This is a genomic window from Nonomuraea sp. NPDC003214 (assembly GCF_053590035.1).
Genome location: NZ_JBSFSX010000001.1, coordinates 1,013,159 through 1,066,491, shown reverse-complemented (window position 1 = coordinate 1,066,491; position 53,333 = coordinate 1,013,159). Strand labels below are relative to the sequence as shown.

Sequence of the window (53,333 nt, the reverse complement as noted above, 5' to 3'; positions counted from 1 at the left end):
GAGACCGAGCTGACCCCCGAGGAGCGGCTGCTGCGCGCGATCTTCGGCGAGAAGGCCCGTGAGGTCCGCGACACCTCGCTGAAGGTGCCGCACGGCGAGCAGGGCAAGGTCATCGGCGTCCGCGTGTTCAGCCGCGAGGAGGGCGACGAGCTTCCCCCCGGCGTCAACGAGCTGGTCCGCGTCTACGTGGCCCAGAAGCGTAAGATCACCGACGGCGACAAGCTGGCCGGCCGCCACGGCAACAAGGGCGTCATCTCCAAGATCCTGCCGGTCGAGGACATGCCGTTCCTGGAGGACGGCACCCCGGTCGACATCATCCTCAACCCGCTGGGCGTGCCCGGCCGAATGAACGTCGGCCAGGTGCTCGAAACCCACCTGGGGTGGATCGCCGCCCGGGGCTGGGACATCACCGGCGTCCAGGAGGCGTGGGCCGAGCGGCTGCGCGACAAGGGCTTCGGCCAGGTCGAGCCGCGCACCAACATGGCCACGCCGGTCTTCGACGGCGCCCACGAGGAAGAGATCGTCGGCCTGCTCGGCAACACCATCCCCAACCGCGACGGCGACCGGATGGTCGAGCAGAGCGGCAAGGCGCGGCTGTACGACGGCCGTTCCGGCGAGCCGTTCCCGTACCCGATCTCGGTCGGCTACATCTACATCCTCAAGCTCCTCCACCTGGTCGACGACAAGATCCACGCGCGTTCGACCGGCCCGTACTCCATGATCACCCAGCAGCCGCTCGGTGGTAAGGCCCAGTTCGGCGGCCAGCGCTTCGGTGAGATGGAGGTGTGGGCGCTGGAGGCGTACGGCGCCGCCTACGCCCTGCAGGAGCTCCTGACGATCAAGTCCGACGACGTCCTCGGCCGCGTGAAGGTCTACGAGGCCATCGTCAAGGGCGAGAACATCCCGGAGCCGGGAATCCCCGAGTCCTTTAAGGTCCTCATCAAGGAAATGCAGTCGCTGTGCCTGAACGTCGAGGTGCTCTCCAGCGACGGCATGTCCATCGAGATGCGCGACACCGACGAGGACGTCTTCCGCGCAGCGGAGGAGCTCGGTATCGATCTGTCCCGGCGTGAGCCGAGCAGCGTGGAAGAAGTCTGAGGGGGATCGCACGAATGCTGGACGTCAACTTCTTCGACGAGCTTCGGATCGGGCTGGCGACGGCCGACGACATCCGTCAGTGGTCGCACGGCGAGGTCAAGAAGCCCGAGACCATCAACTACCGCACCCTCAAGCCGGAAAAGGACGGGCTCTTCTGCGAGAAGATCTTCGGCCCGACCCGCGACTGGGAGTGCTACTGCGGCAAGTACAAGCGCGTCCGCTTCAAGGGCATCATCTGTGAGCGCTGTGGCGTCGAGGTCACGCGCGCCAAGGTGCGCCGTGAGCGGATGGGCCACATCGAGCTGGCCGCGCCGGTCACCCACATCTGGTACTTCAAGGGTGTCCCGTCGCGCCTCGGCTACCTGCTCGACCTCGCCCCGAAGGACCTGGAGAAGGTCATCTACTTCGCGGCGTACATGATCACGCAGGTCGACACCGAGATGCGCGAGCGTGACCTGCCCTCGCTGGAGGCGAAGATCTCCGTCGAGCGGCAGCACATCGAGCAGCGTCGCGACGCCGACGTCGAGGCCAGGCAGAAGAAGCTCGAAGGCGACCTGGCCGAGCTGGAGGCCGCCGGCGCCAAGGGCGACCAGCGCCGCAAGGTGCGTGAGGGCGCCGAGCGCGAGATGCGCCAGCTCCGCGACCGGGCCCAGCGTGAGCTGGACCGGCTCGAGGAGGTCTGGAGCCGCTTCAAGAACCTCAAGGTCCAGGACCTCGAGGGCGACGAGCTGCTCTACCGCGAGATGCGTGACCGCTTCGGCCGCTACTTCAAGGGCGGCATGGGCGCGCAGGCGATCCAGGACCGCCTGATCAGCTTCGACCTCGACGCCGAGGCCGAGAACCTGCGCGAGACCATCCGCAGCGGCAAGGGCCAGAAGAAGGCCCGCGCGCTCAAGCGGCTCAAGGTCGTCTCCGCGTTCCTCAACACCACCAACTCGCCGCGCGGCATGGTCCTCGACTGCATCCCGGTGATCCCGCCGGACCTGCGGCCGATGGTTCAGCTCGACGGTGGCCGCTTCGCCACCTCCGACCTGAACGACCTCTACCGCCGGGTCATCAACCGCAACAACCGCCTCAAGCGTCTGCTCGACCTCGGTGCGCCCGAGATCATCGTGAACAACGAGAAGCGGATGCTGCAGGAGGCCGTCGACGCGCTGTTCGACAACGGCCGTCGCGGCCGCCCGGTCACCGGCCCCGGCAACCGCCCGCTCAAGTCCCTGAGCGACATGCTCAAGGGCAAGCAGGGCCGCTTCCGCCAGAACCTGCTGGGCAAGCGAGTCGACTACTCCGGCCGTTCGGTCATCGTCGTCGGCCCGCAGCTCAAGCTGCACCAGTGCGGTCTGCCCAAGCAGATGGCGCTGGAGCTGTTCAAGCCGTTCGTGATGAAGAGGCTCGTGGACCTCAACCACGCGCAGAACATCAAGTCGGCCAAGCGGATGGTCGAGCGCGCCCGCCCCGTGGTGTGGGACGTGCTCGAAGAGGTCATCACCGAGCACCCGGTGCTGCTCAACCGCGCGCCCACGCTCCACCGTCTGGGCATCCAGGCGTTCGAGCCGCAGCTCGTCGAGGGCAAGGCCATCCAGATCCACCCGCTCGTCTGCACCGCCTTCAACGCGGACTTCGACGGCGACCAGATGGCCGTGCACCTGCCGCTGTCGGCTGAGGCCCAGGCCGAGGCACGCATCCTGATGCTCTCGACCAACAACATCCTCAAGCCGGCCGACGGCAAGCCCGTCACCATGCCCACCCAGGACATGGTCATCGGCCTCTACTGGCTGACGACCATGAAGGAGGGCGCGCTGGGCGAGGGCCGGGTCTTCGGCTCCATCGCCGAGGCGCAGATGGCCTTCGACCGTCGTGAGCTGGAGATCCAGGCGAAGATCCAGATCCGGATCAAGGACGTCCTGCCGCCGCGTGACTGGGTGGCCCCCGAGGGCTGGGAGCAGGGCGACCCGATCCGCCTGGAGACGACGTTCGGCCGCTGCCTGTTCAACCAGACGCTGCCGCTGTCCTACCCGTTCGTCAACTTCCAGGTGGGCAAGAAGCAGCTGTCCACGATCGTCAACGAGCTGGCCGAGACCTACCCCAAGGTCGAGGTGGCCAACTCGCTCGACGCGCTCAAGGACGCGGGCTTCCGCTGGGCGACCCGCTCCGGCGTCACGATCTCGATCGACGACGTCGTCGCGCCGCCCAACAAGCAGGAAATCATGGAGAACTACGAGCGCCGCGCCGACAAGGTGCAGCGTGAGTACGAGCGCGGTCTGATCACCGACGAGGAGCGCCGTCAGGAGCTCATCGAGATCTGGACCCACGCCACGGCCGACGTCGAGACCGACATGGTCAACGCCTTCCCGGCGACCAACCCGGTCTGGATGATGGTCAACTCCGGCGCCCGCGGTAACAAGATGCAGGTGCGTCAGATCGCCGGCATCCGTGGTCTGGTGTCCAACACCAAGGGTGAGACGATCCCGCGGCCGATCAAGGCCTCGTTCCGCGAGGGCCTGTCGGTGCTGGAGTACTTCATCTCCACCCACGGACAGCGGAAGGGTCTGGCCGACACCGCCCTGCGCACCGCCGACTCGGGTTACCTGACCCGTCGTCTGGTGGACGTCGCGCAGGACGTCATCGTCCGCGAGATCGACTGCGGCACCGACCGCGCCGTCCCGCTGCACGTCGGCGAGCGCGACGCGTCGGGCAACCTGGTCAAGGCCGAGAACGCCGAGTCCAACGTGCACGGCCGCATCCTGGCCGAGGACGTCGAGGTCGACGGCAAGATCATCGCGGCGGCGGGTGTCGACATCAACGACACGCACGTCACCGCCCTGGTCGAGGCCGGCGTCGAGACCGTCCGCACCCGCAGCGCGCTCGTCTGCGAGGCCAAGATCGGTGTCTGCGCGACCTGCTACGGCCGTTCGCTGGCCACCGGCAAGCTCGTGGACGTCGGCGAGGCGGTCGGCATCATCGCCGCCCAGTCGATCGGCGAGCCCGGCACCCAGCTGACGATGCGGACCTTCCACACCGGTGGTGTGGCGGGCGCCGACATCACCCACGGTCTGCCCCGAGTCCAGGAGCTGTTCGAGGCGCGCATCCCCAAGGGTGTCGCCCCGATCTCCGAGGCGGAGGGCCGGGTCCGGATCGACGAGACCGACAAGTCCCGCAAGATCGTCATCACGCCCGACGACGGCTCCGAGGAGATCGCCTACCCGGTCTCCATGCGGTCGCGGCTGCTGGTCTCCGAGGGTTCGCGCGTGTCGGTCGGCCAGCAGCTGGTCGCCGGCGCCGTCAACCCCAACGAGGTGCTGCGCATCCTCGGCCCGCGGGCCGTGCAGCTGCACCTGGTGGCCGAGGTCCAGCAGGTCTACCGGTCGCAGGGTGTGTCGATCCACGACAAGCACATCGAGATCATCGTGCGGCAGATGCTCAAGCGCGTGAACGTGCTCGAGTCCGGTGACACCGACCTGCTGCCCGGCGAGCTCGTCGAGCGCCCGCGCTTCGAGCAGATGAACCGTGAGACGGTGGCGGAGAACGGCTCCCCGGCCGCCGGTCGCCCGGTGCTCATGGGCATCACGAAGGCGTCGCTCGCCACCGAGTCGTGGCTGTCGGCGGCCTCCTTCCAGGAGACGACCAGGGTCCTGACGGACGCGGCGATCCACGCCAAGTCCGACTCGCTCCTGGGCCTGAAGGAGAACGTCATCATCGGTAAGCTCATCCCGGCCGGCACGGGCATGCCCCAGTACCGCAACATCCGGGTCGAGCCGACCGAGGAGGCCAAGGCCGCCATGTACACGGTCGGCGGCTACGACGGCTCCGCGGCCGACTACACCTTCGGCACCGGCAGCGGCGAGGCCGTCCCGCTGGAGGAGTACGACTTCGGCCAGTACAACCGGTAACGGTCGTCAGCACGGCGAAGCGCCCGGGTCTCTCGTTCGAGAGGCCCGGGCGTTTCCCGTTTCCGGGCCCCCGCCGCGGGCGTGGAGGTCCCGTGCGGGGTCCGTACGCGTCCGTCAGCCCCTCGCGGGTGCGAGTGCTCCGCCGGGTGTCGTCCCGGAACGGCGCAGGCGTACGGGCGGACGTGGGCCCGCGGCCGTGAACGCGAATGGGCCTGTTCGTGGCCTTGGGCGGGCCAGTCCGAAAAGAAGAAGGTTTTGGGGTTGAGCACGGGGGAGGGGCTATATCATGGTCGGCGGAGCAGCGGCCACGAGACGGGCCGCACAGAGCGGATGCGAGACGCCCCCCATAGCGACTCGCGCCGTTTTGACGTGTCGGGCGGGCCTGGTAACCTAGACCATCGTGCCCGTAGCTTTGCGGGCTCTCGGCTGTGCGCTCATATCAGAGGAGTGCCAGTCGGCTTCCTGGCTTGAAGCGTCGTGGATGTGTCTGTGCGGATAGCGCGACACGCCCGAGCGCGGGGGCGCGGGAGCAACGACAATCCGCAGGTCATGACACCGGCAGAACCTGTGGATTCGCACAACTGACGTAACACCGGCCAAGGCACGAAACGGAGTGGCAGTGCCCACTATTCAGCAGTTGGTCCGCAAGGGCCGGCAGGACAAGGTCTCCAAGACCAAGACTCCTGCCCTCAAGGGGAGTCCGCAGCGGCGCGGCGTGTGCCAGCGCGTTTACACCACGACCCCGAAGAAGCCCAACTCGGCACTGCGCAAGGTGGCCCGTGTTCGGCTCACCAACGGCATCGAGGTCACGGCCTACATCCCGGGTGTGGGTCACAACCTGCAGGAGCACTCCATCGTGCTCGTGCGTGGCGGTCGTGTGAAGGACCTGCCGGGTGTTCGCTACAAGATCATCCGCGGCTCGCTCGACACCCAGGGTGTCCGCAACCGCAAGCAGGCCCGTAGCCGCTACGGCGCGAAGAGGGAGAAGAGCTAACTATGCCTCGCAAGGGTTCTCCTGGCCGTCGTCAGCTCATGTCTGACCCGGTTTACAGTTCGCCGCTGGTCACCGCCCTGATCAACAAGGTGCTCCTGGACGGCAAGCGCTCCATCGCGCAGTCGATCGTCTACGGCGCCCTCGAGGGCTGCAGGGAGAAGACGGGCAACGACCCGGTCGTCACCCTCAAGCGCGCGCTTGACAACGTCAAGCCGACCCTCGAGGTTCGCAGCCGCCGTGTCGGTGGCGCGACCTACCAGGTGCCGGTCGAGGTGCGCGCCGCGCGCAGCACCACCCTGGCCCTGCGCTGGCTCGTGCAGTACTCCCGGGCGCGCCGCGAGAAGACCATGACCGAGCGCCTGATGAACGAGCTCCTCGACGCCAGCAACGGCCTCGGGGCGAGCGTGAAGAAGCGCGAGGACACCCACAAGATGGCCGAGTCCAACAAGGCCTTCGCCCACTACCGCTGGTAACCCCGGCGGGTTCGACGAGACGACGAGGACGCGAAGAAAGTGGCCACCACGACCGCTCTTGACCTGGCCAAGGTCCGCAACATCGGGATCATGGCCCATATCGACGCGGGCAAGACCACCACGACCGAGCGCATCCTGTTCTACACCGGCATCAACTACAAGCTGGGTGAAGTCCACGAGGGCGCAGCCACCATGGACTGGATGGAGCAGGAGCAGGAGCGCGGCATCACGATCACGTCCGCCGCGACGACCTGTGAGTGGGCCGGTCACACCATCAACATCATCGACACTCCGGGGCACGTCGACTTCACCATCGAGGTGGAGCGCTCGCTGCGCGTGCTCGACGGCGCCGTCGCCGTGTTCGACGGTGTGGCGGGTGTCGAGCCGCAGTCGGAGACGGTGTGGCGCCAGGCTGACGGCTACAACGTCCCCCGCATCTGCTTCGTGAACAAGATGGACCGGGTCGGCGCGGAGTTCCACCGCTGCGTCGAGATGATGATCAGCCGTCTGGCCGCGACCCCGGCCGTCGTCCAGCTCCCGTGGGGCGTTGAGGCCGACTTCAAGGGCGTCATCGACCTGATCAAGATGAAGGGCCTCCTCTGGAGCGCCGAGGCTGCCAAGGGCGAGATGTACGACGTCGTCGACATCCCGGCCGACCACGCCGAGGCCGCTCGCGAGTGGCGCGACAAGCTGGTCGAGACCGTCGCCGAGAACGACGACGAGCTGATGGAGCTCTTCCTCGAGGGCACCGAGCCCACCGAGGAGCAGCTGGTCGCGGCCCTGCGCCGCGCGACGCTGGCGAGCGCCGTCAACCCGGTCCTGTGTGGCACCGCGTTCAAGAACAAGGGCGTGCAGCCCCTGCTCGACGCGATCGTCGCCTACCTGCCCGCGCCGACCGACATCCCGGCCATCGCCGGTCACGCCGTCGGTGACGAGAGCAAGGCTGTCGAGCGTCACGCGGACCCGGCCGAGCCGTTCTCCGCGCTGGCTTTCAAGATCGCCAGCGACCCGCACCTGGGCAAGATCACCTACATCCGCATCTACTCGGGCACGCTCGAGGCCGGTTCACAGGTCATCAACTCTGTGAAGGGCAAGAAGGAGCGGATCGGCAAGATCTACCAGATGCACGCCAACAAGCGCGAAGAGCGCCCGTCGGCGATCGCCGGTCAGATCGTCGCCGTGATGGGTCTGAAGGACACCACCACCGGTGACACCCTGTCCGACCCGGCCAACCAGGTCGTGCTCGAGTCGATGACGTTCCCGGCTCCGGTCATCAACGTCGCCATCGAGCCCAAGACCAAGGGCGACCAGGAGAAGCTGTCGACCGCGATCCAGCGGCTGGCCGAGGAGGACCCGTCCTTCCAGGTCCGTCGTGACGAGGAGACCGGCCAGACGGTCATCTGGGGCATGGGCGAGCTTCACCTTGAGATCCTCGTCGACCGCATGCGTCGCGAGTTCAAGGTCGAGGCCAACGTCGGCCGTCCCCAGGTCGCCTACCGTGAGACCATTCGCCGCAAGGTGGAGAAGGTCGACTACACCCACAAGAAGCAGACCGGTGGTTCCGGTCAGTTCGCGCGGGTGATCATCGACCTGGAGCCGCTGGGCGAGGGCAACGACGGTTACGAGTTCGAGAACAAGGTCACCGGTGGCCGCGTGCCGAGGGAGTACATCCCGTCGGTCGACGCGGGCGCGCAGGAGGCCGCTGAGTTCGGCGTGCTGGCCGGCTACCCGATGGTGGGCGTGAAGGTGACGCTGACCGACGGTGCCGCGCACGACGTCGACTCCTCGGAAATGGCCTTCAAGATCGCCGGTTCGATGGCGTTCAAGGAGGCCGCGCGCAAGGCTGACGCCGTGCTCCTCGAGCCGATGATGGCCGTCGAGGTCACCACGCCCGAGGACTACATGGGTGATGTCATCGGCGACCTCAACGGTCGTCGCGGGCAGATCCAGGCCATGGACGAGCGGGCCGGCGCCCGTGTCGTCAAGGCGCTCGTGCCGCTGTCGGAGATGTTCGGCTACGTGGGTGACCTGCGCAGCAAGACTCAGGGGCGCGCGAGCTACAGCATGCAGTTCGACTCCTACGCTGAGGTGCCTCCGGGCATCGCCAAGGAGATCGTCGCGAAGGCCCGGGGCGAATAGTTCCGGTCCCTGGCGGGACGGTGCGAGCCGTCCCGCCGCCTAGGGGTTCGGGATCACCCGGGCCCGAGTGTGTATGACGAAAGTCAGTCAGATTCTCAAGGAGAGAACCAGTGGGCAAGGCCAAGTTCGAGCGGAACAAGCCGCACATGAACATCGGCACCATTGGGCATATCGACCACGGTAAGACCACACTGACCGCGGCGATCACCAAGGTGCTCCACGACCGTTACCCCGAGCTGAACGCGGCGACCCCGTTCGACAAGATCGACAAGGCGCCGGAGGAGAAGGCCCGCGGCATCACGATCTCCATCGCGCACGTCGAGTACCAGACCGAGAAGCGCCACTACGCCCACGTGGACTGCCCCGGTCACGCCGACTACGTGAAGAACATGATCACCGGTGCCGCTCAGATGGACGGCGCGATCCTCGTGGTCGCCGCCACCGACGGCCCGATGCCGCAGACGAAGGAGCACGTCCTCCTGGCCCGCCAGGTCGGCGTCCCCTACATCGTCGTGGCCCTCAACAAGGCCGACATGGTCGACGACGAGGAGATCCTGGAGCTCGTCGAGCTCGAGGTCCGTGAGCTCCTGTCCGCTCAGGAGTTCCCCGGCGACGACCTGCCGGTCGTCCGCGTCTCCGCGCTCAAGGCTCTCGAGGGCGACGAGAAGTGGGCCGACAGCATCATCGAGCTGATGAACGCCGTCGACGAGAACGTCCCCGAGCCCCCGCGTGAGACGGAGAAGCCGTTCCTCATGCCGGTCGAGGACGTCTTCTCGATCACCGGTCGCGGCACCGTCGTCACCGGTCGTATCGAGCGCGGCATCGTCAAGGTGAACGAGCAGGTCGACATCATCGGCATCAAGCCGGAGAAGACGACCACCACCGTCACCAGCATCGAGATGTTCAACAAGATGCTCGACGAGGGCCACGCCGGCGACAACGCCGCGCTGCTCCTCCGCGGCATCAAGCGTGACGACGTCGAGCGCGGCCAGTGCATCATCAAGCCGGGCACGACGACCCCGCACACCGAGTTCACCGGCCAGGTCTACATCCTGTCCAAGGACGAGGGCGGCCGCCACACGCCGTTCTTCAACAACTACCGCCCGCAGTTCTACTTCCGTACGACGGACGTGACCGGCGTGGTGAACCTCCCCGAGGGCACCGAGATGGTCATGCCGGGCGACAACACCGAGATGCGCGTTGAGCTGATCCAGCCCATCGCCATGGAGGAAGGCCTCAAGTTCGCGATCCGTGAGGGTGGCCGCACCGTCGGCGCCGGTCGGGTCACGAAGATCATCAAGTAGCTCGACCGCGGGGTGGCGGTCGGCCTCCACACAGGGGCCGGCCGCCGCACCACGACAGGGGTTCGGAGTCCGTACGGGCTCCGCTCCCCGGCTCCACGGCAAAGCCGTGATCCAGCAGTCACTTCGGCCCAGTGACCGAAGCAGGCCAGTGACCGAAGTTACTGCCGGATCACGGAAGAAAAGGCAGATCGACTGCGTCTGTCTCGTGGAGCATCGCACCACCCAGCGGCATCCTGCCGCACGATACTTTTTCAGACGACAGCGAAGGACACCGAGGCCACTATGGCGGGACAGAAGATCCGCATCCGGCTTAAGGCCTATGACCACGAGGTCATCGACGTTTCGGCCAAGAAGATCGTCGAGACGGTGACGCGGACTGGCGCGAAGGTCGCGGGCCCGGTGCCGCTGCCGACCGAGAAGAACGTGTACTGCGTCATCCGTTCGCCGCACAAGTACAAGGACAGCCGCGAGCACTTCGAGATGCGCACGCACAAGCGGCTGATTGACATCATCGATCCGACCCCCAAGACGGTTGACTCGCTCATGCGGCTCGACCTCCCCGCGGGCGTCGACATTTCGATCAAGCTCTGAGGGAACGCACTGACATGGCTAAGACGATCAAGGGCGTCCTGGGCAAGAAGCTCGGCATGACCCAGGTCTTCGACGCGGACAACCGGATGGTCCCGGTGACCGTGGTCGAGGCCGGTCCGTGCGTGGTGACCCGCGTCCGCACCGCTGAAAAGGACGGCTACTCGGCCATCCAGCTCGGCTTCGGGCAGGTCGACCCCCGGAAGGTCAACAAGCCGCTCGGCGACTACCTGCGTAAGCACGACATCACCCCGCGCCGTTACTTCGCGGAGATCCGCACCGACGACGCGAGCGACTACACCCTCGGCCAGGAGCTGCTGGCCGACACCTTCGAGGCCGGCCAGTTCGTCGACGTGACGGGCAAGAGCAAGGGCAAGGGCTTCGCCGGTGTCATGAAGCGGCACGGCTTCGGTGGTCTGGGCGCGTCGCACGGCACGCAGCGCAAGCACCGGTCGCCGGGTTCCATCGGTGGCTGCGCCACCCCGGGACGCGTATTCAAGGGTCTGCGCATGGCCGGTCGGATGGGTAACGTCCGCACCACCGTGCAGAGCCTGAAGGTTCATTCCGTGGACGCCGAGAAGGGCCTCATCCTGATCAAGGGTGCGATCCCCGGCGCCAACGGCAGTCTGGTCCTCGTTCGCACCGCTGCCAAGAAGGGGGCTGCCAAGTGAGCACCATTGACGTCCTCGACGCCAGCGGGGCGAAGACCGGGACCGTCGACCTGCCCGAGGACATCTTCGGCGCCAAGGTCAACGTGCCGCTGATCCACCAGGTGGTCGTGGCCCAGCTCGCCGCTCGCCGGCAGGGCACCCACAAGGCCAAGACCCGTGGTGAGGTCTCCGGCGGCGGCAAGAAGCCGTACCGGCAGAAGGGCACCGGCCGCGCCCGTCAGGGCTCGACCCGTGCGCCGCAGTTCGCGGGCGGCGGCGTCGTCCACGGCCCGGTGCCGCGCGACTACTCGCAGCGCACGCCCAAGAAGATGAAGGCCGCCGCGCTCCGCGGCGCCCTGTCCGACCGGGCCGGCGGCGGTCGTGTGCACGTGGTGAGCAGCCTGGTCTCCGGCGAGACGCCGAAGACGAAGGCCGCCCTGCAGGCGCTGCGCACCATCACCCAGGCCAAGTCGGTCCTCGTCGTGGTCGACGAGACCGACGAGCTGACCTGGCTGAGCCTGCGCAACGCGCCGGAGGTCCACCTGCTGGACTCCGGTCAGCTCAACACCTACGACGTGCTCGTCCACGACGACGTGGTCTTCACCCAGGAGGCGTACGACCAGGTCGTCGCCAGGCTGGGCCAGGGCGGGAAGGAAGAGGCCTGATGGAGAAGATCGCCGACCCGCGCGACATCATCCTCAAGCCGGTCGTCTCTGAGAAGAGCTACGGCCTGATCGATGAGAACAACAAGTACACGTTCCTGGTGCGCAAGAGCGCGAACAAGACCCAGGTGAAGATCGCCGTCGAGCAGATCTTCGGGGTCAAGGTCACCAGCGTGAACACGATCAACCGGCAGGGCAAGCGCAAGCGCACCCGCACCGGTTTCGGTAAGCGGCCCGACACCAAGCGCGCGATCGTGAGCTTGGCCGAGGGCGATCGGATCGACATCTTCGGTCAGATCGGCTAACCACGCGGGAGGCCCGGCCTCCCGCGAGCCCCTTTTTCTGGGGCTTCGCACGAAATTGATACCCCAGGTCCCCGGACCTGGGGTCCGACAGAGGATGAACGAAAAAGATGGGCATCCGTAAGTACAAGCCGACGACTCCGGGTCGCCGCGGTTCCAGTGTCTCGGACTTCTCCGAGATCACCCGCAGCACGCCGGAGAAGTCGCTGCTTGCACCCCTTCATAACAAGGGCGGCCGTAACGTACACGGCCGGGTCACCGCTCGCCACCAGGGCGGCGGTCACAAGCGCGCCTACCGGATCATCGACTTCCGCAGGCATGACAAGGACGGCATTCCGGCCAAGGTCGCTCACATCGAGTACGACCCCAACCGCACCGCCAACATCGCTCTGCTGCACTACGCCGACGGCGAGAAGCGCTACATCATCGCGCCGACCGGCCTCAAGCAGGGCGACCGCATCGAGAACGGCCCCGCGGCCGACATCAAGCCGGGCAACTGCCTGCCGCTGCGCAACATCCCGACCGGTACCTTCATCCACGCGGTGGAGCTCCGTCCGGGCGGCGGCGCCAAGCTCGGCCGTTCCGCGGGCGCTCAGATCCAGCTGCTCGCCAAGGAAGGCCAGTACGCCACGCTGCGTATGCCCTCCGGTGAGATGCGCATGGTCGACGTGCGCTGCCGCGCGTCGGTCGGCCAGGTCGGCAACGCCGAGCAGGCCAACATCAACTGGGGCAAGGCCGGCCGTATGCGGTGGAAGGGCAAGCGCCCCACCGTCCGCGGTGTCGCGATGAACCCTGTCGACCACCCGCACGGTGGTGGTGAGGGCAAGACCTCCGGTGGTCGCCACCCGGTGAACCCGAAGGGCAAGCCCGAGGGCCGCACCCGCCAGGCCAACAAGGCCAGCGACCGGCTGATCATCCGTCGGCGCAGCAAGAGGAAGAAGCGGTAGGAGCAGCCGAAATGCCACGTAGCCTTAAGAAGGGTCCCTTCGTGGACGAGCACCTTCAGAAGAAGGTCGACGTCCAGAACGAGAAGGGCACCAAGAACGTCATCAAGACGTGGTCGCGGCGCTCCATGATCGTTCCCGACATGCTCGGGCACACGATCGCCGTGCACGACGGCCGTAAGCACGTCCCGGTGTTCGTCACCGAGTCGATGATCGGTCACAAGCTCGGAGAGTTCGCCCCCACGCGGACGTTCCGGAGCCACGTCAAGGAAGACCGGCGCAGCCGGCGATAGACGCCTTCAGAAGCACTTAGAGGAGTAAGCGATGGAAGCCAGGGCTCAGGCGCGGTTCGTCCGTGTCACGCCCCTCAAGGCCCGCCGCGTGGTGGACCTTATTCGCGGGCTGCCCGCTTCGGAGGCGCAGGCCGTTCTGCAGTTCGCTCCCCAGTCGGCGAGCGAGCCGATCTACAAGGTGCTCAGCAGCGCCATGGCGAACGCTGAGCACAACTTCGATCTCGACCCCAGCACGCTCTTCGTGAGCCGCGCCTGGGTTGACGAGGGCCCGACGCTGAAGCGGTTCCGTCCGCGTGCACAGGGTCGCGCCTATCGGATCAACAAGCGGACGAGCCACATCACCGTGATCGTGGAGTCCCGCGAGCCGAAGGGAAGGACCCGATAGTGGGCCAGAAGGTTAACCCGCACGGGTTCCGCCTCGGCATCACGACCGACTTCAAGAGCCGGTGGTACGCCGACAAGCTGTACAAGTCGTACGTCGCCGAGGACGTGGCGATCCGTCGCATGCTGCAGAAGGGCATGGAGCGGGCCGGCATCTCCAAGGTCGAGATCGAGCGCACGACCGACCGCGTCCAGGTCGACATCCACACCGCCCGGCCGGGCATCGTCATCGGCCGTCGCGGCGCGGAGGCCGACCGCATCCGCGGTGACCTGGAGAAGCTGACCAAGAAGCAGGTCCAGCTCAACATCCTCGAGGTGAAGAACCCCGAGATCGACGCGCAGCTCGTCGCGCAGGGCGTGGCCGAGCAGCTCTCCAGCCGTGTCTCGTTCCGCCGTGCCATGCGCAAGGCGATGCAGTCGGCCATGAAGTCCGGCGCCAAGGGCATCCGTGTCCAGTGCTCCGGTCGTCTGGGCGGCGCCGAGATGTCGCGGTCGGAGTTCTACCGTGAGGGCCGGGTGCCGCTGCACACGCTCCGCGCGGACATCGACTACGGCTTCTACGAGGCCCGTACCACCTTCGGCCGTATCGGCGTGAAGGTGTGGATCTACAAGGGCGAGGCCGCGACGAGCCGCGCCGAGCGCGAGGCGGCGGCTGCCGGCGCCCGTGCCGGCCAGCGTCGCGAGCGTGACGACCGTCGTGGCGGCGGCGACCGTCCGCGTCGTGGTGGTGGCGCCGGTGGCGCCCGCCGCGGTGGCGGGCGTGGCGGCGAGCGCGGCGACCGTGCCCCCAGGACTGAGGCGGCCTCCCAGGCTGCCCCCGAGACCGGCCCGGCTGCTCAGCCGGGTGCTGAAGGGAGCTGACCATGCTGATCCCTCGCAGGGTCAAGCACCGCAAGCAGCACCGGCCCGACCGCAGCGGAGCCGCCAAGGGCGGCACCAGGGTCGTCTTCGGCGAGTACGGCATTCAGGCGCTTGAGCACTCCTACGTGACCAACCGCCAGATCGAGTCCGCTCGTATCGCGATGACCCGTCACATCCGTCGTGGCGGCAAGGTGTGGATCAACATCTACCCCGACCGTCCCCTCACCAAGAAGCCTGCCGAGACCCGCATGGGTTCCGGTAAGGGTTCGCCGGAGTGGTGGATCGCCAACGTCAAGCCCGGACGCGTGATGTTCGAGCTGTCCGGCGTGGCCGAGCCGATCGCCCGCGAGGCGCTTCAGCGCGCGATCCACAAGCTCCCGATGAAGTGCAAGATCGTTAAGCGTGAAGTGGGTGAGGCGTGATGGCTAAGGGCCTGACCGCCGGCGAGCTGCGGGTGGAGGACCAGGACACCCTGGTCCAGAAGCTCAAGGAAGCCAAGGAGGAGCTGTTCAACCTCCGCTTCCAGTCAGCGACCGGTCAGTTGGAGAGCCACGGGCGGCTGCGTGCCGTCCGCCGCGAGATCGCCCGTATCTACACCGTGATGCGCGAGCGCGAGCTGGGCATCGTCACGGTCGAGAAGGAGTCGAGCGATGGCTGAGACCGAGACCACCGAGACCACCGAGTCGACGGGGCGTAACTTCCGCAAGGTCCGTGAGGGCCTGGTCGTCAGCGACAAGATGGACAAGACCGTCGTCGTCGCCGTCGAGGACCGCGTGAAGCACCGCCTCTACGGCAAGGTCATCCGCCGGACGACCAAGTACAAGGCACACGACGAGTCCAACGCCTGTGGCGTGGGCGACCGCGTGCTTCTGATGGAGACCCGCCCCCTCTCCGCCACCAAGCGGTGGAGGGTCGTGGAGATCCTCGAGAAGGCCAAGTAGGCCCTCTCGGATATACCGCGCCTCGTGGGGGCCTCAGGGCCCCCATGACGGTGTCCAAGGACGCGGGAGCCTCGCTCCCGCGTCGCCTGCGGTGCGGCCCCCTATGGGGGGCTGTGGCCGGAGGAACAAGACAACGATGGGTTCCGCCAGGCTCAGCGATGAGAACCGGCGCGACTAACAGGAGTACAACGTGATCCAGCAGGAGTCGCGGCTCAAGGTCGCCGACAACACGGGTGCCAAGGAGATTCTCTGCATCCGTGTTCTCGGTGGCTCGGGCCGACGCTACGCCGGTATCGGCGACGTCATCGTCGCCACTGTCAAGGACGCGCTGCCGGGCAGCACGGGCGTCAAGAAGGGCGACGTGGTCAAGGCCGTCGTCGTCCGCACGGTCAAGGAGCGCCGCCGGCCCGACGGCTCCTACATCCGCTTCGACGAGAACGCCGCCGTCATCATCAAGGACAGCGGTGACCCTCGTGGCACTCGTATCTTCGGCCCGGTCGGCCGCGAGCTGCGCGACAAGAAGTTCATGCGCATCATCTCGCTCGCACCGGAGGTGCTGTAATGCCGAAGCTGCATGTGAAGAAGGGTGACCTGGTCCAGGTCATCGCCGGCAAGAACAAGGGTGCCAAGGGTCATGTGATCGCGACCTTCCCGCGCGAGGACCGCGTGGTGGTCGAGGGCGTCAACATGATCAAGAAGCACGGCAAGGAGACCAACCAGGGTCCGCGTGGCGCCAAGACCGGCGGCGTGCAGACCATGGAGGGGCCCATCCACGTGAGCAACGTGAAGAAGCTCAAGGAAGACAAGGCCGCCGAAAAGCCCGCCGACAAGAAGGCTGACAAGGCCGACGAGACGGGTGAGGACAGCTGATGACTGCCACGACCACCGAGACCGAGCGCCCGACGCCGCGCCTCAAGACGAAGTACCGCGAGGAGATCGCGGCTCAGCTTCGCGAGCAGTTCGGCATCGAGAACGTCATGCAGATCCCCGGCCTGGTGAAGATCAAGGTCAACATGGGTGTCGGCGAGGCGGCCCGCGACTCGAAGCTGATCGAGGGCGCCGTTCGCGACCTCACCGTGATCACCGGCCAGAAGCCGGCCGTCGTCCGGGCGCGCAAGTCCATCGCGCAGTTCAAGCTGCGTGAGGGCATGCCGATCGGCGCGCACGTCACGCTTCGCGGTGACCGCATGTGGGAGTTCCTCGACAGGCTGCTGTCGCTGGCGCTGCCCCGCATCCGTGACTTCCGAGGCCTGTCGCCGAAGCAGTTCGACGGCAACGGCAACTACACCTTCGGTCTGACCGAGCAGGTCATGTTCCACGAGGTCGACCAGGACAAGGTCGACCGGCCGCGGGGCATGGACATCACGATCGTGACCACCGCGAAGAACGACGACCAGGGCCGGGCGCTGCTCAAGCTCCTCGGCTTCCCCTTCAAGGAGGCCTGATCCAATGGCGAAGAAGTCGCTGATCGCCAAGGCGGGGCGCAAGCAGAAGTTCGAGGTCCGGGCCTACACCCGTTGCTCGCGCTGCGGTCGTCCGCGCGCCGTCTACAGGAAGTTCGGCCTGTGCCGCGTGTGCTTCCGTGAGATGGCGCACCGGGGCGAGCTGCCTGGCATCACCAAGTCCAGCTGGTAGTTACCCTTGGGGGCGGCACTGGTCGCCCCCGGGGCGGCTTCCGGCCGTACATATCCGTAAATGTCAAAATCAGGGGGCTCTCGTAGAGAGCACCCACGACCGCGCCGAAGGTCCACCGGCAGAGCAGTGCGCAGCACTGAAGCTTCGCCGACTGGAAACCGCGGCGAGGAAGGCCATTGGCCATGACGATGACCGACCCGATCGCAGACATGCTCACGCGTCTGCGTAATGCGAACTCGGCGTACCACGACAGCGTGTCGATGCCGTACTCGAAGATCAAGGCGCACATCGCCGAGATCCTCCAGCAGGAGGGTTACATCCAGGCTTGGACCGTCGAAGACGCCAAGGTTGGCAAGAACCTCGTGGTGGAGCTCAAGTTCGGGCCTACTCGTGAGCGTTCGCTCTCTGGACTGCGCCGGGTGTCCAAGCCCGGTCTGCGGGTCTATGCGAAGAAGGACAATCTGCCTCGAGTTCTGGGCGGGCTGGGCGTCGCGATCATCTCGACGTCCGCCGGTCTCATGACCGACAAGCAGGCCGGCAAGCGTGGTGTGGGCGGGGAAGTCCTCGCCTACGTCTGGTAGAGGGGAGGAACACAGCATGTCGAGAATCGGACGGCTGCCCATCCCTGTGCCCAGTGGCGTAGACATCACGATCACCGGCCAGGATGTCCAGGTCAAGGGCCCGAAGGGCACGCTTTCTCACACGGTCGCCGAGCCCATCGCGGTGGGCCGCGACGAGGACGGCGCCATCGCCGTCACCCGTCCCAACGACGAGAACAAGGTCCGTGCGCTGCACGGCCTCTCGCGGACGCTGATCGCCAACATGGTGCAGGGCGTCACGCAGGGCTACTCCAAGACCCTGGAGATCGTCGGCGTCGGTTACCGCGTCCAGGCCAAGGGCCCGGCGCAGCTGGAGTTCTCGCTGGGCTTCAGCCACCCGGTCATCGTCGACGCCCCCGAGGGCGTCACCTTCCGCGTCGAGAAGCCGACCCTGTTCCACGTGGACGGCATCGACAAGCAGAAGGTCGGCGAGGTCGCCGCCAACATCCGCAAGCTGCGCAAGCCCGACCCGTACAAGGGCAAGGGCGTGCGCTACCAGGGCGAACAGATCCGCCGCAAGGTCGGAAAGGCTGGTAAGTAGGCATGGCTCCGAAGACTGCGTTCGGCAAGCACACGGCTGCCCGCACCGTCTCGCGGGCCCGCCGTCACCGCCGCGTCCGCAAGAACGTCGTCGGTACGGCCGCGCGTCCGCGCCTGGTCGTCAACCGTTCGACGCGTCACCTGTTCGTGCAGATCGTGGACGACACCGTCGGCCACACCCTGGTGAGCGCGTCCACCATGGACGCCTCGCTGCGCACGCTGGAAGCGGACAAGACGGAGAAGGCCAAGAAGGTCGGCGAGCTCCTCGCTCAGCGGGCCAAGGAAGCCGGGATCACGGCGGTCGTCTTCGACCGCGGTGGCAACCGCTACGCCGGGCGCATCGCCGCTCTGGCGGACAGCGCCCGCGAAGGTGGGCTCGAGTTCTGATATGGCAACTGAGATGAGGAACCACTGATGGCTGCAGCTCCGCGTCGCGGTGGCGGCACCGGTGGCGAGCGGCGGGACCGTCGTGACGATCGCCGCGGTGGCGCCGCTGACAAGGGCGTCTCGTACATCGAGCGCGTAGTGAAGATCAACCGAGTGGCCAAGGTCGTGAAGGGTGGTCGTCGCTTCAGCTTCACCGCCCTCGTCGTCGTCGGCGACGGCAACGGCCTGGTCGGCGTCGGCTATGGCAAGGCCAAGGAAGTCCCCGCGGCCATCGCCAAGGGCGTCGAAGAGGCGAAGAAGCACTTCTTCAAGGTGCCTCGCATCCAGGGCACGATCCCGCACACGGTGCAGGGCGAGGAGGCGGCCGGCGTCGTCTTCCTGCGTCCGGCCTCGGCCGGTACCGGCGTCATCGCCGGTGGCCCGGTCCGCGCGGTCCTGGAGTGCGCGGGCATCCACGACGTGCTGTCCAAGTCGCTCGGCTCGGACAACCCGATCAACATCGTGCACGCCACCGTGGCGGCTCTGAAGGGCCTCTCGCGCCCCGAGGAGATCGCCGCCCGCCGTGGCCTGCCGATCGAGGACGTGGCCCCGGCCCGGATGCTGAAGGCTCAGCGCGAGGGTCTCGCCGAGGCGGCGGCCGCGAAGGCGGTGAGCTAGTCATGGCACGCCTGAAGATCACTCAGGTTCGCTCGAAGATCGGTGGCAAGCAGAACCAGCGTGACTCGCTGCGCTCGCTTGGCCTGAAGCGAATCGGCGACGTCGTCGTCAAGGAGGACCGGCCCGAGATTCGCGGCATGGTCTCCGTGGTGACGCACCTCGTCGTGGTGGAAGAGGTCGACTAGTCATGACTGACAAGGCTCCGCTCAAGATTCACGACCTGCGTCCTGCTCCTGGCGCCAACAAGTCGAAGGTCCGCAAGGGCCGCGGCGAGGCGTCCAAGGGCAAGACCGCCGGTCGCGGCACCAAGGGCAGCCACGCCCGTACGACGGTTCCCCTCGGTTTCGAGGGTGGCCAGGTGCCGCTGCAGAGGCGTCTGCCGAAGCTCAAGGGCTTCTCCAACGCCATGTTCAAGACGACCTACCAGGTCGTCAACCTGGACCGGCTCGGCGAGCTGTTCCCCGAGGGTGGCGACGTCACCGTCGAGGCGCTGGTGGCCCGGGGCGCTGTCCGCAAGAACCAGCCGGTCAAGGTGCTGGGCACCGGTGAGATCTCGGTCGCGGTGAACGTGACGGCGCATGCCTTCTCGTCCACGGCGAAGGAGAAGATCGCCGCTGCCGGCGGCTCCGTTACCGAGCTGTAAGTGCATTTACGACGCGTGGGGGTTCTGACAATGGGCCCCCACGCGCGTAGTGCGTTAGAGTTCGCGAGACGGCAGGATACTGTCCTGCTGGATGTTGACCTGAGACTTCAGATGGCAGATCCCCGCACCATCGCATACTCACATCGCCTCATAGGCGCGCAGGAGGGACCGTGCTGACCGCGTTTACCCGGGCGTTCCGGACGCCGGACCTGCGCAAGAAGTTGCTCTTCACGCTGGGCATCATCGCGCTTTTCCGACTCGGCTCGGTTCTTCCGACTCCGGGCGTTCACGTCCAGAATCTGGCGGCCTGTTTTGAATCGGCCCGTGAGGGCGCCGCCGGCCAAATCTATGGAATGGTCCAGCTGTTCAGCGGTGGCGCGCTGCTCAAGCTGTCGATCTTCGCACTGGGCATCATGCCCTACATCACCGCGAGCATCATCCTGCAGCTGCTCGTCGTGGTCATCCCGCGACTCGAGGCGCTGAAGAAGGAAGGCCAGTCGGGCCAGGCCAAGATCACGCAGTATACGCGTTATCTGACCGTCGGTCTCGGTGTTCTGCAGTCGACGGCGTTCATCGCCCTCGCCCGCTCGGGCCAGCTGTTCCCCAACTGCCAGCAGGACGTGCTGCTCGACCCGGACAACGTCTTCCAGATCGTCACGATGGTCGTCATCATGACCGCGGGCACCTCCGTGATCATGTGGCTGGGCGAGCTCATCACCGACCGTGGTGTGGGCAACGGCATGTCCATCCTGATCTTCACCTCGGTCGTGTCCATCTTCCCGTCCGAGATGGCCAACATCTTCCAGGCGAACAAGTTCACCTTCGCGGTCGTCATGGTGGTCGGCATCTTCCTGATCGCCGCCGTGGTCTTCGTCGAGCAGGCGCAGCGCCGCATCCCGGTCCAGTACGCCAAGCGCATGGTGGGCCGGCGGATGTACGGCGGCACCTCGACCTACATCCCGCTGAAGGTCAACCAGGCCGGCATCATCCCGGTCATCTTCGCCTCCTCGCTCCTCTACCTGCCGCAGCTGATCACGTCGCTCTTCGCCAACGCGGAGAACCCGAACCCGGTCGTGCAGTGGATCTCCCAGAACCTCGCCACCGGCGACACGCCGATCTACATGGCGACGTTCTTCCTCTTGATCGTCTTCTTCACGTACTTCTACGTGTCCATCACTTTCAACCCCACTGAAGTGGCTGACAACATGAAGAAGTACGGTGGGTTCATTCCGGGCATCCGCCCGGGCCGGCCGACGGCTGAATACCTGAACTTCGTGCTCACCCGTCTGACCGCGCCCGGCGCGCTCTATCTGGGTCTGATCTCCATGGTCCCGATCGTCGCGCTGGCGGTGGCCGGTGCGAGCCAGAACTTCCCGTTCGGAGGGACGAGCATTCTGATCATGGTTGGTGTCGGCCTGGACACGGTCAAGCAGATCGAGAGCCAGCTGCAGCAGCGTAACTACGAAGGTTTCCTGCGGTAGTGCGTCTCGTTCTGGTCGGGCCCCCTGGAGCGGGTAAAGGGACGCAGGCCCAGTACATCGCATCGAACCTGTCAATCCCGAAGATCTCGACAGGTGACATTTTCCGTGCCAACGTCTCAGGCGGCACGGACCTCGGCAAGCTGGCCAAGACATACATGGACCGCGGCGACCTGGTGCCCGACGAGGTCACCATCGCCATGGTCCGCGACCGCCTCTCGGAGGACGACGCGCAGGACGGTTTCCTGCTCGACGGCTTCCCGCGCAACGTGCCGCAGGCGGAGATCCTCAAGAAGATGCTCGCCGACTGGGGTCAGGCGCTCGACCTGGTGCTGGAGCTCGTCGTCGACGACGACGAGGTGGTCCGGCGGCTGGCGGGCCGGCGCACCTGCAGCCAGTGCGGCCGCATCTGGCACGTGGAGTTCGACGACAAGCAGGACGACCGCTGTGACGCCTGCGACGGCGCGCTGTTCCAGCGCGACGACGACAAAGAAGAGACCGTCAGGCACCGCCTGGAGGTCTACGGAGAGCAGACGGCTCCGCTGATCTCCTACTACGCGGACGAGGGCATCCTCGTCGGGGTCGACGCTACCGGCCCGGTCGAAGAGGTCACCCAGAGGGCCATGGAGGCCATCAGGCCCTTCATGGGGTGAGGGTGACGACCTACTGCGGAGGTGGCACGGGTTTCCGTGCCACCTCGCGGCTATTGTGGGGGGAATTGGGCTCCCACGTTTGCCCGTTGAAGTCCCTGGGGGTGCCGTAAACGTGTTCAAGAGAAACAAGCATGGGATTCAGATCAAGTCGCCCGAGCAGCTGGAGAAGATGCGGGCGGCCGGTCTGGTCGTCGGGCGCACGCTGGAGCTGCTGAAGCAGTCGGTGCAGCCGGGCATGACGCCGCTCGACCTCGACGTCATCGCCGAGAAGGCGATCCGGGACGAGGGCGCGATCCCGTCGTTCAAGGGCTACCAGGGCTTTCCGGCGACGATCTGCGCGTCGGTCAACCACGAGGTGGTGCACGGCATCCCGACGGACGCCCGCAAGCTGCGCGAGGGCGACGTCATCTCGATCGACTGCGGGGCCATCCTCGACGGCTGGCATGGCGACTCGGCCGTGACCGTGCCGGTGGGCGAGGTCGACCCGAAGCTCACCGAGCTCATGCGCATCACCGAAGAGGCGATGTGGGCCGGCATCAGGGCCCTGACCCCCGGACGCCACCTGTCCGACATCGGGTACGAGGTCGAGCGCTACGTCAAGTCGCAGGGCCGGTTCGGCATCCCTCCGGAGTACGGCGGCCACGGCATCGGCACCGAGATGCACATGGACCCGTGGATCGCCAACCACGGCAAGCCGGGCCGGGGTCCGGTGCTGGAGGCGGGCATGTGCCTGGCCGTCGAGCCCATGGTGAACCTCGGCACCGAGCGCACCCGCGTGCTGGCCGACGACTGGACCGTGGTGACCGTCGACGGAAAGGCGTCGGCTCACTTCGAACACAGCGTCGCCGTGACACATAATGGACCTTGGGTGCTGACCGCCCTTGATGGGGGCAAAGAGCGCTTGGCGCAGCCGTAGACGAGCCGGGAGTGGTGGGAATGGCGCAGAGTCCCGAGATGCGTGCCTCCGACGTCGACCGCGACCGGGTGGCGGCAGTACTGCGCGAGCACACCGCCCAGGGCCGCATCACGATGGAAGAGTTCAACGAGCGGCTCGAACAGCTCTACCAGAGCAAGACGTACGGCGACCTGGCCAAGCTGACCGCCGACCTGCCGGACGTCGACCTGCGCAACCGGCCCGCCAAGGTGACGCCGGAGCCGCTGGCCAAGCGGCGGATGCACCCCGGCATGGTGGCCGCCTGGAGCGCCTGGGCCGGCGTCAGCGCGGTCAACTGGGTCATCTGGCTGATCATCAGCATCACGGCGGGCGACTTCATCTATCCGTGGCCGCTGTGGGTCATGGGCCCGTGGGGCGCGATCCTGCTGGTCAGCACGGTCTTCGGGAATCCGCCGCCGAAGCGGTGACGACGGGCTTGTGTGCACAAGTGCCGTCTGCGCATTCGTCCACAGAACGCCGGGGCGCGCATTCCTAACGTGAGCGGTGTCCAGAACACCACCCACGGAGGAAATCATGCGCAAGATCTTCGCGGCCACCGCCATCGCCGGCTCCCTCGCCGCCACCGGCCTCGTCCTCGCCCCGGCCGCCACCGCCCAGGCGTCGCCCGCCACCAGCGTGCAGGCCGCCTCCTCGGCCGGCGCCTGGGGCAAGCACTACTCCAGCAACAAGAAGGCCTACACCTTCGGCAAGACGTGGAAGGCCGGCGGCAAGGTCTTCACGAAGTGGTACGGCAAGGAGTTCACCGCCAAGCGGGGCTACGTCTGGTTCCGGTACGAGTACAAGAACGGCCGCACCGGCAAGCACTTCTACGGCTGGAACGGATCCCAGGTCCACACCTGGGGCAAGGGGAACATCAAGAAGCTCTGGACGTACACCTGCTGGGGCGGCGCGGCCAAGTACTGCGGTGCGGCCCACCGCATCTACTGAGCCGCCAGAAGGGCCGCTGAGGCCCGGGGAGAGGCGTTCAGGCCCGCCGGCGTCCTGTCGGCGGGCCTCCGGCATGCGTCAGGGCGCGATATCGGGTACAGTGACACGTGGTTGTGTCAGGGCACCTGGCACGCGTTTCGCGTTTGAGCAACAGGTGTCGTACACTCCTTAGTCGGCTCACTATGACTATCACGCGTCGGCGGCCTTTGCCGGTCGCCGCTCTCTTCGAAGCGTGAGGTCGCGGCTGCTTAGTGAACCGGAGCCTCAGACGACCGATCAGTGAAACGCGAGGGACTTTTGGCCAAGAAAGACGGCGCCATCGAGATCGAGGGCACTGTGGTTGAGTCGCTCCCGAACGCCATGTTCCGGGTGCAGCTCGACAACGGCCATAAGGTCCTGGCCCACATCAGCGGACGGATGCGGATGCACTACATCCGGATCCTGCCCGACGACCGGGTAGTCGTCGAACTGAGCCCCTACGACCTGAGTCGTGGGCGGATCGTCTACCGATACAAATAAGACGTCTGAGGAACACGAAGGACAATGAAGGTAAAGCCGAGCGTCAAGAAGATCTGTGACAAGTGCAAGGTGATCCGCCGGCACGGTCGCGTCATGGTGATCTGCGACAACCTGCGCCACAAGCAGCGCCAGGGTTAGTCGCCGCAAGGCTTCTCCGAGTCCGCCCCGTCAGGGAGCGGGCTCGACGCATGAGGAGCCTGAGACAGTAATCGCGCGCCACACCTGAGCAGGCGACGCCGCCGATCCGTCGGCGCCCGTCGAACCGTTCAGGAGACCCCCGGTCGGAGGCCGGGGCCCTCACCCCGGGCATGGGGAGGGGAAGTGGGGCGCAAGACCTCCGCCACAGAGAAGGAGAATGCCCGACCATGGCTCGCCTGGTTGGCGTCGACCTCCCCCGCGAAAAGCGGCTGGAGATCGCTCTCACCTACATTTACGGCATCGGCCGCACCCGGGCCCAGGAGATCCTCCAGGCCACCGGTGTCAGCGGCGATCTGCGCGTGCACCAGCTCTCCGACGCCGAGCTCGTCCCGATGCGTGACTACATCGAGGCGAACTTCAAGATCGAGGGTGACCTGCGCCGCGAGGTCCAGGCCGACATCCGTCGCAAGATCGAAATCGGTTGCTACCAGGGCATCCGCCACCGCAAGGGTCTTCCCGTCCACGGCCAGCGCACGCAGACCAACGCGCGCACCCGTAAGGGCAAGAAGAAGACCGTCGCCGGTAAGAAGAAGCCCGGTAAGAAGTAGTCCTCGCAGCCGCGGGACCGAAGACCTCAGGAGTTAAGGCAAACAATGCCTCCTAAGAGCCGCCAGGGTGCGCCGAAGAAGGTGCGCCGCAAGGAAAAGAAGAACGTCGCTCACGGGCACGCCCACATCAAGAGCACGTTCAACAACACGATCGTCTCGATCACCGACCCCAACGGGAACGTGATCTCCTGGGCCAGCGCCGGCCACGTGGGTTTCAAGGGCTCCCGTAAGTCCACCCCGTTCGCCGCGCAGATGGCCGCGGAGAACGCCGCGCGCCGCGCCATGGAGCACGGCATGCGCAAGGTCGACGTCTTCGTCAAGGGTCCGGGCTCCGGCCGTGAGACCGCGATCCGCTCCCTCCAGGCCACCGGCCTCGAAGTGGGCTCGATCCAGGACGTCACCCCGGTTCCGCACAACGGCTGCCGTCCGCCGAAGCGCCGCCGCGTCTGATTCCCAGGAGATATTGAGAAATGGCTCGTTACACGGGCGCGGACTGCAAGCTCTGCCGTCGCGAGAAGACCAAGCTCTTCCTCAAGGGCAGCAAGTGCGAGTCCGCCAAGTGCCCCATCGAGATCCGTCCTTACCCGCCGGGTGAGCACGGCCGCGGACGCCCCAAGGAGTCCGAGTACCAGCTTCAGCTTCGCGAGAAGCAGAAGACCCGCCGCATCTACGGCGTCCTCGAGAAGCAGTTCCACAACTACTACGAGGAAGCCACGCGCAAGGCGGGCAAGACCGGTGAGGCGCTGCTCCAGATCCTGGAGAGCCGTCTCGACAACGTCGTCTACCGCGCCGGGTTCGCCCAGTCGCGTGACGCCGCCCGCCAGCAGGTCCGTCACGGTCACATCACCGTGAACGGCAAGAAGGTGGACATCCCGTCGTACCGCGTGCGCGAGCACGACATCGTCGAGGTCCGCGAGACCAAGCGCAACCTCATGCCCTACGAGGTCGCCCGGGCGACCGCGGGCGAGCGCACGGTTCCCGCGTGGCTCGGCGTCGTGCCCGAGAAGCTCCGCGTCCTGGTGCACCAGCTGCCGGTTCGCCAGCAGATCGACACCCAGGTCCAGGAGCAGCTCATCGTCGAGTACTACTCCAAGTAGTCACTCGTCCGTTTGGTTCGAGTACGGATTCCGTACTCGAACTAAACTGTTTGTCGGGGTGGCGTCATATAGCGGGCGCCACACGAAACAGGGGAGAACCCACACATGCTGATCGCTCAGCGTCCGACTCTTCTCGAAGAGTCGATCGACGAGACCCGGTCCCGGTTCGTCATCGAGCCGCTGGAGCCCGGCTTCGGCTACACCATCGGCAACTCGCTGCGTCGCACGCTGCTGTCGTCCATCCCGGGCGCCGCCGTGACGAGCATCCGCATCGAGGGCGTGCTGCACGAGTTCTCGACCGTTCCCGGGGTCAAGGAAGACGTCACCGACATCATCCTCAACCTCAAGGAGCTGGTCGTCTCCTCCGAGCACGACGAGCCCGTCGTGATGTACCTGCGCAAGCAGGGCCCGGGTGAGGTCACCGCCGCCGACATCGCGCCTCCGGCCGGTGTCGAGGTGCACAACCCCGAGCTGCGCATCGCCACGCTCAACGGCAAGGCCAAGCTGGAGATGGAGCTGACCGTCGAGCGCGGTCGCGGCTACGTCTCCGCCGCCCAGAACAAGCAGCCGGGCCAGGAGATCGGTCGCATCCCGATCGACTCCATCTACTCCCCGGTGCTCAAGGTCACCTACAAGGTCGAGGCGACCCGAGTCGAGCAGCGCACCGACTTCGACCGTCTGATCCTGGACGTCGAGACCAAGCCGGCCATGAAGCCCCGCGACGCGGTGGCCTCCGCCGGTAAGACCCTCGTCGAGCTGTTCGGCCTGGCCCGCGAGCTCAACGTCGAGGCCGAGGGCATCGACATCGGCCCGTCGCCGACCGACGCCGCCCTGGCGGCCGACCTGGCGCTGCCGATCGAGGAGCTCAATCTCACGGTCCGCTCCTACAACTGCCTCAAGCGCGAGGGCATCCACACCGTGGGCGAACTCGTCGCGCGCAGCGAGCAGGACCTGCTCGACATCCGCAACTTCGGCGCCAAGTCGATCGAAGAGGTCAAGCAGAAGCTGCACGAGATGTCGCTGGCGCTCAAGGACTCCCCGCCCGGGTTCGACCCGAGCGCGGTGGCCGGCGGCGGCTACGACGACGACGACAGCGCGTACGTCGAGACCGAGCAGTACTGATATTTCCCGATAGCGCGGACCCGTCCCGGGTCTGGCGGCCCGACCCCGGTACCTGGTACGGCCGGGGCGGGTGAACACACAAGGAGAGAGCAATGCCCAAGCCCACCAAGGGCGCGCGTCTTGGCGGCAGCCCGGCGCACGAGCGGCTGATCCTGGCCAACCTTGCCACGGACCTGTTCCGTCACGGCAAGATCCGCACCACCGTCGCCAAGGCCAAGCGCCTTCGCCCGGTCGCGGAGCGCCTGATCACCAAGGCGAAGAAGGGCGACATCCACAACCGTCGCCAGGTGCTCACCGTCGTCAAGGACAAGGGCGTCGTTCACCACCTCTTCACCGAGATCGCGCCGACGTTCGCCGAGCGTCCCGGCGGCTACACCCGCATCACCAAGGTCGGTGCGCGTAAGGGCGACAACGCCCCGATGGCCGTCATCGAGCTGGTGACCGAGCCGCTGAACGGTGTCACCGTCTCCCGTCCGGCCGCGCCGGCCGCCGCCGAGGCGCCCGCCGCCCTGGCTGAGGAGAAGACCGAGGACAAGACCGAGGAGACCGCCCCGGCCGCGCAGGCCGAGGAGACCGAGGCTCCTGCCGAGGAGGCCCCGGCCGCCGAGGCGAAGAAGGACGAGGCCTGATCCATCAGGCTGCCGGGCCCGGACCCCTTCGTGGGGGCCGGGCCCTTTTCGCTTACCGGGAGGAAGATCGTGGTACGGCTCCGGCTCGACCTCGGCTATGACGGGGGCGGCTTTTCCGGGTGGGCCCGCCAGCCCGGGCTCCGTACGGTCCAGGGGGAGATCGAGCGGGCGCTGGGGCGGATCCTGCGGCTGCCCGAGCCGCCCGACCTGACCGTGGCCGGCCGCACGGACGCGGGCGTGCACGCCCGGGGGCAGGTGGCGCACGTCGATGTGCCGGACGAGGCGCTGGCGGAGCTCGACGGCAACAGCCCGGCGCCGCTCGGCGTGGACGAGAGGCTCGCTGCGCTGGTGCGGAGGTTCGGGGGAGTGCTGGACCCCGATGTACGGATATTTCGCGTCTGCGTGGCTCCTGAGGGCTTTGACGCCCGGTTCTCCGCCGTCTCCCGGCGCTACGCGTACCGGATCAGCGACGCCGTCGGCGGCGTGGACCCGCTGCTGCGGCACGCGGTCGTCTGGCACAACCGGCCCCTCGACCTCGACGCGCTCAACGCCGCCGCCGCCCGGCTCCTCGGCGAGCACGACTTCGCCGCCTTCTGCAAGAAGCGCGAAGGCGCCACCACGATCCGAGAACTCCAGCGGCTCGACTGGATCCGCGAGGACAACGGCGTGCTCGTCGCCACCGTCGTCGCCGACGCGTTCTGCCACTCGATGGTGCGGGCGCTCGTCGGCTCACTGCTGGCCGTCGGCGACGGACGCCGGCCGGTGCCGTGGCCAGGCGAAGTGCTCGCCCAGGCCGTACGCGACTCCGGCGTCCACGTGGCGCCCGCGCGCGGCCTCTGCCTCGAAGAGGTGACCTACCCGCCCGCGGCCGAACTCGCCGCGCGAGCCGCCGCCACCCGGCGCGTCCGCACGCTGCCGGGCGTCAGTTCTGGTTGATCCGCCGCTCCAGAACCTCCGCCGTCTCGTCCCGGAACGCGCTGCTGACCTTGATGAGCGTCTTCTCCTTGGCCTCCGGCGTGTGGCCGTCGGCGTGGGTGGCGTAACTGAAGACGATGTAGCGGCCCCACACCAGACCCGCCGCGTAGCCGCCCGCGATGTGCACCCGGTCGCCGCCCGAGCCCGCCGCGCCGGGCAGCGCGCGGAACCAGACATTACGGCTCAGGTTCTTCGCCCGGTCGGCCTTGAGCGCCGCGTCCTTGCTGGGCAGCACCGCGATGCCGGTCGTCACCGCGTAGCGGCGCTTGGAGTCGACGTACGTGGCGCGTAGCACGCGGCTGCACTTGTGCTCGCGCAACGCCTCCGCGAACGGGCCCGCCGCCGCCTCGTCACATTTGGCCGCCAGGTCGGACTTCACCCGGGTGAACGAGGCGCCCGCGGCCGAGACCTTCTTCTCCGGGAACGCCTCCGCCAGCGACAGCTTCTTCGGGTCGGTGATCTCCGAGTTGAGGATCGACGCGCCGGCCGGCTCCTGCGGCGTGCTCGCGGGCGGGGCCGACGTCGGCGTCGGCGGCTGGACCGACGGCTGCGAGGCCGCCTCCGGCGTGGGAGAGCTCACCGACCGGACGGCGAAGAACCCGCCCGTCGCCACCCCGGCCAGCACCAGCACCCCCAGCGTCGCGAACAGCGCCCGCTTGCTCTTGCCCGGCTGCTTGACCGGTGGCATCGGCGCGAACGGCGGCTGCCGGAACGCCTCCGGAGCCAGCGCCGGCAGGCTGTTGCCCGGGCCCTGGTGACGGTTGCCCCACACCTCGGGGCTGAACGGCAGCTCGGGGCCCTTGGCCGCCGGGTCCTCGTTCGGCGGCCAGACGGGCACGTCGCCGGGCTCGGGCTGGCGCTGGGTGCTCGGGTCGAACAGCGGGGCCGGCGGTTGCTTGACCCCCGGCATCGGCACCGGCACCCCACCGGCCTTCCGGCCTGCGGGGGGAGGGGCGGTGTCCCCTGTGGTGAACGGTTGGGGGGCGACCTGTCCGTGGCCGCTCTGGTCGTGCCCGGGGTGGTCGTGACCGTTCTGGTCGTGCCTGGTCTGGTGCTGCCCGCTCTGGTCGTGGTCGTTGCCGGGCTGGTCGTGCATGGGCCGGTCGTGCGCGCCCTGGTCGTGTGCCTGCTGGGGGGAGGCGGCGGCGGGGCGAGCCGGTTCGGTGGGTTGACCGGCGGCAGGCTGAACGGGCCCGGAGGGCTGGCCGTGGGTCGGCGGCTGGCCGTGGGCGTCGGGGTGACCGGACGGGACGGCCTCCCCGCGACCGTCCGGCTGACCGTGCGGGGCCGGGGCGTGCGGGGGCTGAGCATGCGGAGCCGGAGCGTGCGGGGTTTGCCCGTGCGGGGCCGGAGCGTGCGGGGTTTGCCCGTGCGGGGCCGGAGCGTGCGGGGTTTGCCCGTGCGGGGCCGGAGCGTGGGCTGTGGGTTGCCCTGGGGCGCCCGGGTGGGCGGGCCCGTTGGGGTGGTCCGGCGTGGTGGCCGGTGGGTGCTCGGCGGCGGACTGGGGGGCGGGCGCCGCAGGTGGCTGGTGGGCTCCGGTGGCGGGCTCGGGCGCGGGGTGGGCGCGGTCGTCCGGGTGGTGCTGGGCCGGGCCGGTCGGCTCGGCGGCGTACCCGGAGGGCTGCTGCGCCTGGCCGGGAGCGGCCGGGTGGGGGACGTCGTCGGCCTCGGCCTCCAGCTCGCCGGTGGCGGCGGGCCAGGGCGGCATGGCGACCGGGTCGGCAACCGGAGCGGGCCACACCTGCATGCCCGCTGCGGCGGCGGTGAACGCGGGCGGCGGCTCCCACTGCGGTCCGCCCGGCGCCGCCGCATCGGCGGTCCACCCCTGAGCGGCGGCCGCATCGGCGGTCCACCCCTGAGCGGCGGCCGCCTCGGCGGTCCACCCCTGGGCGGCGGCCGCCTCGGCGTTCTCCGGGTCGGCGAACCAGTCGTACGGCGCGGCGTCCCCGTCGTTCACCTCCCACGGCTGGGCACCGGGGAACGCGGGCAGCGCCGACATCCCGCCGCCCTGCCCGTCCGCAGGGGGATGCCACTGCCCGGCAGCACCGGGGGCCTCGTCGGCTGCCCTCCTGTGCGGTTCGTCCTCGTACGTGTGCCCGGCCTGCGGGTTGCCCGGCTGGTTGCCGTACGCGGGTCCCGGGTGCGGTTCGTTCTCGTACGCAGGTCCCGGTGGGGGTGGGCTCGGCTGGTTGCCGTACGCGGGGCCTGATGGGGACTGGTTCTCGTACGTGGGGCCCGGTTGCGGGGAGTGTGCCTGGTCGGGGCTGTGCCACTGGTTGACGGGCTGGGCGGGAGGCCAGGCGGTGCCGGGGCGGGTGGCGCCGTCGTCCTGGGGGGTGGCCCAGGGAGCGGCGGGGGTGGCCTCGGTCGTCGGGGGCCAGGGCATGGCGGAGGGCGCGTCGCCCTGGGCGGGCCAGGGGCGCGTGGGCGGGGCTTCGGCGTGTGGGGGTTCGCCGTGTGGGGGTTCGGCGTGGGACGGCCACGGCGGGGTGGGCGGGGCGTCGCCGGCCGGGGTCGGCCACGGGGGCGGGACCTGGGGCTGGGGCGGCGTCCAGGGAACGGCGGCGTGCGGGGGGAGGCCGGCGGGCGGCCAGGCCATGGCGGGGCGGGTGTCGCCCTCCACCGGCGGGGTGTCGGCGACGGAGAGCCACGCTTCGGCCGGGGGCGTGTCGCCGGGCGCCGGCCAGCCGTCCCGGGCGTGCGGCTCGCCTTCGACCGACAGCCAGCCCTCCGCCTCCTCGGCGGTCGGCTCAGGGTAGACGGCCGGTGGCTGCTGCTCACCGCCGTGCTCGCCGGACCTCGCGTACGGGGACGCCGCGTTCTCGCCGGAGCCCGAGGCCGTCCTCGCGTAGGGAGATGCCGCATGCTCACCGGAGCCCGAGACCGAGCCCGCGTACGGGGACGCCGCATGCTCGCCGGAGCCCGAGGCCGTACCCGCGTACGGGGATGCCGGGGGCTCGCCCGAGCCCGGGCCGTGGTCCTGGGGCGGGGGTGCGTAGGGGGCGGCGCGGTGGCCGCTTGGCGGTTCGCCCGGCGGCGGTTGATGGCCGAAGCTAGGCGGTGGCGTCGATGGTGCGGTCGCGGAGTCGGCTTCGCCACGCTCGTGCTCAGACCCGGGTCCCTGGCCACGCATAAGGGCGAGCCTAGCGAGAGTCGCTAGATCGTTCCCTAGGTATGAGCGTTCCCGGTCGGATCGATCGTCCTGTTTGCGGGGTTAACCGACCGGATGGTCGATATCAGGTTGCGCGCATCCCGGTCAGCGCCCGCCTGTCGAGGGCCTGGAAGACCGTTTGCTTGGTGATGTCCTCGGCCGCCTGGAAGAGCTGCTTCGACAGCTTCTTGTCGGGCTTGACGCCGTCCTTGCTCTGGAACCACACCAGCACCGCGTAGTGGCCGTGCGCCCAGACCTTGGCGCCGCCGCTGCCCGAGCCGAGGAACTTGGTGATCTCGTCCTTGCCGGCGAGCGGCTTGACGTAGTCGGCGGTGCCGCCGGCCTTGGCCACCTTGGCGGCGCTCTTGGAGGTGTTGAGGTTGGCGACGCCGACGGTGCCGATCACCTTGCCGGACTTGTCACGGAAGCTGGCCCGCATCATCTGGGTGCACTTGCCGCTCTTGAGGGCCTTGGCCATCTTGTCGCCGAGCACGCCGTCGGCGCACTTCTTGTCCTTGCTGGTGACCGTCATCTGGTAGGCGCGGCCGGAGACGGTGAACTTCTTGGCCCGGAAGAGCTCCTTGACCGTGAGCGGATCGGGGTCCGTACTGCGGCTGGCGGCGTAGCCGAACTCGCCGGGCGGGGCCGACGGGAGCGGGGCGGAGGTGCGCTGCTCGGAGTTGGCGGCGGTGGTGGCCGGGTCGTCGGCGTTGAACATGATCGCCAGGCCGCCGCCGAACAGGCCGAGCACGGCGACGCCGGCGACGACCGCCCAGAGCGGGCCGCGCGAGCGGTTCTCCTCGTCGTAGGGGCTCCAGGTCTGCCGGGGGCGCTTGCCTTCGGAGCGGCTGGAGCCGGACCTGCGGCCGCGCTTGGGCTCGTCCTGAGGCGCGTCGGCGTCGGGGTCCCCGTCCGGGGAGGGGGCGCCGTCCAGGTTGAAAGCACCGCCGGGGCTGGGACCGCCGCCCGGGTTGAAAGCGCCGCCCGGGTTGGGGCCGCCACCCGAGTTGGGGGCACCGCCCGCGTTGGGGCCGCCGCCCGGGGTGGGGGCGCCGCTGGAGTAAGGGGGGCCGCCCACGCCGCCGAGGCCGCCCTGGTTGGGGGCGCCGCCGGGGGGAGGGGGGCCGGCCGGGGTGAAGGCGCCGGCGAAGGAACCGGGGTCGGCGTCGGCCTTGCGGTCCCTGCGGGAGCGGCGGGGGGTGCTGTCCGTGCCGGATTCACGTTCGTCGGGAAAACCCATGCGGAGACATTACCGTGCGAAGGTCACGAGCGTCCGAAGTCCTGGGTCCACCAGATGCCCTCGGGGCTGGAGACCACGCCGACGCCGATGGCCTTGAAGTCGCAACTGAGGATGTTGCGCCGGTGGTCGGGGCTGTCGAGCCAGCCGCTCACGGCCTCCTCGGCGGAGGAGTAGCCGCGGCCGATGTTCTCGGCGGCGCCCGCGGGGTAGCCGGCGCGCTCCATGCGGTCCCAGGGCGAGGACCCGTCGGGCGATTCATGCGTGAACTGGCCGGAGCGGGCCATCTCGTACGAGTGCTCCCGGGCGGCCCTGGTCAGCCGGGCGTCGGTGCGCAGCGGGCCGCAGCCCTGCCGGGCGCGGGCGGTGTTGGTGAGGCGGACGACCTCGGAGGCCATGCCCGGCACGCTCTGTACGGGCTCGCTGTCGCGCAGGACCTGGACCGGCTCGTCGGCGGTGTAGCCGGGCACCTGGTCGGTGGGGCTGGGCGTGGGCCTGACCTGCCGGTGGCGGGCGCGGGGCGCGGCGGCGGTGGTGGTCTGGCGGGGCACGGCCTCGGCCATCGGCTGGGCGGCCCGCTTCTGCGCCGGGGCGGCGGCCTTGGGGGTGGGGGCCGGGGTGGCCTCGTTGAGGTAGATGTGGCCGGTCGGCACGGGATCGCCCGACATGCGGCCGAGCAGCACTCCGGTGAACAGCGCGGCCATGAGGCAGGCCAGCAGACCCAGATGGTTCCGGCGCCGTGCGCTCCGCTGGGTGTGCCGGGTGTGAGAACTCTGCCACATACCGCCACCAACGATAGGGATGTCTCGTCCTGGTGAAGAAGGGATCTCAGGGAACTGAAATAGAACCGTTCTGTGATCAGGTAGACTCGGCCAGGGTTACCGGTCTTTTGACCTGCCGCCGTTCGGGCGGGTAACCTAATCGTTCGTTGTGTGCATAGGTCCAGCGTGACCAATGCGCGGCGCGTCCGGCGTCATCTCCCATCTGTGCGGAGACGGAAGGTCCGGGCCGTCGTGTGCCCGCACCGACCGACCCCAAGCGCTGCCGCATCCGGCAGCGCGCCGAAGACGCGAGCATAAAGAAGGCTACGACCGTGCGCACGTACTCACCGAAGCCCGCCGACGTCCAGCGTCAGTGGTACGTCATCGACGCGACCGATGTCGTGCTGGGCCGGCTGGCCAGCCACGTCGCGACCCTGCTCCGCGGCAAGCACAAGCCGATCTTCGCCAACCACGTCGACACCGGTGACTTCGTCATCGTCATCAACGCGGACAAGATCGCGCTCAGCGGCAACAAGCGTGAGCAGAAGAAGGCCTACCGCCACTCGGGTTACCCGGGCGGTCTGCGTTCCGTCAGCTATGGCGAGCTCATGGACAAGCGCCCGGACAAGGCCGTGGAGAAGGCCGTGAAGGGCATGCTGCCGAAGAACTCCCTCGGCCGGAAGATGGCCAAGAAGCTGAAGGTCTACGCGGGTTCCGAGCACCCGCACCAGGCCCAGCAGCCGGTGCCGTTCGAGATCACCCAGATCGCCCAGTAGTAGTTCGCGAAAGAGTTAGAGGAGAACCGTGGCTGAGCCCACCGGTGTCGAGACGGCCGTCGAGACGGCCGAGGTCGAGGACTACTCCGGCGAGGAGTTCCCGTCCGAGTACACCACCGAATCCACCGCCAGCGCTGACGCTCCCGTGCGCAAGCCCGTCACCACGGGCAACTCGTACGGCACCGGCCGCCGTAAGGAGGCGATCGCCCGCGTGCGCATCGTCCCCGGCACCGGCAAGTGGACGATCAACGGTCGTTCGCTGGACGTCTACTTCCCGAACAAGGTCCACCAGCAGATCGTCAACGAGCCCTTCGTGGTGCTCGGCGCCGAAGAGGCGTTCGACGTCATCGCGCGCATCGACGGCGGCGGCGTGACCGGTCAGGCCGGCGCGCTGCGCATGGGTCTGTCCCGCGCCCTGGCGATCCTGGACGTCGAGGTCAACCGCCCGCCGCTGAAGAAGGCCGGCTTCCTCACCCGTGACGCCCGCGCCACGGAGCGGAAGAAGTACGGCCTCAAGAAGGCCCGCAAGGCTCCGCAGTACAGCAAGCGCTAAGTTGGCGCGGCTTTTCGGCACCGACGGGGTACGTGGGGTCGCGGGACGCGACCTCACGGCCGAGCTCGCCATGGACCTTTCGGTCGCGGCGGCTCATGTCCTCGGCGATGCAGGCGTGTTCGCCGCCACCGGCTCCAGCGGCTCAGGCCGCAAGCAGCGGCCGGTGGCGGTCGTAGGCCGGGACCCGCGTGCCTCGGGAGAATTTCTCGAGGCCGCCGTGGTCGCCGGCCTCGCGTCGTCTGGAGTGGATGTGCTGCGCCTCGGCGTGCTACCCACCCCGGCCGTCGCCCACCTCACCGCCGCGCTCGGCGCCGACCTCGGCGTCATGCTGTCGGCGTCGCACAACGCGGCGCCCGACAACGGCATCAAGTTCCTGGCGCGGGGCGGCTTCAAGCTGTCCGACGCGGTCGAGGACGAGATCGAGCGGCGGCTCGGCGAGGACTGGAGCCGTCCCGTCGGCGCGGCCGTCGGCCGGGTCCGCGACGCCTACGGTGAGGCCGACCGCTACATCATGCACGTCCTCGACACGGTGTCGGGGCGGCTGGACGGGCTGGACATCGTGGTCGACTGCGCCCACGGCGCGGCCCACATGGTGGCCCCGGAGGCGCTGCTGCGCGCGGGCGCCCGCGTCGAGGCGATCGGCGCCAGGCCCGACGGCCTCAACATCAACAACGGCTACGGCTCCACCCACCTGGACAAGCTCCAGCAGGTGGTGGTCTCGCGCGGCGCCGACCTGGGCATCGCCTACGACGGCGACGCCGACCGCTGCCTGGCGGTCGACCACACCGGCGCGATCGTCGACGGCGACCAGATCATGGCCATCCTCGCCGCCGACATGCACGCCGCCGGCACGCTCGCCAAGGACACGGTGGTCGCGACCGTCATGTCCAACCTGGGCTTCAAGCTGGCGATGCGCGAGGCGGGCATCACGGTGGTGGAGACGGCCGTCGGCGACCGTTACGTGCTGGAACGCATGAAGAGCGAAGGCTACAACCTGGGCGGCGAGCAGTCGGGCCACGTCATCATGCTCGACCACGCCACCACGGGCGACGGCCTGCTCACCTCGCTCCACCTGCTGTCGGTGGTGGCCCGTTCGGGGAGCACGCTGCGCGACCTGGCGTCCGTCATGACGGCGCTGCCGCAGATCCTGATCAACGTCAAGGACGTCGACCGGGGCAAGGCGTCGGCCGGCGAGCTCACCTCCGCGGTCGCCGAGGCCGAGGCGGAGCTGGGCGAGACGGGCCGGGTGCTGATCCGGCCCAGCGGCACCGAGCCGATGATCCGCGTGATGGTCGAGGCGGCCTCCGAGGAGCAGGCGACCAAGGTCGCCGAACGCCTCGCCGACGTCGTCCGTGTGGCCTGCGCCTGACGATTTCTCCGGGTACGGGATCCCGTACCCGGAGATCGGTCACTCGTCGCCCGTGAGGGCGAAGCCGCGCAGGCGGTGGCCCGCCCAGAGGACCGCGCCGACGGTGACGACGACCAGGGCCGGGACGGCGAAGCCGAACGTGACCCGGGTGGTGAGGAACGGCGAGTCGGAGAGCTGGTCGGCGACGGTCAGGGCCCATCGCTGGATCGAGAACTGCTGCGCGCCGGGGACGAAGCCGCCGACGAGGCTCTCCCAGACGAGGGCGTAGGTGATGCCGATCGTGACCGCGTGGCGGGTGACGATGCCCAGGAGCAGGAAGACGGCGGCGTAGGCGATGCCGGCGACCAGGGCGCCGAGGGCGAAGCCGGGGGCGAGGCCGTCCTCGTTGCCGACCAGGAGCCAGACGGCGAGGTAGGTGGGCACGGCGGCGAACAGCGCCAGGAGCGAGGCCGCCACCAGGAACTTCGTCCGGGTGATGGCCGGGCGGGAGATCGGCTTGGACAGCAGGTGGATGATGGTGCCGTCGTCGATCTCGGGGGCGATGACGCCGGTGCCGGCGATGAGGCCGAGCAGCGGCAGCATGGTGCCGATGGCGAACTTCTCCATCAGCAGCACGGCCGAGCGCTGGTCGTCGCTGCCGATGACGCGGAGCAGCACGGCCAGGCCGATGAGGGCGAGCGGCAGGAGGAGCAGCAGGATGATGCGCCGCCTGCCGAGCAATGCCCGGTAGGTGATGCCTGCGACCACGGTGTTCATCAGGTGCTCCTGGTGATCAGGTAGGAGAAGACGCTCTCCAGGTCCTCGTCGGCGGGTGACACCTGCTGGAGGTGGACGCCTTCGGCGCGGGCCACGCGGGGGAGCAGGCGGGCGAAGCGCCGCAGCTCGGTGGCCTGCACCTCCAGCCCGTCGGGGCCGAGCGTGACGCCGCCGGTGGAGTCGTCGAGGAGGAGGGCCGCGGCCAGCCTGCGGTCGTCGCTGGAGCGGATCTTGAACAGGTGGGGCCGGTCGGTCATCAGGCGCCGGATCTCGCGGAAGTTGCCGGAGGCGGCGTGCCTGCCGGCGACCACGACCTCGATCTGCTGGGCGACCCGCTCGACCTCTTCGAGGATGTGCGAGCTGAACAGGATCGTCTTGCCGGCGGCGCCCATCGCGCGGATCAGGTCCATCAGGTGCATGCGCTGGCGCGGGTCCATGCCGTTGAAGGGCTCGTCCAGCAGGAGCACGTCCGGGTCGTGGACGAGCGCGGCGGCGACCTTGACGCGCTGGCGCATGCCCTTGGAGTAGGTCTCGACGCGGCGGTCCTTGGGGGCCTCCATCTCGACGGTGGCCAGGGCCTTGCGGGCGGCTTCGGCGGGGTCGGGCAGGCCGTGGAGCTTGGCGGCGGACAGGACGAACTGCCAGCCGGTGAGGAAGCCGTAGACGCCCTCCCGTTCCGGCACTAACCCGATATTTCGATAAATATGGTGGTTCTTCCAGACGTTCTGGCCGTCCAGCGTGACCGTGCCGCCGGAGGGCGCCAGGAAGCCGGCCATCATGTGCAGCAGCGTCGACTTGCCGGCGCCGTTGGGCCCGAGCAGCCCGGTCACCCCTGGCCCGATCGTCATCGTGACGTCGTTGACCGCGACGACATTGCCGTACCAGCGCGACACCTGCGCGAGCTCGATCTTCATCGCGAGGCGGCCTTCCGGTAGCGGGCGGCCAGGACCGCCAGGGCGAGGCCGATGAGCGCCACCACGATGACGGCCGGCATCGGGCCGCCGGGGTAGGCGCCGTCGGCGTTGGGCGGGGTGTCGAACAGCCACACCTGCACCGCGTCGACCAGCCAGAACGGGTTCATCAGCCAGGCCCACGAGGCGGCCGAATGGTAGCCCGACATGTCCAGCGCGGTGTAGACGAGCGGGACCGAGGCGAAGGACAGCAGGTAGACGGCGATGACCGAGGCGACGCCGAGCCCGCGCCGGGGCGTCAGCGAGGCCAGCGCCAGGCCGAATGTGGCCAGCAGCAGCGCCAGCACCAGGGCCATCGACAGGGCGCCGAGGAACTCCTTGGTCTGCGGCGGCCCGTCGAGGTCGATGACCAGCTCGCCCGCGTACATGAGGATCAGCGGCGCCGCGAGCATGAGGAACAGCGCCCCGGTCATGGCCGCGACCTTGGCCCCCACGTACGCGGAGACCGTGATCGGGCGTGACAGATAGAGCGGCAGCACCCGGTGGCGCAGGTCGGGGGCGACGGCGGTGGGCGCCTGCGAGGCCAGGAAGATCGCCGCGATCGGCTGCATGATGACGGCGTAGCCACTGTAGGTCATGGCGCGCTCGCCGAGCATCGCCATGACGGCGACGGACACGACGGCGGGCAGCAGCATGATGGTGGCCAGCGAGAACGGCATGATCTTGCTGCGCGCGGTGCGGCCGAGGCCGTAGATGCCGCGCAGGCTGTGGACGGCCAGCGCCCGCGTGGCGTGGCCGCCGCCGAGGCGGGGGCCGTCGTAGTGGCGATAGCCGATGTCGTAGATCTCAGACATGGGCCGCCTCCTCCCGGAAGACGTCCTCGATGCGGTGGCGGCCCTGCTCCAGCCGGATGAGGCACAGGTCGAGGTCGACGGCGGCGTCGCGGATCGCGTCGTAGGTGCCGGGGCCGGACACCTCGACGAGCAGCAGGCGGCCGTGCGGGCTGACCTTCTGGCCTAGCTCGGTCAGGCGGGCGGCCAGCGGCTCGGTGCCCTCGTCGACCTCGACCGTGACGGTCCGGGTCGCCTGGGTGAACTCGGTGATCGCCGAGGAGCGCAGCAGCCGCCCGGCGTCGATGACGATCACGTGGTCGCAGATCCGCTCAAGCTCGCCGAGCAGGTGTGAGGTGACCAGCACGCTGATGCCGAACTCGGTGCCGATGCGCCTGATCAGCGCCAGCATCTCGTCGCGGCCGCGCGGGTCGAGGCCGTTGGTCGGCTCGTCCAGGAAGATCAGCTTGGGGTCGTGGACGAGCGCCTGGGCCAGCTTGACCCGCTGCTTCATGCCGGTCGAGTAGCCGCCGATCGGGCGGTAGCGCTCCTCGGCCAGGCCCACGTGGCGCAGCACGTCGGCGGCCCGCTCGCGGGCGGCCGTGCGCGGCAGGCCGGACATGCGCGCCATGTGCACCACGAACTCGGTGGCCGACACGTCGGGCGGCAGGCACTCGTGCTCGGGCATGTAACCCACGAGCCTGCGGATGTCGGCGCCCCGGGTGGACACGTCGAGGTCGAGCACCCGGGCGGTCCCCGAGGAGGCGGGCAGCAGGCCGAGCAGGATCTTGATGAGCGTCGACTTGCCCGCGCCGTTCGCCCCGACGAGGCCGGTGACGCCGGTTCCGACGGTGACCGTGAGCTGGTCGAGCGCCGTGACGGTGGGGAAGCGTTTGGTCAGCCCCTCGGTGGCGAGGATGTGCATGCCCGGGACACTACCCGCCCAGGTGCTCGTGGGGCCTCGTCCCCGGGGATGAACGGCGTCCTACCTGAGGCCAGAATTTCCGCTGGACCCACAGGGTGGCGGTGCCCGCGATGACCATGCCGAGCACGTTCAGCGCGAGCTGCGAGACCGACCCGGCGACCGCCCGCCACTCGCCGAGGGCGAGCGCCACCGCCATGTATCCGGCGGCGGGCACGGTGGTGACCGAGATGAACACGCCGATCAGCGCCGACGACTTGCCCGCCGTGACCGACAGCACCCCGGCGGCCCCGGCCAGCACGGCCACGATGAACGACCAGCGGTCGGGCGTGACGATGAAGCCGACCTCGACGTTCGTCCGCAGGCTCTCCGGGCCGATCCAGCCGAGCCGGTACGAGACGAGCGCGCAGGCGAACGTGAGCCCGATCGCGAACGCGAACCCGGCGACCAGCGTCCGGAACGCCCCGATGATCAGGTGCAGCCGGCCGCCCAGCAGCCCGAAGCAGATCGCGGCCACCGCGCCGAACTCCGGCCCGAGCACCATCGCGCCGACGATGAGGATGACCGAGTCCTGCAGCACGGCGATGCCCGCGAGCTGCGTGGCGATGCCGAGGAAGGCCAGGTACGCCCAGGTGATGCGGGAGTCGGCGTGCACCTTCTGGGCCAGGTCCTCCCACACCACCGCGTCGTCGGGGTCGCCCGGGGCCTCCTCGACGGCTTCCTCGGCGGCCCTGGACAGGGCCATGTCGAGCTGTTCGGCCGCGATCGAGCCCTCGTCCTTGAGCCATTCGAGCCGGCCGATGACCTCGTTGGCCGACTCGCGCGCGAGGTCGCACAGCACCAGGTCGCCGGGCGGCCGGTGGGCGGCGCCCGGCAGGACCGCGACGTTGGTGACGCCGGCGCAGTCGTCGAGCACCTCCAGCACCTCGCCGGTGCGGTCGGCCGGGCTGATCAGACGCAGATGGAGCACCCGGCCATTGTCGTCCATCCGACGTTGACGTTCCGTTGAACGTGATCAGGCAGGCTGACTTCATGCGGATGTTGACATGTCATGACCACGGCGAGGAGTGCTGGTTCGCGGACATCGACGACCTGGGCTGTTCGGGGCGGTTCGCGAGTTACCTGTTCGACGAGGTGTTCAGGTCCGGCGAAGCCGTACCCGCCTGACGGAGTGGTCGGCGCCCTTGTGCAGGACGAGGTCGGCGCGGCCGCGGGTGGGGGCGATGTTCTCCACGAGGTTGCGTTCGTTGATGTCGCGCCAGACGTTGACCGCGAATTCGGTGGCCTCTTCGTAGGACAGCTCGGCGATGTGCCGGAAGTAGGACTTGGGGTCCTCGAACGCGGTGCGGCGCAGCTTGTGGAACCGGTCGACGTACCAGGTGCGGATGTCCTCGACCTTGGCGTCCACGTAGATGGAGAAGTCGAAGTAGTCGTTGACGGCGAGTGAGGTGGGCGGGGCGGGCTGGAGGACGTTGAGCCCCTCGATGATCAGGATGTCGGGGTTCTTCACGGTCTGGCGGGCGCCGGGGACGATGTCGTACTCCAGGTGGCTGTAGACCGGGGCGTTCACCTCGGCCGCGCCCGCCTTGACCTCGGCCACGAACCGCACCAGCGCCCTGCGGTCGTAGCTCTCGGGGAAGCCCTTGCGGTGCATGATGCCCTTGGACTCCAGCACCGCGTTGGGGTAGAGGAAGCTGTCGGTGGTGACCAGCTCCACGTGGGGGTGTTCGGGCCAGCGGGCGAGCAGCGTGTGCAGCAGTCGCGCCGTCGTCGACTTGCCGACCGCGACGCTGCCCGCGATGCCGAGGATGTACGGCATCCGCCCGCCCGGTCGCCCGAGGAACGCGCTCAGCACGCTGCTGCGCTGCTGCGAACCGGTGAAGTGCAGGTTCAGCAGCCGGGTCAGCGGCAGGTAGATGTCGGTGACCTCGGCGAGGTCGATGGGGTCGTCGACGCCTCGCAGCTCTTCGAGCTCGTCCGCCGTGAGAGTCAAGGGCGTGTTCTTGCGGAGCTCGCTCCACTGCTCCCTGCTCAGTTCAACGTAACCGTTGTTCACCCTGGCAGCGTAGCGATGGTGTCAGAATGCGGTTCCGGCCGGGGTATCCACAGCCTGTGGACAAAATCGGGGGATTACCGATACTCAGTTCGGGGAATGATGAGGGTTTTCGCATGGACCGAGTTCGCATGGACCGACGCGGCTTCCTGACCCGGGCCGTTCTGGCCGCCGGGCCGTTCGCCGGCGTGGCCTGCGCGGGGCAGCGCGGCGGCGCCGCCCCCGCGCCCGGTTACGGGCGGCTCGTCCCCGTCGCCGACCAGCGCGACGGCGAGGTGCGGCTGCACCTGCCCGAGGGGTTCCGCTACCGCTCGTTCAACGCGGCCGGGGAGAAGTTCTCCGACGGCAGCACGGTGCCCGGCAGGCACGACGGGATGGCCGCGTTCCCCGGGCCGCGCGGCAGCGCGATCCTGGTGCGCAACCACGAGGTCAACGGCCCTGTCGGCGCGTTCGGCGACGAGCGGCTCGCGTACGACCCGATGGCGGGCGGCGGCACGGCGACGCTGCGGGTCAGCCGCTACGGCGAGGTGGCCGAGAGCAGGCCGTCGCTGACCGGCACGATGATGAACTGCTCGGGCGGCCCGATGCCCTGGGGCGCCTGGGTGAGCTGCGAGGAGACCGTCAACGGGCCCGATGTGGGCGACGACTTCACCGGCGGCGACAACTCCCGGCTGATCGAGAAGCACGGCTATCTCTTCGAGGTGCCGCTCAAGGGCGTCTCGCGGGCCAGGCCGATCAGGGCCGCCGGGCGGTTCGCGCACGAGTCGGCGGCCTTCGACCCGGCCACCGGCACGCTCTACCTGACCGAGGACAACTTCGGCTTCCCGTCCGGCTTCTACCGCTACGTGCCGCCCCGGCATCCGATGCGCGAGGGGCGGCTGCTCGACGGCGGCAAGCTCCAGATGCTCGCCGTCGCCGACCGGCCGCGCGCCGACCTGTCCACCGGGCAGGAGCCCGGCGCGGCCTTCGCCACCACCTGGGTGGACATCGACGACCCCGACCCCGCGTTCACCGGCAGGCCGTCCAACGACGTCGCCGTGCAGGCGGTCGGCAGGCAGGGCCGGGCGGCGGGCGCGGCGATCTTCTCCAGGCTCGAAGGCGCGGTCTTCCACCAGGGCACCGTCTACTTCGTCTCCACCCAGGGCGGCGACCCCGCGCCCGGCGAGACGCCGCCCGACGGCTTCGGCCGGGGCCGCGGCCAGGTGTGGGCGTACGAGACGTGGAGCGGCCGGCTCCGGCTCGTCTACCAGTCGCCCCGCGCGGCCGCCCTCGACCTGCCGGACAACGTGACCGTCAGCAGGCGCGGCACGCTGGTCCTGTGCGAGGACGGCGACGGCGACAACTACCTGCGCGGCCTCACCAGAGCCGGGAAGATCTTCGACTTCTGCCGCCTGGCCCCCATCCCGGGCGACGCTGGCGCGGAGTTCGCCGGCTCCGCCTTCGGCCCCGGCGGCCACACCCTGTACGTGAACGTCCAGTCCAAACGGGGGCGCTCGTTCGCCATCTGGGGTCCCTGGCAGCGCGGCGACTTCTAGATAGCCTGGGCCCATGATCCTGGGCATCGGGGTCGACGTCGTCGACATCGCGCGTTTCGAGGCCACGCTCAAGCGCACCCCCGCGCTGCGCGAACGGCTGTTCACCGAGGTCGAGCAGCCGCTCGCCGTCCACTCGCTGGCGGCCAGGTTCGCCGCCAAGGAGGCCGTGGCCAAGGCGCTGGGCGCGCCCCCCGGGCTCGGCCACCGGGAGGCCGAGGTGCGCTGCGACCCCCACGGCAAGCCCGAGCTGTACGTCAGCGGCAAGGTGGCCGAGGTCGCCTACGGCCTCGGCGTCAAGCGCTGGCACGTCTCGCTCAGCCACGACGGCGGCATCGCCATCGCCTACGTGATCGCCGAAGGATGACGTGATGATCACCGCCTACACCGCCGACCAGATCAGAGCCGCCGAACAGGAGCTCATGGCCCGCCTGCCCGGCGGCACGCTCATGCTCCGCGCCGCAACCGGCCTCGCCGCCGCGTGCGCGGGCCTGCTCGGCGGCGTGTACGGCAGCCGCGTCGCGCTGCTCGTGGGCAGCGGCGACAACGGCGGCGACGCCCTGTACGCCGGGGCGGCGCTCGCCAGGCGCGGGGCCGCGGTCGAGGCGGTGCTCGCCGGATCGCGCACCCACGAGGCCGGGCTGTCGGCCTTCCGCGACGCGGGCGGGCGGATCGGCGACGCCGCCGCGCTGGACCGGGCCGACCTGGTCGTCGACGGCCTGGTCGGCATCGGGGCCACCGGCGCGCTCCGGGAGCCGTACGCCGCGCTCGCGGAGCGGGCGGGGGCGGGCCCCGGGCTGGTCGTGGCCGTCGACGTGCCCAGCGGCGTGGACGCGAGCAGCGGGCGGGTGGCGGGCGCCGCCGTGCGCGCGCACCTGACCGTGACGATGGGCGCGTACAAGACGGGGTTGCTCGTCGATCCCGGGGCCGGGCACGCCGGGCGGGTCGAGCTGGTCGACATCGGGCTCGGCCCCTGCCTGCCGGAGCCGGACGTGACGGCGCTGACCCGCGACGACGTGCGCGGGCTGCTGCCGAGGCCGGGCGCGGAGTCCGACAAGTACCGCAGGGGCGTCGTCGGCGTCGCGGCCGGCAGCGACCTCTACACGGGCGCGGCGGTGCTCGCCGTCGGCGGGGCGCTGCGGGCGGGCGCGGGCATGGTCCGCTACGCCGGTCCCGCCGGGCCCGCGGACCAGGTGCGGGCCCGCTGGCCGGAGGCGGTCATCACCGAGCTGGCCGAGCCGTCGATCGACCGCGTCGGGCGGGTGCAGGCGTGGGTGCTCGGGCCGGGGCTCGGCACCGGCGGCTGGGCCCGCGAGCTGGCCACCCGGGTGCTCGCCTCGGACGTGCCGGTCCTGGTCGACGCCGACGGCCTGACCCTCGTGGCCAAGGAGCCGGGTCTGCTGCGCCGTGCCGCGCCCGTGCTCGTCACCCCGCACGCCGGCGAGCTGGCGCGCCTGACCGGGGCCGCGCGGGAAGAGATCGAGGCCGACCGGCTGACGCACGCCCGCCGGGCCGCCGCCGAGCTGGGCGTGACCGTGCTGCTGAAGGGCTCCACCACGGTGGTGGCCGAGCCGGGCGGCGCCGCCCGCGTCAACACGACGGGCACCCCCTGGCTGGCCACCGGAGGCACCGGCGACGTCCTGTCCGGCATCGCCGGGGCGCTGCTCGCCCAGGGATTGAGCAGCGCCGACGCCGGAGCGTGCGGCGCCTGCCTGCACGGGCTCGCCGGACGCCGGGCCGCGGGCGGCGCGCCGCTGACCGCCGCCGACGTGGCGGACGCGGTGCCGTCGGCCATCAGGGAAATCGCGCTCGACCATCGGGACGAGCTGCCAAACTAGAGGTATGGACTCCCGGACGGCGACCCCCGCGCAGGCGCGCGTCGACCTCGCCGCGATCAGGCATAACGTGGCCCTGCTCAAGGACCGCGCCTCAGGCGCGGAGCTCATGGGGGCCGTCAAGGCCGACGCCTACGGGCACGGCCTGGTGCCCGCGTCGCGGGCCGCGCTGGAGGGCGGCGCGAGCCGGCTCGGCACCGCGTTCGTCAGGGAGGCGCTCGCGCTGCGCGAGGGCGGCGTCACCGCCCCCGTGCTGGCCTGGCTCCTCACCCCCGGCGAGCCCCTGGACGAGGCGCTGCGGGCCGACGTCGAGCTGTCGGCCGCGAGCGAGGAGCTGCTCGACGAGATCGCCGCCGCCGCCCGCCGCACCGGCGTCACCGCCCGCGTCCACCTGGAGGCCGACACCGGCATGAGCCGCGGCGGCGCCCCGCTCGCCGCCTGGCCCGCCCTGGTGGCCAGGGCGGTCGCGCTGCAGGCCGAGGGCGCCGTCGAGGTCACCGGGCTGTGGTCGCACTTCGCCTGCTCCGACATCCCGGGCCACTCCTCGATCGAGGCGCAGATCGACGCGTTCGAGACGGCGCTGAAGCTGGCCGAGCAGGCCGGGGCCGGCGGCTCCCACGTGATCAGGCACCTGGCCAACTCCGCCGCCATCCTGACCCTGCCCCGGACCCACTACGACCTGGTCAGGCCCGGCATCGCCATGTACGGGCTGAGCCCGATCCCCGAGGCGGGCGACTTCGGGCTCACCCCGGCGATGACGCTGACGGCCCGCATCGCCCTCGCCAAACGCGTCCCTGAGGACTCCGGAGTGTCCTACGGACACCTTTACATCACGGATCGCGAGACGACGCTTGGCCTGGTGCCGCTCGGGTACGCCGACGGAATCCTGCGGCACGCGACGGGGCGGGCCGAGGTGCTGGCGGGAGGCCGTCGCAGGCTGGTGGCCGGACGGGTGTGCATGGACCAGTTCATGATCGACGTGGGTGACGACCCGCTGGCCGCGGGCGACGAGGTCATCCTGTTCGGGCCGGGCGGTCAGGGCGAGCCGACCGCCCAGGAGTGGGCCGATACCCTCGGCACGATCACTCATGAGATCGTGACGAGGATCGGCGCTCGGGTGCCGAGGGTGTACGAAGGCTGAGGGACATGACGACGACAACACGGCGGAAGGTCGGCATCGCGGGCGCGCTCGTCGGCGCCGCCTCCGCGGGGATCGCCGCGGCCGCCATGGCCAAGCGCTACGCGGTCGGCCGCATCCGGCTGCGCCCCGACACCGAGGCGAGCGAGCCGTTCGGCGAGCTGCGCGGGCGCGAGCACACGCTGATCACCTCCGACGGCAAGGCGCTGCACGTCGAGGTCGACGGCCCCGACGACGCGCCGCTCACCCTCGTCTTCTGCCACGGCTACTGCCTCAACCTGGAGTCGTGGCACTACCAGCGCCGCGAGCTGCGCGAGCAGCACCGCATGGTGCTGTGGGACCAGCGCTCCCACGGCCGCTCCCAGCGCGGCGCGGCCGACGACAGCACGATCGACCGGCTCGGCCAGGACCTGGCCGAGGTCATCGAGCAGTACGTGCCCGGCCCCTGCGTGCTCGTCGGCCACTCCATGGGCGGCATGACGATCATGGCGCTGGCCGACAGCCGCCCCGAGCTGTTCGGCGACAAGGTGCGCGGCGTGGCCCTGCTGTCCACCTCGGCCGGCAAGCTCGCCGAGCTGACCCTGGGCCTGCCCGCGCTGGCCTCCAAGGTCGTGCACAAGCTGGCCCCCACGACCGTGTCGATGCTGGGCCGCCGCGGCTCGTTCATCGACCGCACCCGCCACGCGGGCAGCGACATCGCCTTCCTCATGACCCGCTACATGGGCTTCGGCGACTCCAAGAACGTCAGCCCGACCGTGGTCGACTTCGCCGAGTCCATGATCCGGGGCACGCCGACCGAGGTGGTCGCCGACTTCTACCCGGCGCTGATGGACCACGACAAGCTGTCCGCGCTGCACGTCCTCGACCCCGTGCCCACCGCGATCATGGTGGGGGACAAGGACTGGCTGACCCCGCCCGACCACAGCCGGGCGATGGCCGAGGCGCTGCCCAAGGCCCAGCTCACCGAGGTGCCAGACACCTCGCACCTGCTCCAGCTGGAGCGGCCCGGCGTGGTCAACGACGCGCTCCGCGACCTGATCAAGAGGGTGGCGCTGTGAGACTGCCGACCGCCGAGGAGATGCGCACGTTCGGCGCCCGGCTGGCCGCCCGGCTGCGGCCCGGCGACCTGGTGGTCCTGTCGGGGCCGCTCGGCGCCGGCAAGACCACGCTGGTGCAGGGCATCGGCGAGGGCCTGAAGGTGCGCGGGCCGATCACCTCGCCCACGTTCGTCATCGCCCGCGTCCACCCGTCGCTGGCCGGCGGGCCGCCGCTGGTCCACGTCGACGCCTACCGGCTCGGCGGCGACCTGGAGGTGGACGACCTCGACCTCGACGCCTCGCTGGAAGACTCGGTGACCGTCGTCGAGTGGGGCGAGGGGCTGGTCGAGGGGCTGTCCGACGACCGGCTGGAGATCCACATCGACCGCGAGGCGGGTGACGAGGCCCGCCTGGTCACCCTGCGCGGCGTCGGCGCCCGCTGGGCCGACGACACGCCGTCTGAAGGGGCACAAGAGTAAAACCAACGCCATGCCCCGGTGATCCTGTCACCCTTGACGTATCACGCCGATGACATGAAACATGATCATTGGTAAGGGTTGGCCCAGAAATTCTGGGTATCAGGAGGGGCGGCATCCACGAAAACTGGTGGATGCTTGGTGAAAGACGGCGGAGTGGGGTGCGGCGGTGCTCAGGGTCAGCCAGGTCGCGTACGCGGGAGCCATCCTCATGATCGGCCTCGCCGGTTGTTCGGCGGAGGCGCAAACACCGCCGTCGGGGTCGGCCTCCCCGACAGTGAGTCCCACCGGCAGTCCCACTGGCAGCCCCACGGCGGCGCCGACCGCCACCACGAGCTCCACGGCGAGCCCGGCGGCCACCCGCCCGTCCATCCTGGTCCAGCTCAACCCCGACCGCGTCACCGCGGGCGAGACCTCGACCGTGTGGGTGCTGGCCAACTGCCCCGAGCCGACCGGCGGCCCCGCCCACAGCGGCACCGCGACGTCCCGGGCGTTCGTCAGCGGCGTCACGCTCAACCCGGCCGACGCCGCGACCTCCTCGCCCTCGCCGACCGGCGCCCGGGCGGGCGGCGCCTGGGTACGCGGCCAGGCGCAGGTCAACGGCACCGTCCGGCGCGGCTCCTACCGGGTCGACGTCAAGTGCGACGGCACCAACCACGTCGGCCGCGCCACGCTGCGCGTCCGCGCGCCCGAGCCGCTGCCCGACGACGTGCCCACCAAGGCGCCCAGGGCGGGCGGCGGCGGCACCTTCGGCAAGGACGTCGACGAGGGCTCGTCGATCCCGCTCGTGCCCGTGGGCCTGGCGCTCGGCGTCGCCGCCGCTGCCGGGATCGGGATCGCGGTCAAGCGCCGCCGGTCCTGAAGATGGCGCGTTCGGGACGGGTCGTCCTCGCGGGCGCCGTGACGGGCCTCGTGCTGGTTGCCTCCGGCAAGAACATGCAGTCCGCCCCCGAGGAGACGGCGGCCGGAGTGGTGCCCCGCAGCATCGACATCCCGTCGATCGACGTCGAGGCGCCGCTGATGAAGCTCGGGCTCAAGAACGGCGAGGTCGAGCTGCCGCCGTACGAGAAGCCCAAGGTCGCCGGCTGGTACACCGGCAGCGCAGTGCCGGGCGAGAAGGGCGCCTCCGTCATCGTCGGCCACGTCGACACCAAGACCTCGCCGGCCGTCTTCTACAAGCTCCGCCAGGTCCGCAAGGGCGAGACGGTCAAGGTCGAACGCAGTGACGGCAAGGTCGTCGAGTACAAGGTCACCGCGATCGAACAGGTGCACAAGGACGACTTCCCGCTGCGCAAGGTCTACGTCGAGGACGGGCTCAAGCTCGTCACCTGCGGCGGCAAGTTCGACTATGCCAAGGGCGAGTACCTGGACAACATCATCGTGTACGCCAGCGAGGCCTGAAAAAGCGGTTGCGCCCCTCTGTGACGATGGAGGGCATGAGCGTGGACACCAGCCCGCCCGCGTCCGGTTCCCGGGTGCCCTGGCCCGAGGTGCACCCGGGCGTCCGCGAGGCGGTCGAGAAACTGCTCGGCGCGCCCGTCGCCGAGGCGGTCACCCAGGAGGGCGGCTTCTCCCCGGCCGCCGCCGTGCGGCTGCGCGCCGCCAACGGCCGCCGGGCCTTCGTCAAGGCCGTCGGCCCCGAGCCGAACGCCGAGTCGGTGCGCATCTACCGGGCCGAGGCGCGGGTCGCCGCCGCCCTGCCCGCCACGGTGCCGGCGCCCCGGCTGCTCGACGCGTTCGAGCTCGACGGGTGGGTGGCGATGGCGTTCGAGGACGTCGAGGGCCGCCACCCGGCCATGCCGTGGCGGCGCGACGAGCTGGACCTGGTGCTCGACGCCGTCGAGCGGATGTCGGCCGCGCTCACGCCGTCACCGGTGGACGTGCCGCCGATCGGGGAGGTCATGGGGACGTCCTTCCAGGGCTGGCGCAGGCTGCTCGGCGAGGACACCACCGGGCTCGACCCGTGGGCGCTGCGCCACCTGCCGGCGCTGGCCGAGCTGGAGTCCGGCTGGGCCGAGGCGGCGGCGGGCGACACGCTGGCCCACTGCGACCTGCGGGCCGACAACGTGCTCATCTCGGACGGGCGCGTCTACGTCGTCGACTGGCCGTGGGCGTCGCGGGCCGCCGCCTGGTACGACCGGGTGGCGATGCTGCCGTCGGTCGGCATGCAGGGCGGGCCGCCGCCGCACGAGCTGCTGCCCGACCCCGACCCGGACGTCACCAAGGCCGTCGCCGCCCTCACCGGCTTCTTCGTCCGGCAGTCCCGTCAGCCCGCGCCGCCCGGCCTGCCGACCCTGCGCGCCTTCCAGCGGGCCCAGGGCGTCGTGGCGCTGGAATGGCTCAGACAGCGGACCGGCTGGTCCTGAAGCACCGGCAGGCCGAATCGGCGGAGCGGCCGGGTCTGACCTGTCGGGCCGGTAGGCTAAGCAGTCGTGCTGGTCCTGGCCTTTGACACCGCGACGCCCGCCGTCACCGCCGCCCTTCACGACGGGCAGCGGGTGCTCGCCGAATCCACCACGATCGACGCGCGCCGCCACGGCGAGTTGCTCGTGCCCACCGTCGAGCGCGTCCTCGCCGAGGCGGGGGTCGCGCTGCGCGACGTCACTGCCGTCGTCGCGGGCGGCGGCCCCGGCCCCTACACGGGCCTGCGCGTCGGGCTGATGACCGCGCAGGGCCTGGCGACCACCCTCGGCGTGCCCGCCCACGGCATCTGCACGCTCGACGCCGTCGCCTACGGGTCCGGGCTGGAGGAGCCGTTCCTGGTCGCCACCGACGCGCGGCGCAAGGAGGTCTTCTGGGCCCGCTACTCCGACCGGCGCACCAGGGTCGACGGCCCGCACGTCGACCGGCCCGCCGACGTGCCCGTCGAAGGGCTGCCGGTGGCCGGGGCCGAGCTCTACCGCGACGTCCTGGGCCCCGCCGTCGCCCCCGCCTACCCGTACGCCGGGTTCCTGGCCGCGCTCGCGGCCGAGCGGATCGCGGCGGGCGCCCCGCTCGACCCGCCGCGCCCGATCTACCTGCGCCGCCCCGACGCCGTGGTGCCCGGGGCGCCCAAGAAGGTGACGGCGTGAAGCTGCGGCAGATGACCGAGGCCGACCTGCCGGCGGTCATGGCGATCGAGCGGGCCACGTTCCCGCGCGACGCGTGGAGCGAGGGCATGATGCGCGGCGAGCTGGCCGACCAGCCGCGCACCCGCCACTACGTGGTGGCCCTGGTCGAGGAGCAGATCGTCGGCTACGCCGGGCTCGCCGTCGCCGCCGACCAGGCCGACGTGCAGACGATCGCGGTGCTCGACACCCACCGCGGCACCGGCGTCGGCGGCGCCATGCTCTCCGCCCTGCTGCAGGAGGCCGGCCGCAGGGGAGCCAGGGAGATCTTCCTGGAGGTGCGCGAGGACAACCCGGTCGCCCGCGGCGTCTACACGCACTTCGGGTTCGAGGAGATCGGCACCCGCCGCCGCTACTACGAGGACGGCACCGACGCGATCATGATGAGAAGGAAGCTGGATGGCTGACGCACCCCTGGTCCTGGGCATCGAGACGTCCTGCGACGAGACCGGCATCGGCATCGTCAGAGGCCACACGCTGCTGGCCAACACCATCGCCTCCAGCATGGACGAGCACGCCCGCTTCGGCGGCGTGGTGCCGGAGGTGGCCTCGCGGGCGCACCTGGAGGCCATGACGCCGACGGTCGAGGCCGCGCTGTCCGCCGCCGGGCTGAAGTTCTCCGACATCGACGCCATCGCCGTCACCGCCGGCCCGGGGCTGGCCGGGGCGCTGCTCGTCGGCGTCGCCGCCGCCAAGTCCTACGCGCTCGGCCTCGGCGTGCCCCTCTACGGCGTCAACCACCTGGCCGCGCACGTCGCCGTCGACCAGCTCGAACACGGGCCGCTGCCCAAGCCGTGCATCGCCCTGCTCGTCTCCGGCGGCCACTCCTCGCTGCTGCTGGTGCCCGACGTGGCCGAGGACGTGATCTCGCTCGGCTCGACCGTCGACGACGCGGCGGGCGAGGCGTTCGACAAGGTGGCGCGGGTGCTCGGGCTGCCGTTCCCCGGCGGGCCGCACATCGACCGGGCCGCCCGCGACGGCTCCGGCACCGCCGTCGCCTTCCCGCGCGGCAAGATGGACGACGGCACGCTCGACTTCTCCTTCTCCGGGCTCAAGACCGCCGTCGCCCGCTGGGTGGAGGCCCGCGAGTCGTCCGGCCAGCGCATCCACGTGCCCGACGTGGCCGCCTCCTTCCAGGAGGCCGTGGTCGACGTGCTCACCCGCAAGGCGCTGCAGGCGTGCAAGAAGTACGAGGTGCACGACCTGCTCATCGGCGGCGGCGTGGCGGCCAACTCGCGGTTGCGCGCGCTGGCCCAGGAGCGGTGCGACGCGGCGGGCGTCCGGCTGCGGGTGCCCCGGCCCGGCCTGTGCACCGACAACGGCGCCATGGTCGCCGCGCTCGGCTCCGACCTGGTGGCGGCCGGGGTGACGCCGTCGACGCTGGAGATCCCGGCCGACTCCTCGCTGCCGATCACCACCGTCCACGTGTGACCCTGCACTAGTGCAACTCGGGGGAATTACCCCTGCTGGGAAGGCTTTTCCGGGCCCTCTGCGTACGTTGTCAGCATGAAGTACACAGAGGGCCCGTTCGCGCCCGTCACCGAGGAAGTCACGGCCTACGACCTGCCGGTCACCGGGCGCGTGCCGGCCGAGCTCAACGGCCGCTACCTGCGCAACGGCCCCAACCCGCTGGGCATCGAGGACCCCGCCGTGCACATCTGGGGCATGGGCCAGGGCATGGTGCACGGGGTGCGGCTGCGCGACGGCCGGGCCGAGTGGTACCGCAACCGCTGGGTCCGCACGCCCGGCCACGGGCCGATGGTGCACGTGATCGAGCACGCCGCCCGCACGTTCGCGCTGGCGGAGG

At 69.5% G+C, this 53,333-nt stretch carries 66 protein-coding genes (1 of these 66 cut by a window edge); 57 read left to right on the top strand and 9 right to left on the bottom strand.

All coding sequences use genetic code 11. The features are described from left to right. The 40 genes from ACWDXC_RS04980 to truA all read left to right on the top strand — a co-directional run. On the top strand, positions 1-1,098 hold a 1,098-nt coding region (locus ACWDXC_RS04980), incomplete at its 5' end, for a DNA-directed RNA polymerase subunit beta (protein ID WP_449978120.1). Between the two features lie 14 nt (positions 1,099-1,112). Beyond that, entirely contained in the window at positions 1,113-4,988 is a 3,876-nt protein-coding gene (locus ACWDXC_RS04975) for a DNA-directed RNA polymerase subunit beta' (RefSeq protein WP_219500398.1), read from the top strand. 619 nt (positions 4,989-5,607) lie between these two features. After that, positions 5,608-5,982: a 30S ribosomal protein S12 gene (rpsL, locus tag ACWDXC_RS04970; protein WP_049572713.1), complete on the top strand. Its 375-nt coding sequence runs from the start codon at positions 5,608-5,610 to the stop codon at positions 5,980-5,982. A 2-nt stretch (positions 5,983-5,984) separates the two neighbouring features. Further along, positions 5,985-6,455 carry a 30S ribosomal protein S7 gene (gene rpsG, locus ACWDXC_RS04965; RefSeq protein WP_043623423.1) on the top strand — a complete coding sequence of 157 codons (471 nt, stop codon included), beginning with the start codon at positions 5,985-5,987 and terminating at the stop codon, positions 6,453-6,455. 90 nt (positions 6,456-6,545) lie between these two features. Continuing rightward, positions 6,546-8,594 carry an elongation factor G gene (gene fusA, locus ACWDXC_RS04960; RefSeq protein ID WP_449978177.1) on the top strand — a complete coding sequence of 683 codons (2,049 nt, stop codon included), beginning with the start codon at positions 6,546-6,548 and terminating at the stop codon, positions 8,592-8,594. A 110-nt stretch (positions 8,595-8,704) separates the two neighbouring features. Next, complete coding sequence (gene tuf, locus ACWDXC_RS04955) at positions 8,705-9,898, top strand: elongation factor Tu (protein ID WP_449978117.1); 1,194 nt, start codon at positions 8,705-8,707, stop codon at positions 9,896-9,898. Between the two features lie 282 nt (positions 9,899-10,180). After that, the gene (rpsJ, locus tag ACWDXC_RS04950; RefSeq protein WP_030912931.1) at positions 10,181-10,489 is read left to right on the top strand and encodes a 30S ribosomal protein S10; all 309 of its coding nucleotides are present in this window, start codon (positions 10,181-10,183) and stop codon (positions 10,487-10,489) included. Positions 10,490-10,503: 14 nt separating this feature from the next. Beyond that, positions 10,504-11,157: a 50S ribosomal protein L3 gene (gene rplC / locus ACWDXC_RS04945; protein ID WP_101783540.1), complete on the top strand. Its 654-nt coding sequence runs from the start codon at positions 10,504-10,506 to the stop codon at positions 11,155-11,157. Continuing rightward, a complete protein-coding gene (gene rplD, locus ACWDXC_RS04940; protein ID WP_219500412.1) occupies positions 11,154-11,801 on the top strand; it encodes a 50S ribosomal protein L4 in 648 nt (215 codons plus the stop codon). Before rplC ends, rplD begins: the two co-directional genes overlap by 4 nt. Then, on the top strand, positions 11,801-12,103 hold the full coding sequence (gene rplW / locus ACWDXC_RS04935; RefSeq protein ID WP_219500414.1) for a 50S ribosomal protein L23: 303 nt from the start codon (positions 11,801-11,803) through the stop codon (positions 12,101-12,103). Before rplD ends, rplW begins: the two co-directional genes overlap by 1 nt. A gap of 107 nt (positions 12,104-12,210) precedes the next feature. Next, a complete protein-coding gene (gene rplB, locus ACWDXC_RS04930; protein ID WP_101783543.1) occupies positions 12,211-13,047 on the top strand; it encodes a 50S ribosomal protein L2 in 837 nt (278 codons plus the stop codon). An 11-nt stretch (positions 13,048-13,058) separates the two neighbouring features. Continuing rightward, positions 13,059-13,337, top strand: a complete 279-nt coding sequence (rpsS, locus tag ACWDXC_RS04925; RefSeq protein WP_049572698.1) for a 30S ribosomal protein S19 — start codon at positions 13,059-13,061, stop codon at positions 13,335-13,337. 31 nt (positions 13,338-13,368) lie between these two features. Then, a complete protein-coding gene (gene rplV / locus ACWDXC_RS04920) occupies positions 13,369-13,722 on the top strand; it encodes a 50S ribosomal protein L22 (protein WP_049572697.1) in 354 nt (117 codons plus the stop codon). Beyond that, positions 13,722-14,579 carry a 30S ribosomal protein S3 gene (rpsC, locus tag ACWDXC_RS04915; RefSeq protein WP_449978110.1) on the top strand — a complete coding sequence of 286 codons (858 nt, stop codon included), beginning with the start codon at positions 13,722-13,724 and terminating at the stop codon, positions 14,577-14,579. Before rplV ends, rpsC begins: the two co-directional genes overlap by 1 nt. Positions 14,580-14,581: 2 nt before the next feature. Further along, positions 14,582-15,001 (top strand): 50S ribosomal protein L16, encoded by a 420-nt coding sequence (gene rplP, locus ACWDXC_RS04910; protein ID WP_219500418.1) that lies wholly within the window; start codon positions 14,582-14,584, stop codon positions 14,999-15,001. Continuing rightward, positions 15,001-15,237 carry a 50S ribosomal protein L29 gene (rpmC, locus tag ACWDXC_RS04905; RefSeq protein WP_049572733.1) on the top strand — a complete coding sequence of 79 codons (237 nt, stop codon included), beginning with the start codon at positions 15,001-15,003 and terminating at the stop codon, positions 15,235-15,237. The genes rplP and rpmC overlap by 1 nt, the downstream gene beginning before the upstream one ends. Then, positions 15,230-15,520, top strand: coding sequence for a 30S ribosomal protein S17 (gene rpsQ, locus ACWDXC_RS04900; RefSeq protein ID WP_219500420.1), 291 nt, complete (start codon positions 15,230-15,232; stop codon positions 15,518-15,520). The genes rpmC and rpsQ overlap by 8 nt, the downstream gene beginning before the upstream one ends. A gap of 190 nt (positions 15,521-15,710) precedes the next feature. Beyond that, complete coding sequence (rplN, locus tag ACWDXC_RS04895) at positions 15,711-16,082, top strand: 50S ribosomal protein L14 (RefSeq protein ID WP_043623452.1); 372 nt, start codon at positions 15,711-15,713, stop codon at positions 16,080-16,082. Beyond that, positions 16,082-16,390, top strand: coding sequence for a 50S ribosomal protein L24 (rplX, locus tag ACWDXC_RS04890; RefSeq protein ID WP_219500422.1), 309 nt, complete (start codon positions 16,082-16,084; stop codon positions 16,388-16,390). Before rplN ends, rplX begins: the two co-directional genes overlap by 1 nt. After that, positions 16,390-16,965 (top strand): 50S ribosomal protein L5, encoded by a 576-nt coding sequence (rplE, locus tag ACWDXC_RS04885; RefSeq protein ID WP_101783550.1) that lies wholly within the window; start codon positions 16,390-16,392, stop codon positions 16,963-16,965. Before rplX ends, rplE begins: the two co-directional genes overlap by 1 nt. Before the next feature lie 4 nt (positions 16,966-16,969). After that, positions 16,970-17,155 (top strand): type Z 30S ribosomal protein S14, encoded by a 186-nt coding sequence (locus ACWDXC_RS04880; RefSeq protein ID WP_020542298.1) that lies wholly within the window; start codon positions 16,970-16,972, stop codon positions 17,153-17,155. Between the two features lie 182 nt (positions 17,156-17,337). Then, positions 17,338-17,736: a 30S ribosomal protein S8 gene (gene rpsH, locus ACWDXC_RS04875; protein WP_049572677.1), complete on the top strand. Its 399-nt coding sequence runs from the start codon at positions 17,338-17,340 to the stop codon at positions 17,734-17,736. Positions 17,737-17,752: 16 nt separating this feature from the next. Further along, positions 17,753-18,295: a 50S ribosomal protein L6 gene (gene rplF, locus ACWDXC_RS04870; RefSeq protein WP_219500424.1), complete on the top strand. Its 543-nt coding sequence runs from the start codon at positions 17,753-17,755 to the stop codon at positions 18,293-18,295. A 2-nt stretch (positions 18,296-18,297) separates the two neighbouring features. Then, positions 18,298-18,681: a 50S ribosomal protein L18 gene (gene rplR / locus ACWDXC_RS04865; protein WP_219500426.1), complete on the top strand. Its 384-nt coding sequence runs from the start codon at positions 18,298-18,300 to the stop codon at positions 18,679-18,681. Positions 18,682-18,708: 27 nt separating this feature from the next. Further along, positions 18,709-19,338, top strand: coding sequence for a 30S ribosomal protein S5 (rpsE, locus tag ACWDXC_RS04860; protein ID WP_091090115.1), 630 nt, complete (start codon positions 18,709-18,711; stop codon positions 19,336-19,338). Positions 19,339-19,340: 2 nt separating this feature from the next. Beyond that, positions 19,341-19,523 (top strand): 50S ribosomal protein L30, encoded by a 183-nt coding sequence (rpmD, locus tag ACWDXC_RS04855; protein ID WP_049572666.1) that lies wholly within the window; start codon positions 19,341-19,343, stop codon positions 19,521-19,523. Between the two features lie 2 nt (positions 19,524-19,525). After that, complete coding sequence (gene rplO / locus ACWDXC_RS04850; RefSeq protein ID WP_357591403.1) at positions 19,526-19,981, top strand: 50S ribosomal protein L15; 456 nt, start codon at positions 19,526-19,528, stop codon at positions 19,979-19,981. Between the two features lie 170 nt (positions 19,982-20,151). Further along, entirely contained in the window at positions 20,152-21,462 is a 1,311-nt protein-coding gene (gene secY, locus ACWDXC_RS04845; protein ID WP_364173773.1) for a preprotein translocase subunit SecY, read from the top strand. Then, positions 21,462-22,112, top strand: coding sequence for an adenylate kinase (locus ACWDXC_RS04840; protein WP_219500431.1), 651 nt, complete (start codon positions 21,462-21,464; stop codon positions 22,110-22,112). Before secY ends, ACWDXC_RS04840 begins: the two co-directional genes overlap by 1 nt. A gap of 112 nt (positions 22,113-22,224) precedes the next feature. Beyond that, positions 22,225-23,028, top strand: a complete 804-nt coding sequence (map, locus tag ACWDXC_RS04835; RefSeq protein ID WP_449978101.1) for a type I methionyl aminopeptidase — start codon at positions 22,225-22,227, stop codon at positions 23,026-23,028. 38 nt (positions 23,029-23,066) lie between these two features. After that, positions 23,067-23,474, top strand: coding sequence for a DUF1707 SHOCT-like domain-containing protein (locus tag ACWDXC_RS04830; protein WP_449978099.1), 408 nt, complete (start codon positions 23,067-23,069; stop codon positions 23,472-23,474). 106 nt (positions 23,475-23,580) lie between these two features. Next, positions 23,581-23,994, top strand: a complete 414-nt coding sequence (locus tag ACWDXC_RS04825) for a hypothetical protein (RefSeq protein ID WP_449978097.1) — start codon at positions 23,581-23,583, stop codon at positions 23,992-23,994. Positions 23,995-24,291: 297 nt separating this feature from the next. Then, a complete protein-coding gene (infA, locus tag ACWDXC_RS04820; protein WP_012887858.1) occupies positions 24,292-24,513 on the top strand; it encodes a translation initiation factor IF-1 in 222 nt (73 codons plus the stop codon). 24 nt (positions 24,514-24,537) lie between these two features. Then, positions 24,538-24,651 carry a 50S ribosomal protein L36 gene (gene rpmJ / locus ACWDXC_RS04815; RefSeq protein WP_003956441.1) on the top strand — a complete coding sequence of 38 codons (114 nt, stop codon included), beginning with the start codon at positions 24,538-24,540 and terminating at the stop codon, positions 24,649-24,651. A gap of 227 nt (positions 24,652-24,878) precedes the next feature. Beyond that, entirely contained in the window at positions 24,879-25,259 is a 381-nt protein-coding gene (gene rpsM, locus ACWDXC_RS04810; protein ID WP_049576926.1) for a 30S ribosomal protein S13, read from the top strand. 45 nt (positions 25,260-25,304) lie between these two features. Then, a complete protein-coding gene (rpsK, locus tag ACWDXC_RS04805) occupies positions 25,305-25,709 on the top strand; it encodes a 30S ribosomal protein S11 (RefSeq protein WP_020542285.1) in 405 nt (134 codons plus the stop codon). A gap of 20 nt (positions 25,710-25,729) precedes the next feature. Then, positions 25,730-26,356, top strand: coding sequence for a 30S ribosomal protein S4 (rpsD, locus tag ACWDXC_RS04800; protein ID WP_219500441.1), 627 nt, complete (start codon positions 25,730-25,732; stop codon positions 26,354-26,356). A 105-nt stretch (positions 26,357-26,461) separates the two neighbouring features. Further along, on the top strand, positions 26,462-27,478 hold the full coding sequence (locus tag ACWDXC_RS04795; RefSeq protein WP_043623495.1) for a DNA-directed RNA polymerase subunit alpha: 1,017 nt from the start codon (positions 26,462-26,464) through the stop codon (positions 27,476-27,478). Between the two features lie 92 nt (positions 27,479-27,570). Further along, on the top strand, positions 27,571-28,107 hold the full coding sequence (gene rplQ / locus ACWDXC_RS04790) for a 50S ribosomal protein L17 (RefSeq protein ID WP_449978094.1): 537 nt from the start codon (positions 27,571-27,573) through the stop codon (positions 28,105-28,107). A gap of 69 nt (positions 28,108-28,176) precedes the next feature. After that, positions 28,177-29,043 (top strand): tRNA pseudouridine(38-40) synthase TruA, encoded by an 867-nt coding sequence (gene truA / locus ACWDXC_RS04785; RefSeq protein ID WP_449978092.1) that lies wholly within the window; start codon positions 28,177-28,179, stop codon positions 29,041-29,043. On the opposite strand, the gene ACWDXC_RS04780 is transcribed toward truA, so the two are convergent. The 3 genes from ACWDXC_RS04780 to ACWDXC_RS04770 form a co-directional block, all read right to left on the bottom strand. Beyond that, positions 29,030-31,705 carry a hypothetical protein gene (locus ACWDXC_RS04780; RefSeq protein ID WP_449978089.1) on the bottom strand — a complete coding sequence of 892 codons (2,676 nt, stop codon included), beginning with the start codon at positions 31,703-31,705 and terminating at the stop codon, positions 29,030-29,032. The two genes, truA and ACWDXC_RS04780, sit on opposite strands and share 14 nt — an antisense overlap. 613 nt (positions 31,706-32,318) lie before the next feature. Beyond that, complete coding sequence (locus tag ACWDXC_RS04775) at positions 32,319-33,473, bottom strand: hypothetical protein (protein ID WP_449978086.1); 1,155 nt, start codon at positions 33,471-33,473, stop codon at positions 32,319-32,321. A 23-nt stretch (positions 33,474-33,496) separates the two neighbouring features. Continuing rightward, complete coding sequence (locus ACWDXC_RS04770) at positions 33,497-34,252, bottom strand: CAP domain-containing protein (protein ID WP_449978083.1); 756 nt, start codon at positions 34,250-34,252, stop codon at positions 33,497-33,499. A 311-nt stretch (positions 34,253-34,563) separates the two neighbouring features. Here ACWDXC_RS04770 and rplM point away from each other — a divergent pair, with 311 nt between their 5' ends. From rplM to glmM, 3 genes are read left to right on the top strand one after another with little or no spacing between them, the layout of a single operon-like run. Further along, on the top strand, positions 34,564-35,007 hold the full coding sequence (rplM, locus tag ACWDXC_RS04765) for a 50S ribosomal protein L13 (RefSeq protein ID WP_106236123.1): 444 nt from the start codon (positions 34,564-34,566) through the stop codon (positions 35,005-35,007). Between the two features lie 28 nt (positions 35,008-35,035). After that, a complete protein-coding gene (gene rpsI, locus ACWDXC_RS04760; protein ID WP_219500457.1) occupies positions 35,036-35,560 on the top strand; it encodes a 30S ribosomal protein S9 in 525 nt (174 codons plus the stop codon). Between the two features lies 1 nt (position 35,561). Beyond that, positions 35,562-36,929, top strand: coding sequence for a phosphoglucosamine mutase (gene glmM / locus ACWDXC_RS04755; protein WP_449978079.1), 1,368 nt, complete (start codon positions 35,562-35,564; stop codon positions 36,927-36,929). A gap of 39 nt (positions 36,930-36,968) precedes the next feature. Here the strand turns inward: glmM and ACWDXC_RS04750 are convergent, their stop codons facing one another. The 5 genes from ACWDXC_RS04750 to ACWDXC_RS04730 are packed head-to-tail and all read right to left on the bottom strand — an operon-like array spanning position 36,969 to position 41,318. Further along, a complete protein-coding gene (locus tag ACWDXC_RS04750; protein ID WP_449978077.1) occupies positions 36,969-37,685 on the bottom strand; it encodes an ABC transporter permease subunit in 717 nt (238 codons plus the stop codon). Further along, the gene (locus ACWDXC_RS04745; RefSeq protein WP_364173746.1) at positions 37,685-38,599 is read right to left on the bottom strand and encodes an ABC transporter ATP-binding protein; all 915 of its coding nucleotides are present in this window, start codon (positions 38,597-38,599) and stop codon (positions 37,685-37,687) included. The genes ACWDXC_RS04750 and ACWDXC_RS04745 overlap by 1 nt, the downstream gene beginning before the upstream one ends. Next, a complete protein-coding gene (locus ACWDXC_RS04740; protein WP_449978074.1) occupies positions 38,596-39,450 on the bottom strand; it encodes an ABC transporter permease in 855 nt (284 codons plus the stop codon). The genes ACWDXC_RS04745 and ACWDXC_RS04740 overlap by 4 nt, the downstream gene beginning before the upstream one ends. Further along, positions 39,443-40,351 carry an ABC transporter ATP-binding protein gene (locus ACWDXC_RS04735; RefSeq protein WP_219500467.1) on the bottom strand — a complete coding sequence of 303 codons (909 nt, stop codon included), beginning with the start codon at positions 40,349-40,351 and terminating at the stop codon, positions 39,443-39,445. The genes ACWDXC_RS04740 and ACWDXC_RS04735 overlap by 8 nt, the downstream gene beginning before the upstream one ends. Before the next feature lie 10 nt (positions 40,352-40,361). Next, positions 40,362-41,318, bottom strand: a complete 957-nt coding sequence (locus tag ACWDXC_RS04730; RefSeq protein WP_449978071.1) for a DUF389 domain-containing protein — start codon at positions 41,316-41,318, stop codon at positions 40,362-40,364. A 62-nt stretch (positions 41,319-41,380) separates the two neighbouring features. On the opposite strand from ACWDXC_RS04730, the gene ACWDXC_RS04725 reads away from it, so the two are divergent. Further along, the gene (locus ACWDXC_RS04725; protein ID WP_281426775.1) at positions 41,381-41,515 is read left to right on the top strand and encodes a hypothetical protein; all 135 of its coding nucleotides are present in this window, start codon (positions 41,381-41,383) and stop codon (positions 41,513-41,515) included. Here ACWDXC_RS04725 and coaA read toward each other — a convergent pair. Then, on the bottom strand, positions 41,487-42,404 hold the full coding sequence (gene coaA / locus ACWDXC_RS04720) for a type I pantothenate kinase (protein ID WP_364173740.1): 918 nt from the start codon (positions 42,402-42,404) through the stop codon (positions 41,487-41,489). The genes ACWDXC_RS04725 and coaA overlap by 29 nt on opposite strands. Before the next feature lie 128 nt (positions 42,405-42,532). Between coaA and ACWDXC_RS04715 the strand changes: the two genes are divergently transcribed. From ACWDXC_RS04715 to ACWDXC_RS04655, 13 genes are all read left to right on the top strand, one after another. Continuing rightward, positions 42,533-43,936 (top strand): PhoX family protein, encoded by a 1,404-nt coding sequence (locus ACWDXC_RS04715; RefSeq protein ID WP_449978066.1) that lies wholly within the window; start codon positions 42,533-42,535, stop codon positions 43,934-43,936. A 13-nt stretch (positions 43,937-43,949) separates the two neighbouring features. Continuing rightward, positions 43,950-44,300: a holo-ACP synthase gene (locus tag ACWDXC_RS04710; protein WP_219500474.1), complete on the top strand. Its 351-nt coding sequence runs from the start codon at positions 43,950-43,952 to the stop codon at positions 44,298-44,300. A 4-nt stretch (positions 44,301-44,304) separates the two neighbouring features. Continuing rightward, positions 44,305-45,771 (top strand): NAD(P)H-hydrate dehydratase, encoded by a 1,467-nt coding sequence (locus tag ACWDXC_RS04705; protein ID WP_449978063.1) that lies wholly within the window; start codon positions 44,305-44,307, stop codon positions 45,769-45,771. Positions 45,772-45,775: 4 nt separating this feature from the next. Next, on the top strand, positions 45,776-46,909 hold the full coding sequence (gene alr / locus ACWDXC_RS04700) for an alanine racemase (RefSeq protein ID WP_449978061.1): 1,134 nt from the start codon (positions 45,776-45,778) through the stop codon (positions 46,907-46,909). Positions 46,910-46,914: 5 nt separating this feature from the next. Then, entirely contained in the window at positions 46,915-47,964 is a 1,050-nt protein-coding gene (locus ACWDXC_RS04695) for an alpha/beta hydrolase (protein WP_449978059.1), read from the top strand. Next, complete coding sequence (tsaE, locus tag ACWDXC_RS04690) at positions 47,961-48,422, top strand: tRNA (adenosine(37)-N6)-threonylcarbamoyltransferase complex ATPase subunit type 1 TsaE (protein WP_449978056.1); 462 nt, start codon at positions 47,961-47,963, stop codon at positions 48,420-48,422. The genes ACWDXC_RS04695 and tsaE overlap by 4 nt, the downstream gene beginning before the upstream one ends. A 166-nt stretch (positions 48,423-48,588) precedes the next feature. Next, a complete protein-coding gene (locus ACWDXC_RS04685) occupies positions 48,589-49,281 on the top strand; it encodes a hypothetical protein (protein WP_357591380.1) in 693 nt (230 codons plus the stop codon). Between the two features lie 2 nt (positions 49,282-49,283). Further along, the gene (locus ACWDXC_RS04680; RefSeq protein WP_449978053.1) at positions 49,284-49,820 is read left to right on the top strand and encodes a class F sortase; all 537 of its coding nucleotides are present in this window, start codon (positions 49,284-49,286) and stop codon (positions 49,818-49,820) included. Between the two features lie 35 nt (positions 49,821-49,855). Next, positions 49,856-50,785 carry a phosphotransferase gene (locus tag ACWDXC_RS04675; RefSeq protein ID WP_449978051.1) on the top strand — a complete coding sequence of 310 codons (930 nt, stop codon included), beginning with the start codon at positions 49,856-49,858 and terminating at the stop codon, positions 50,783-50,785. A 66-nt stretch (positions 50,786-50,851) separates the two neighbouring features. Then, the gene (tsaB, locus tag ACWDXC_RS04670; RefSeq protein WP_449978049.1) at positions 50,852-51,490 is read left to right on the top strand and encodes a tRNA (adenosine(37)-N6)-threonylcarbamoyltransferase complex dimerization subunit type 1 TsaB; all 639 of its coding nucleotides are present in this window, start codon (positions 50,852-50,854) and stop codon (positions 51,488-51,490) included. Continuing rightward, complete coding sequence (rimI, locus tag ACWDXC_RS04665; protein ID WP_372455340.1) at positions 51,487-51,933, top strand: ribosomal protein S18-alanine N-acetyltransferase; 447 nt, start codon at positions 51,487-51,489, stop codon at positions 51,931-51,933. The genes tsaB and rimI overlap by 4 nt, the downstream gene beginning before the upstream one ends. Further along, positions 51,926-52,957 carry a tRNA (adenosine(37)-N6)-threonylcarbamoyltransferase complex transferase subunit TsaD gene (tsaD, locus tag ACWDXC_RS04660; protein WP_449978047.1) on the top strand — a complete coding sequence of 344 codons (1,032 nt, stop codon included), beginning with the start codon at positions 51,926-51,928 and terminating at the stop codon, positions 52,955-52,957. Before rimI ends, tsaD begins: the two co-directional genes overlap by 8 nt. A 75-nt stretch (positions 52,958-53,032) precedes the next feature. Beyond that, on the top strand, positions 53,033-53,333 hold the beginning of the coding sequence (locus ACWDXC_RS04655) for a carotenoid oxygenase family protein (RefSeq protein WP_364173717.1). 962 nt of this gene lie beyond the right edge of the window; the window shows 301 of its 1,263 coding nt (coding positions 1-301); it begins with the start codon at positions 53,033-53,035; its stop codon lies off the right edge, out of view.

Bases quoted from the DNA above. Each gene is read 5' to 3' on its own strand.
- ACWDXC_RS04975 (WP_219500398.1), top strand. From the start codon at position 1,113: ATGCTGGACGTCAACTTCTTCGACGAGCTTCGGATCGGGCTGGCGACG.
- rpsG (WP_043623423.1), top strand. From the start codon at position 5,985: ATGCCTCGCAAGGGTTCTCCTGGCCGTCGTCAGCTCATGTCTGACCCG.
- fusA (WP_449978177.1), top strand. From the start codon at position 6,546: ATGGCCCATATCGACGCGGGCAAGACCACCACGACCGAGCGCATCCTG.
- rpsJ (WP_030912931.1), top strand. From the start codon at position 10,181: ATGGCGGGACAGAAGATCCGCATCCGGCTTAAGGCCTATGACCACGAG.
- rplC (WP_101783540.1), top strand. From the start codon at position 10,504: ATGGCTAAGACGATCAAGGGCGTCCTGGGCAAGAAGCTCGGCATGACC.
- rplW (WP_219500414.1), top strand. From the start codon at position 11,801: ATGGAGAAGATCGCCGACCCGCGCGACATCATCCTCAAGCCGGTCGTC.
- rplB (WP_101783543.1), top strand. From the start codon at position 12,211: ATGGGCATCCGTAAGTACAAGCCGACGACTCCGGGTCGCCGCGGTTCC.
- rpsS (WP_049572698.1), top strand. From the start codon at position 13,059: ATGCCACGTAGCCTTAAGAAGGGTCCCTTCGTGGACGAGCACCTTCAG.
- rplV (WP_049572697.1), top strand. From the start codon at position 13,369: ATGGAAGCCAGGGCTCAGGCGCGGTTCGTCCGTGTCACGCCCCTCAAG.
- rplP (WP_219500418.1), top strand. From the start codon at position 14,582: ATGCTGATCCCTCGCAGGGTCAAGCACCGCAAGCAGCACCGGCCCGAC.
- rpmC (WP_049572733.1), top strand. From the start codon at position 15,001: ATGGCTAAGGGCCTGACCGCCGGCGAGCTGCGGGTGGAGGACCAGGAC.
- rpsQ (WP_219500420.1), top strand. From the start codon at position 15,230: ATGGCTGAGACCGAGACCACCGAGACCACCGAGTCGACGGGGCGTAAC.
- rplX (WP_219500422.1), top strand. From the start codon at position 16,082: ATGCCGAAGCTGCATGTGAAGAAGGGTGACCTGGTCCAGGTCATCGCC.
- rplE (WP_101783550.1), top strand. From the start codon at position 16,390: ATGACTGCCACGACCACCGAGACCGAGCGCCCGACGCCGCGCCTCAAG.
- ACWDXC_RS04880 (WP_020542298.1), top strand. From the start codon at position 16,970: ATGGCGAAGAAGTCGCTGATCGCCAAGGCGGGGCGCAAGCAGAAGTTC.
- rpsH (WP_049572677.1), top strand. From the start codon at position 17,338: ATGACGATGACCGACCCGATCGCAGACATGCTCACGCGTCTGCGTAAT.
- rplF (WP_219500424.1), top strand. From the start codon at position 17,753: ATGTCGAGAATCGGACGGCTGCCCATCCCTGTGCCCAGTGGCGTAGAC.
- rplR (WP_219500426.1), top strand. From the start codon at position 18,298: ATGGCTCCGAAGACTGCGTTCGGCAAGCACACGGCTGCCCGCACCGTC.
- rpsE (WP_091090115.1), top strand. From the start codon at position 18,709: ATGGCTGCAGCTCCGCGTCGCGGTGGCGGCACCGGTGGCGAGCGGCGG.
- rpmD (WP_049572666.1), top strand. From the start codon at position 19,341: ATGGCACGCCTGAAGATCACTCAGGTTCGCTCGAAGATCGGTGGCAAG.
- rplO (WP_357591403.1), top strand. From the start codon at position 19,526: ATGACTGACAAGGCTCCGCTCAAGATTCACGACCTGCGTCCTGCTCCT.
- ACWDXC_RS04830 (WP_449978099.1), top strand. From the start codon at position 23,067: ATGCGTGCCTCCGACGTCGACCGCGACCGGGTGGCGGCAGTACTGCGC.
- ACWDXC_RS04825 (WP_449978097.1), top strand. From the start codon at position 23,581: ATGCGCAAGATCTTCGCGGCCACCGCCATCGCCGGCTCCCTCGCCGCC.
- rpmJ (WP_003956441.1), top strand. From the start codon at position 24,538: ATGAAGGTAAAGCCGAGCGTCAAGAAGATCTGTGACAAGTGCAAGGTG.
- rpsM (WP_049576926.1), top strand. From the start codon at position 24,879: ATGGCTCGCCTGGTTGGCGTCGACCTCCCCCGCGAAAAGCGGCTGGAG.
- rpsK (WP_020542285.1), top strand. From the start codon at position 25,305: ATGCCTCCTAAGAGCCGCCAGGGTGCGCCGAAGAAGGTGCGCCGCAAG.
- rpsD (WP_219500441.1), top strand. From the start codon at position 25,730: ATGGCTCGTTACACGGGCGCGGACTGCAAGCTCTGCCGTCGCGAGAAG.
- ACWDXC_RS04795 (WP_043623495.1), top strand. From the start codon at position 26,462: ATGCTGATCGCTCAGCGTCCGACTCTTCTCGAAGAGTCGATCGACGAG.
- rplQ (WP_449978094.1), top strand. From the start codon at position 27,571: ATGCCCAAGCCCACCAAGGGCGCGCGTCTTGGCGGCAGCCCGGCGCAC.
- ACWDXC_RS04775 (WP_449978086.1), bottom strand. From the start codon at position 33,473: ATGGGTTTTCCCGACGAACGTGAATCCGGCACGGACAGCACCCCCCGC.
- ACWDXC_RS04770 (WP_449978083.1), bottom strand. From the start codon at position 34,252: ATGTGGCAGAGTTCTCACACCCGGCACACCCAGCGGAGCGCACGGCGC.
- ACWDXC_RS04750 (WP_449978077.1), bottom strand. From the start codon at position 37,685: ATGAACACCGTGGTCGCAGGCATCACCTACCGGGCATTGCTCGGCAGG.
- ACWDXC_RS04745 (WP_364173746.1), bottom strand. From the start codon at position 38,599: ATGAAGATCGAGCTCGCGCAGGTGTCGCGCTGGTACGGCAATGTCGTC.
- ACWDXC_RS04740 (WP_449978074.1), bottom strand. From the start codon at position 39,450: ATGTCTGAGATCTACGACATCGGCTATCGCCACTACGACGGCCCCCGC.
- ACWDXC_RS04735 (WP_219500467.1), bottom strand. From the start codon at position 40,351: ATGCACATCCTCGCCACCGAGGGGCTGACCAAACGCTTCCCCACCGTC.
- ACWDXC_RS04725 (WP_281426775.1), top strand. From the start codon at position 41,381: ATGCGGATGTTGACATGTCATGACCACGGCGAGGAGTGCTGGTTCGCG.
- ACWDXC_RS04715 (WP_449978066.1), top strand. From the start codon at position 42,533: ATGGACCGACGCGGCTTCCTGACCCGGGCCGTTCTGGCCGCCGGGCCG.
- ACWDXC_RS04710 (WP_219500474.1), top strand. From the start codon at position 43,950: ATGATCCTGGGCATCGGGGTCGACGTCGTCGACATCGCGCGTTTCGAG.
- ACWDXC_RS04705 (WP_449978063.1), top strand. From the start codon at position 44,305: ATGATCACCGCCTACACCGCCGACCAGATCAGAGCCGCCGAACAGGAG.
- alr (WP_449978061.1), top strand. From the start codon at position 45,776: ATGGACTCCCGGACGGCGACCCCCGCGCAGGCGCGCGTCGACCTCGCC.
- ACWDXC_RS04695 (WP_449978059.1), top strand. From the start codon at position 46,915: ATGACGACGACAACACGGCGGAAGGTCGGCATCGCGGGCGCGCTCGTC.
- ACWDXC_RS04680 (WP_449978053.1), top strand. From the start codon at position 49,284: ATGGCGCGTTCGGGACGGGTCGTCCTCGCGGGCGCCGTGACGGGCCTC.
- ACWDXC_RS04675 (WP_449978051.1), top strand. From the start codon at position 49,856: ATGAGCGTGGACACCAGCCCGCCCGCGTCCGGTTCCCGGGTGCCCTGG.
- tsaD (WP_449978047.1), top strand. From the start codon at position 51,926: ATGGCTGACGCACCCCTGGTCCTGGGCATCGAGACGTCCTGCGACGAG.